The organism is Martelella sp. HB161492, assembly GCF_013184775.1.
In the GTDB taxonomy this organism is placed as follows: Bacteria; Pseudomonadota; Alphaproteobacteria; order Rhizobiales; family Rhizobiaceae; genus Martelella.
Genome location: NZ_JAATVV010000003.1, coordinates 114,633 through 171,517, shown reverse-complemented (window position 1 = coordinate 171,517; position 56,885 = coordinate 114,633). Strand labels below are relative to the sequence as shown.

Genomic DNA, 56,885 nt, shown 5'->3' with positions numbered 1-56,885 from the left:
CGGTCACTCGCGCCCGGCCGAAGATCGCCAATTACCCCTTCACCACGCTGCATCCCAATCTCGGCGTTGCAACCGTCGATACGCGCGAATTCATCCTGGCCGACATTCCCGGCCTGATCGAAGGCGCGCATGAAGGTGTGGGCATTGGTGACCGTTTCCTCGGCCATGTCGAGCGGACCCGCGTGCTGCTGCATCTGATCTCCGCCCAGGAGGAAGACGTCGCCAAGGCCTATACGACCGTGCGTGGCGAGCTTGAGGCCTATGGCAATGAAATCGCTGAAAAGCCCGAAATCGTCGCCCTGTCGCAGATCGATATTCTCGATGACGAAACCCTTGCCGAAAAGAGGGCCGCGCTGGAAGAGGCGTGCGGGATGAAGGTCCTGGCCCTTTCCTCCGTCGCTGGCAAGGGCGTTCCGGAGGCGCTGCGCCAGCTTCTCTCGGTGATCATTGCGGAAGAAAACCGGCTTGGCATTGCCGCGCGACCAAGCAGCGGGGACAAGGGTCGGCACGACAAGTGGGAACCCTGAAATGACCCAGGGTGCGAAACGGGCGCTCGCCCATTATCACCGGATCGTCATCAAGATCGGCTCGGCGCTGCTGGTTGACCGCGGAAACGGGCTGAAGCGCGATTGGCTGACCCGGCTTTGTGACGATATCGCCGCACTGAAGGAAAAGGGCGTTGAAGTGCTGGTGGTCTCCTCCGGCGCTGTTGCCCTTGGCCGCACCGTGCTGCACACCCATCCAGGCGCCCTGAAGCTGGAAGAGGCCCAGGCGGCGGCGGCCGTCGGCCAGATCGGCCTTGCCGGCGCCTGGACGGAAGCGCTGAAGGCACATGGCATTCTCGCCGGCCAGATCCTGCTGACGTTGCAGAATACCGAAGAACGACGGCAATATCTCAATGCCCGCGCCACGATCCGCCAGCTTCTGAAGGCTGGTGCCGTGCCGATTGTCAATGAGAACGACACGATCGCCACCTCGGAAATCCGCTACGGCGACAATGACCGGCTGGCCGCCCGCGTTGCCACCATGATCGGCGCCGATCTGCTGATCCTGCTGTCAGATATTGACGGGCTTTATTCAGCACCGCCGCACCTTGATCCGAACGCGAAATTCCTGGCCGAAATCCCCGTCATCACCCCCGAAATTGAGGCGATGGCCGGTGGTGCGGCCTCTGAGCTTTCGCGCGGCGGCATGCATACCAAGATCGAGGCGGGCAAGATTGCCACCACGGCAGGCTGCGCCATGATCATCGCGTCAGGCAAGATCGATCATCCGTTGCGCGCCGTCGAGGATGGTGCGCGCCATTCGATGTTCCATGCCTCGCATATGCCGGTCAATGCCCGCAAGACATGGATCGCCGGCCAGCTCCTGCCCGCCGGAACGATCCATATTGATGACGGCGCGGTTGCGGCGCTGAAGCGCGGCAATTCGCTGCTGCCAGCCGGCGTCAGCGCCGTCGACGGGCATTTCTCCCGGGGCGACACCGTTGCCATCGTCAACCGTTTCGGCGGCGAGATCGCCCGCGGCCTTTCCGGCTACGACAGCGACGAGGCGCGATCGATCGCCGGGCAGAAAACGGGTGGCATCGAGGCCATTTTGGGCTATCCAGCACGGGCGGCGATGGTACACCGCGACGATCTGGTCATGACCCTGCACGAAACGGCAGGCAACAAGGATGGAACCCATGCTTGAGAATATCGCAACGTTGAGTGACGTAGGCACCCTGATGCTCGACATGGGCAGACGGGCAAAGGCCGCATCGCATGCGCTTGCGATCGCCCCAACGGAGCAGAAAAACGCCGCCCTTCTGGCCATGGCTGACCAGATCGAGGCACATATGGCCGATATTCTCAAAGCCAATGCAGACGATGTTGCCGATGGCCGCAAGAACGGGCTGACCGGTTCCTTCATGGACCGGCTGCAGCTTGATGAAAAGCGTGTCGCCGCCATGGCGCAAGGCTTGCGTGCTGTCGCAGCGCTAAAAGATCCGGTTGGTGACCTGATCGCGGCATGGGACCGGCCCAACGGCCTGAAGATCGAGCGCGTTCGCACGCCGCTTGGTGTCATCGGCGTGATTTATGAAAGCCGTCCTAATGTGACTGCGGATGCCGGAGCGCTGACACTGAAGGCCGGCAATGCTGTCATCCTGCGTGGCGGATCGGATTCGGCCCGTTCGGCCCGCGCCATTCATGAGGCGATGAAGACCGGTCTGCGTCAGGCTGGATTGCCGGAAGATGCAATCCAGATCGTGCCGACCACCGACCGTGCCGCCGTCGGCGCCATGCTTTCCGGCCTGGACGGCGCCATTGACGTGATCGTTCCGCGTGGCGGCAAAAGCCTTGTCGGCCGCGTCCAGCGCGAGGCACGGGTGCCGGTCTTTGCCCATCTGGAAGGGCTCTGCCATGTCTATGTCGACAAGTCCGCCGACCTTTCGATGGCGGAAAAGATTGTCGTCAATGCCAAGATGCGCCGCACCGGCATCTGTGGTGCTGCCGAAACGCTGCTGATCGACCGCGCCGATGCCGGCCGCCTGCTGCTGCCGCTTGTCGAGGCGCTGGAAAAGGCTGGCTGCGAGGTCCGTGTTGACAGCACGCTTGCGAGCGCCCTGCCCGGCCGCCCCGAAGCCACCGAGGATGACTGGTATACCGAATATCTCGATGCCATCATCTCGGTGAAGCTGGTCGACGGCATTTCCGGCGCCATCGACCATATCGAACATTATTCCTCGCATCACACCGAGGCCGTGATCGCCGAAGATCCAGACGTCGTTGCCCGTTTCTTCAACGAGATCGACAGCGCCATCCTGCTGCACAACGCCTCGACACAATTCGCCGATGGCGGCGAATTTGGCATGGGAGCGGAGATCGGCATTGCGACCGGAAAAATGCATGCGCGCGGCCCGGTCGGTGTGGAACAGCTGACCTCGTTCAAATATCGCGTGCACGGCACCGGCCAGACAAGGGCGTAAGGCGTGGGCGAAACGACGATCGAGCGCCGTTTTCTGACCATGCCCCATTGCGAACGGGGCATGGTGATCGGGCTTTTCGGCGGTTCGTTCAACCCGCCGCATGAGGGGCATCTGCTGGTGGCAAAGCTTGCCATCCAGCGCCTTGGCCTTGATCAGCTGTGGTGGATGGTCACCCCTGGCAACCCCTTGAAGACGGGCAGCGCGCCCCTTGCCGAACGCCTTGCCGAGAGCCGCCGCCTTGCGCGTGATCCGCGCATCAAGGTGACGGCGCTGGAAAAGGGACTAGCGACCAGCTACACCGCCAAAACCATCCGTATCGTCAAGGCCCGCCATCAAGGTGTGCACTTCATCTGGATCATGGGCGCCGATAATCTCGCCGATTTCCATCGCTGGCAGCAATGGAAGGCGATTGCCCGGATGGTGCCGATGGCCGTCATCGACCGGCCCGGATCAAGCCTGGCCCATCTGTCATCAAAGACAGCGCGCACCTTCGCGCGTTACCGCGTGCATGAGCGGAATGCCGCCACGCTTCACCTCAGACAGCCGCCAGCCTGGACCTTTATCCACGGCCCGCGTTCGCCATTGAGTTCAACCGCTCTGCGCATCGGCCAGAACCGCGCAGACGACCGCCGGGATACCGAATGACGCGCCTGACGATTATCGACCATATCACCGACCCTGGAACGGCCGGCGGCACCAATGATGACAGCTGCGGCTGGACGGAAGACAGTGTCTTCGTCATCGATGGCGCAACGGGCCTGGCTGACCGGCAATATATGGCTGGACATGGCAGCGACGCCGCATGGCTTGCCCATCTGGCGACCGAGTTTTTCGAAAAAGCCGATGGGACAGTGCTCAGCGATACCGTGCGGGCACTGAATGAACGGGCAGCACAACAATTCGCACTTGCTGCAGACGGCGAGATCACGCCGCGTCATGCCTGGCCGGCCGCCGCCTTTCAGATGCTGAGGATTGAAAACGGACAGCTGGTCACCCGTGGGCTGGGCGACTGCCGCCTGTTCCTGCTTGATGCCGACGGACGTATTTTCCAGGCAAGCGCCCTTGAAGACAATCGCGAACGGGAAACCGCCTCGGCTGCAGCCCATCTTGAACGGGTCGGCGGGCTGGCTGGCCTCGGCAGGCTCAACCGCGATCCCGAAACCCTTGCAAGCCTGAGAGCGGGCCGGGAAAAACACAATACCGAAGGCGGACGGATCTGGACCCTTGGCCTGGTGCCGGATGCGGCCGACCATATCGCGAGCACCGACATCACGCTCACGCTGCCTGCCTATGGGCTGGTCTGCTCGGATGGCTTTGCCGCCTTGTGCGACGCCTATGATCTGTTTGATCCCGGCAGCCTTGTCTCTGCAGCACGCTCCCATGGTCTGCTGCCACTCATCAACGCCCTGCGCGACATCGAGCGGGCGGTCGACCCGGACGGGAAGAGATTTCCCCGCTTCAAGGTCTCAGATGATGCCACGGCAGTGTTATTTATGCTTGATTAACAAGGCCGAAACCGCGCCCAAGCGCCCCCGATACCAGCGCATCGCGCCACACATCTTGCAAGACAGGCCATTTGGCGGGTATTCTATTTCCGCGGCTCACCCTTGCACACGAGTCGTGTTTCGTGCTTGTTCCGGTCATTGAAGAAAGGAAGACCCCTGACAACATTGCACGCCAAGGACAAGGCTGACAAAGCCGGTCCGAAGAGCGCCAACAGCGGCACACAGTCCGCCAACGCGGCTCTCTCCGTCGTCCTCGATAGCCTCGAGGATTCGAAAGCAGAAGATATTGTCACCATCGACATTGCTGGCAAGTCGGCGCTCGGCGACCATATGGTTGTGGTTTCGGGCCGGTCGAACCGTCATGTCGTGGCGATCTGCGACCATCTGGTCCGCGACATCAAGGATGCCGGTCTTGGTCCGGCACGCGTCGAAGGCGCAGATGCCGGTGACTGGGTGCTGATCGACACCGGTGACATCATCGTCCACGTCTTCCGTCCCGAAGTCCGCGAATTTTACAATATCGAGCGGATGTGGTCGGCACCGGAAATGGGCGAAGGCAGACTGCATTAGAGCGCCGTGCGTCCTTTTGGACGCACCTGGACGCTCTAGCTTGTTGAATCTACGCATCGTTCTTTTCGAAAATCGATTCCGATTTTCGAGCCGATGCACCAGGCCGCCAGCGCCCGGCGCGACGATGGGCATGTGACTGCATCGCATCATTGTGCGACCGGCAGACATGATCGGTTGTGCTCAGGTTAACAATGCATCGGGACCGTCTGGCCTGACGGTCCTATGGGCTGCGGGCGCCGGCAGGGCAACAGCCTCATTGTCGGCGCAGAGCAGCCATGGGCGCAAAGCCGGCGACCGTTTGCCGCCAGGGCATTGGTGCCAAGGCAGGGCGCGACATGAGGCGGCCGACACCGGTTTTCTCCGGCTATCGCGTCGCGTTGCAGCCGGAATGGAAAAGACTGAAGGTTATGCAGATCGGTATATTCGCCGTCGGGCGGCTGAAATCCGGCCCGGAAAAAGAGCTCGTTGCACGCTATCTCGACCGGCTTGCCAAGATGGGGCGCGCGCACGGCATTGAATTCACACGCGTCAATGAAGTCAGTGAGAGCCGGGCCAGCAATGCCGACACACGCAAGCGCGAGGAAGCGGACGTCCTGCTGCGCAGCCTTGCGCCCGACACGGTGCTGATCCTTCTGGACGAACATGGCAAGTCGCATGACAGCGAAAGCTTTGCCGAAGCAATCGGGAAAATCCGCGATGCCGGCAAGCGTGAGATCATCTTCGCCATTGGCGGCGCCGATGGCCTCGATCCGTCACTGAGGGACCGCGCCAATATGACGGTCAATTTCGGTGCGATGACATGGCCGCATCAGATTGTCCGCATCCTGCTGGCAGAACAGCTCTACCGGGCGGTGACCCTGATGGCGGGGCATCCCTATCACCGCGCCTGAAACTCTCACACTTTGTTGAGACGACAGGAATGGCTTGGTTTATTCTTCATTAACCGCTATCCGTCAAAGCTCAGCCCGACAACCGGCAGAAGAGTGGCGATGAACAACAGATGGCCAGGCATTATGATGGGCAGGGCGGCGCTTCAGCGCGTGCTTTCGCTCGCCCTGATGTCATGTCTCTGTCTGCCGCTGCTGCCGCAGAGTGCTGCCTTCGCCGAAAATACGGCCAATACCGAGACCAGCGACGCCGAGGCGCTGGTGAACCAGCTTTCCAGCGAGCGCGATGCAAAACAGGTCGAACTCGACAAGCTGCAGCAGAACATTACCCTCTCATCCAGCCGGATGAGCCAGCTTCAGGCCGAGATCGACAAGCTTGCCGGCGACAATGCCAGCCTGAAGCAGGCGCTGGTGGATTCGGCTGCCCGGCGCCGCGCTCTTGAGGAAAAGATCGGCAACAGCGAGCAGAAGATTGCCGATCTCACCACGAAAGAAGATGCCCTGCATCAGGCGCTCAACAGTGAGCGTGACGTGCTGGCCGACGTGCTGGCAGCGCTGCAGCGCATGGGGCGCGATCCGCCGCCGGCGCTTCTGGTCTCACCGGGCGATGCGCTTGCCTCTGTGCGTTCGGCAATCCTTCTGAACGGCGTCGTGCCGGAGCTGCGCGACAAGCTGGACGGCGTTCTGGCAGATCTGAAGGCGCTGCAATCGGTCAAGACCGAGCTGGTCAGCGAGCGTGACGGCCTGGCACAATCGCTCGATGCCATCGCCGAGGAAGAAAAGCGCATGGACCTTCTGATCGCGGAGAACGACCGCTCCCGCCAGCAGAACAGTGATACGCTGGCTGCCGAGCAGAGCCAGGCGGAAGCGCTTGCCGCCAAAGCCACCGACCTCAACAGCCTGATCGCTTCGCTGGAGACGGAAATCACGTCTGCGCGCAACGCTTCCAAGCTGGCGGAGGAAGAGGCAGCGCGTCAGTCAAACATGACGGAAGCACAGAAAAACGCCGCACGCGAACGGGCGCTCTCACTTCCGCCCGATAAAAACCGTATTACGCCCGCATATCCGTTCTCTGATCTTAAAGGTCGTCTCACACTGCCTGTCGATGGCAAAATCCTCCGCTCATACGGCGATCCGGATGGAACCGGGCATACGGCAACAGGTATAACTGTCGAAACACGGCCCGGTGCGCTGGTTACGGCACCAGCCGATGGAACTGTGGTCTATGCAGGTCGTTTTCGCAGCTATGGTGAGATGGTCATTCTCAATGTCGGCGACGGCTACCATATCGTCATGACGGGCATGGATGGTTTAAAGGTAAGGCAAGGCGACTTCATTTTCTCAGGTGAACCCCTGGCAGCTATGGGCGCAACACGGGTGGCAAGTGCTGCCACGCTGGCGCTGGAAACTGAGAAGCCGACACTCTACATTGAGTTCCGGCACGACGGTAAACCGGTCGATTCGCAATCCTGGTGGGCGGAAGACAAAAATGGAAAGGCACGCAATGATACGTAGAGCTACGCTTCTGTTGGCTGGCGTCGCAATTGGCGCTTCGGTAACGGGGGTCATTTTCTCGGCCGACATACCAGCACGCGCAGCGGGCGACGATTCCACATATAAGGAAATGTCGCTGTTTGGAGACGTGTTCGAGCGCGTGCGCGCCCAGTATGTGACACCGCCCGACGAACAGAAAATGATCGAAGATGCCATCAATGGCATGCTGAGCGGTCTTGACCCGCATTCGAGCTACATGACCGCCAAAGAATCGGAGGAAATGCGCGACGAATCCAAGGGTGAGTTCGGCGGCCTCGGCATTGAAGTGACGATGGAAGACGAAGTCGTCAAGGTTGTCGCCCCGATCGATGACACACCTGCGGCCAAGGCCGGTGTCATGGCTGGCGACAAGATCATCGAGATCGATCACCAGAGCGTGCGCGGCATGTCGCTCAACGACGCCGTTAACCTGATGCGCGGCGAAGTCGGTCAGCCGATCGATGTCACCATCATGCGCGACGGGGTCGACAAGCCGATCGACATGACGATCGTTCGCGGTGTCATTCCGATGAATTCGGTCAAGGCACGCGTCGAAAATGGCGATGTCGGCTATATCCGCATCTCGACCTTCATGAATGAGAAGCTTGACGAAAACCTGAAGGACGCGATCGAGAAGATCCAGTCCGAGGTGCCGGAGGACAAGCTGAAGGGCTACATCCTCGACCTGCGCCTCAATCCGGGCGGCTTCCTGAACCAGGCCGTCGCTGTTTCCGATACCTTCCTCACCGGTGGCGAGGTGGTTTCCACCCGCGGGCGCAATCCGCAGGAAACCCGCCGCTTCGATGCGGGCCCTGGTGATCTGACCAACGGCAAGCCGCTGATCGTGCTGATCAATGGCGGCTCGGCTTCAGCGTCGGAAATCGTTGCCGGCGCCCTGCATGACCTCAAGCGTGCAACACTCGTCGGCACCCGCAGCTTCGGCAAGGGCTCGGTGCAGACCATCGTTCCGCTCGGCAATGAGGGCTCGCTGCGCCTGACGACGGCGCTCTACTACACGCCGTCTGGCACGTCGATCCAGGGAACCGGCATCAAACCCGATATCGTCGTTCAGCAGAAGCTTCCCGACGACATCAAGGATCTGGTCGTACCGGAAGGCGAATCAAGCCTGCGCGGCCATATTCAGGGCGCGGACGAGACCGATGCCGGTTCCGGCTCGGTCGCCTATGTGCCGCAGGATCCAAAGGATGATGTCCAGCTGCAATTCGCGCTCGACCTTCTGGAAGGCAAGAAGACCGACCCGTCTTTCCCTGCCGACCCCAACAAGGCCGTTCAGGAACTGCAGAGCAAAGAGCAGCAGACCCAGGCCGCTGCTGAAACGGACAGCAAGACCGATGATACGAAGACGGACGACAAGGCGAACTGAGGCCTTTTCTCTCCGTGATCTGATGTTGACGAGAGGCCGGCGGATCGCTCCGCCGGCCTCTGGCTGCTGACAATCCTCGCTTTTTTCTGACGTCATGCCTGTGCTTGGTCCACAGGCATCCAGCCGACGCACGTCTGCGCGGCGAAAGAACTTTTCTATTCAATGCCTTATGAATCTGGATCCCCGTGACAAGCACGGGGATGACGACGGAGGCGGCGGCCATTCCACCCCGAACAGGCGATCTGAACGATTTGATCGGCAGTCTGGGTCCGGCGGATCGCTCCGCCGGCCTTTTCACTTCGGTGCCTGGCGCAACCGGGCCGCGCCCTCACCGCCTGAACGCGGCTCAGCCGGACTGGCCGTCAATCACCAGCCCCTTGACGAACAGGGTTTCGAGATAGCGGGCGGCATCCTCATAGCGGCCCTCGCCATATAGCCCATCCCCCAGCACGGCACGGATCTGCACGTCGAAATCAGCATAATGCTGAGTCGTCGCCCAGATCGAGAAGATCAGATGATAGGGATCGACCTTCCGCAGCTTGCCGGCCTTCTGCCAGGCGCGGATAACCTTGGCCTTCTCGTCGACAAGATCCTTCAGCGGGCCTTTCAGCATCGGTTCGACATTGGGCGCGCCCTGCAGCACTTCATTGGCGAAGAGCCGGCTCTCCCGCGGAAAATCCCGTGCCATTTCCAGCTTGCGGCGGATATAGGACCGGATCTCGCTCTCGGGATCGGAACCTGCGTCAAAGAAACGCAGCGGCGCCAGCCAGACTTCCATAACCTGTTCGATCAGGGTCGCGAACATGGCCTCCTTGGTGCGGAAATAGTAAAGCACATTCGGTTTTGACATGCCGGCCGCCTCGGCGATCTGATCCACCGTCGAACCCTTGAATCCATTGGCAGAAAAGACATCGAGCGCAGCCTCGAGAATCACCTCCTCCTTGGCCTCCTGTATCCGGGTCCGCCGCTGTGTTCTGGCCGCCCTCGCTGTCGTCATGCCCTCGCCTCGCTTTCCAATTACCCGCACCAATGTGCACAAAAACAAATCACGCCCAATCTTTAGGCTAATTTTTATAAAAATGTCGCCTGAATTTGACTTTCCACTCTTGAGTGACGGCGGGGAAGTTGTAAAGTTTACCAACCGGTCAAAATCCTTGCCGGTTTTCGCAAGAATAGCAATGGCGTAGCATCGGCCAACTTGAATTTTCTAGAAACGACAGATCAAACTGCTGATAAGAAGCGCCGAAAGCAGATATTTGGGGAGCAGCGTAATGGTTGCAGCACTTGGTGAAAATATGCGGATCAATGGCGACCGCCTTTGGGACGCCCTGATGGACATGGCGAAGATCGGCCCCGGCATTGCTGGCGGCAACAATCGCCAGACCCTGACGGACGCCGATGCTGAAGGCCGGAAGCTGTTTCAGGCATGGTGCGAGGAAGCGGGCCTCACCATGGGTGTCGACAAGATGGGCACCATGTTCATGACCCGCCCCGGCACCGACCCCGACGCGCTTCCTGTCTATGTCGGAAGCCATCTCGACACACAGCCGACCGGCGGCAAATATGACGGTGTGCTTGGCGTGCTTTCGGCGCTTGAGCTGGTGCGCACCATGAACGACCTCGATATCAAGACAAAGCATCCGATCGTTGTCACAAACTGGGCCAACGAAGAAGGCGCGCGCTTTGCCCCTGCCATGCTGGCCTCCGGTGTGTTCGCAGGCATTCACACAATCGACTATGCCTATGGCCGCAAGGATCCCGAAGGCCTGACCTATGGCGACGAACTGAAGCGGATCGGCTGGGTCGGCGATGAAGAGGTCGGCGCGCGCAAGATGCATGCCTATTTCGAATATCACATCGAGCAGGGTCCGATCCTCGAGGCCGAAGACAAGCAGATCGGCGTCGTCACCCACTGTCAGGGTCTCTGGTGGCTGGAATTCACGCTTTCCGGCAAGGAAGCCCATACCGGCTCGACCCCGATGGCGATGCGCGTCAATGCCGGGCTCGCCATGGCCCGCATTCTGGAAATGGTGCAGAAGGTGGCCATGGAAAGCCAGCCCAATGCCGTTGGCGGCGTCGGCCAGATGTTCTTCTCGCCCAATTCTCGCAATGTCCTGCCCGGCAAAGTGACCTTCACGGTCGATATCCGCACGGTCGACCAGGAAAAGCTCGACACGATGCGCGCCAAGATCGAGACGCAGGCCGCAGCCATCTGCGAAGAACTCGGCGTCGGCTGTTCGGTCGAGGCGGTCGGGCATTTCGATCCGGTCACCTTCACGCCTGAACTTGTCGAAAATGTCCGCCAGTCCGCCATTGAGCTCGGCTACAGCCATATGGACATCGTCTCCGGTGCGGGTCATGATGCCTGCTGGGCAGCCAAGCTGGCGCCGACCACCATGGTCATGTGTCCCTGTGTTGACGGTCTGTCCCACAACGAGGCGGAAGACATTTCCAAGGAATGGGCAGCGGCGGGTGCCGATGTTCTGCTCAGGGCCGTATTGAAAACTGCGGAGATTGCCGAGTGAGCTTGGTCCTCGCCATAGAAAGCCCCGATCAGGCGGAAGTGACAGCACTTCTCGACTGTTCGGATGCCTATATGGCGGAACTCTACCCGCCGGAAGGCAATTTTGCCGTCGACCTTCACGCATTGATGCAGCATGACATCAGCTTCGTGGTGGCCAGGCTTGATGGCCGCGCGGCGGGTTGCGGCGCAATCAAATGGCTGACAGACGGTACGGCCGAACTGAAGCGGATCTTCGTTGCCGATGATGCACGCGGACGCGGCATCGGCGGCCGTATTATGGATTTTCTCGAAAAGCTGGCGAAAGACAGAAACGTAAAACACCTCTTTCTTGAAACGGGACCGCTCAACACCGAGGCCGTGCTGATGTATCGCACACGCGGCTTTTCCCAATGCGGTCCCTTCGCCGACTATGAAGACAACCCCTACAGCCTGTTCATGACCAGAGATATGACGGCGGGCGCGACATCGCCAGAGCCCGTGAAGCAAAGGGTGGCATCGTGAAAAGCACGACGAAAGACGCTAAAGCCGGGCTACGCTCGATCGGCTATATCGGAGCCAGACCTGCCTCGACCGTTGCATCTGACGTCAAGGCACATCAATCCGCCGGCCCGGCCAGAAGCCGTGGCCGTCTTCCGGTGACAGCGTCGTCACAGGCGACGCCGGCCCCGGCAAACACGCCACCGCCGAAAAACTGGCGATGGTCCTGACGATTTGAAAAACGAGAAGCGGAAAACCGCCCGTTGGAAATTTAAAAGGGAACAGTAATGAGCACAGTGATCAAGGGCGGGACAATTGTCACCGCTGACCTGACATATAAGTCTGATGTGAAGATCGAAGGCGGCACGATCGTCGAGATCGGTCCTGACCTTTCCGGTGACGAGATCCTCGATGCTGAAGGCTGCTTCGTCATGCCGGGCGGCATCGATCCGCATGTCCATCTCGAAATGCCGTTCATGGGGACCTATTCGGCCGATGACTTCGAAAGCGGCACCCGCGCCGGTCTTGCTGGCGGCACGACCATGGTGGTCGATTTCTGTCTGCCCGACCCCGGTCAGTCGCTTCTCGATGCGCTGAAGCGCTGGGACAACAAGTCGACCCGCGCCAACTGCGATTACTCCTTCCACATGGCGATCACCTGGTGGGACAAACAGGTCTTTGAAGAGATGGAAACCATCGTCAAGGACAAGGGCATCAACACCTTCAAGCACTTCATGGCCTACAAGGGCTCGCTGATGGTGAATGACGACGAGATGTTTGCCTCCTTCCAGCGCTGCGCCGAGCTTGGCGCCATGCCGCTGGTGCATGCCGAGAACGGCGACGTCGTTGCCTCCATGTCGGCCAAGCTGCTGGCGGAAGGCAATAACGGCCCGGAAGGCCACGCCTATTCGCGACCTGCCGAAGTTGAAGGCGAAGCCACCAACCGCGCCATCATGATCGCCGATATGGCCGGTGTTCCGCTCTATGTCGTTCACACATCCTGCGAACAGAGCCATGAGGCCATCCGCCGCGCCCGCCAGAAGGGCATGCGCGTTTATGGCGAGCCGCTGATCCAGCATCTGCTGCTCGATGAGAGCGAATATTTCGACAAGGACTGGGATCATTCCGCCCGCCGCGTCATGTCGCCGCCATTCCGCAACAAGCAGCACCAGGCCTCGCTCTGGGCCGGCCTGCAGGCGGGATCGCTCTCCTGCGTTGCCACCGATCATTGCGCCTTTACCACGCAGCAGAAGCGCTATGGCGTCGGTGATTTCACCAAGATCCCGAATGGCACCGGCGGCGTCGAGGACCGACTGCCGCTGTTGTGGACCTATGGCGTCGGCACCGGCCGGCTGACGATGAACGAATTCGTCGCTGTCACCTCGACCAATATCGCCAAGATCCTCAACATGTATCCGAAAAAGGGCGCCGTTCTCGTCGGAGCGGATGCCGACCTGATCGTCTGGGATCCGGAACGCGAAAAGACCATCACGGCCGAGAACCAGCAGTCTTCGATCGAATATAATGTGTTCGAGGGTTTTGCGGTGAAGGGCCTGCCGCGCTTCACGCTGTCGCGTGGCAAGGTCGTGGTTGAGGAAGCCACGGTGAAGACCGAGGAAGGCTGGGGCAAATTTGTTGCCCGCGAGCCCTATCCGGCCGTCAACAAGGCGCTTTCCACCTGGAAGGAACTGGTTGCCCCACGCAAGATCGAGCGGGCGGGCATTCCGCCGTCCGGCGTCTGATCGGAGCCCCTCATGACCCTTCATGACCGGCCCGCGGATTTCCGTATTGCCGTTGCCATGATCATCAATGCGCATGGTGAGATGCTCACCGTGCGCAAACGCGGTTCCTCGTATTTTCAGCAACCCGGCGGCAAGATCGACAATGGGGAGACGCCGCTTGAAGCGCTGATGCGGGAACTCATGGAGGAGCTGGCGCTTGACCTTTCGCAGGCGGCCTTCCGCTATGAGGGCACGTTTCGCGAAATGGCCGCCAACGAGCCCGGCCTGATCGTTGAGGCCGAGGCCTTTTCGCTGTTTGCCGCGCCGCGCTTTAGGACCCAGGCTGAAATCGAGGAAGCACGCTGGCTGCCGGTCACCGGCAGGATCGATGTGCTTCGCGCCGCACTGACTGAACATTACTTATTTCCGCTGGCCGCGCGCCGCTTTGCGGAATTTCGGGAACAAAAAGCATGAACAGCGAACCCTTTTCCGTCGTCTCGGCGAAAGATCTCTGTCTCACCTTCGAGACCAATGACGGACCGGTGCACGCGCTGAAGGATGTCAACCTCGAGGTGAAGAAGGGTGATTTCGTCTCCTTCATTGGCCCGTCGGGCTGCGGCAAGACCACCTTTCTGCGTGTGATTGCCGATCTGGAGCAGAAGACCGCCGGCGAAATCACCGTCAACGGCACCTCGCCGGAAAATGCCCGGCTCGACCGTGCCTATGGCTATGTGTTTCAGGCCGCAGCCCTTTATCCCTGGCGCACGATCGAGAAGAACATCGCTTTGCCGCTGGAAATCATGGGTTACACAAAGGCCGACCAGGCCCGGCGCATCGAAAAGGTGCTGGAACTGGTGGAGCTTTCCGGTTTCGGCAAGAAATATCCCTGGCAGCTTTCCGGCGGTATGCAGCAGCGCGCCTCGATTGCCCGCGCGCTTGCCTTTGATGCCGATCTTCTCTTGATGGACGAGCCCTTTGGCGCGCTGGACGAAATCGTCCGCGACCATCTGAACGAGCAGCTTCTGAAGCTCTGGGCGGCGACCAACAAGACGATCTGTTTCGTCACCCACTCGATCCCCGAGGCAGTCTATCTTTCCACCAAGATCGTTGTGATGAGCCCGCGTCCCGGCCGCGTCACCGATATCATCGATTCACCCCTGCCAAAGGAGCGCCCGCTCGATATCCGCGAAAGCGCCGAATTCTTGGCCATTGCCCACCGCGTACGCGAGGGCCTGAGGGCGGGGCACAGCTATGAGTAATGCGCACGCTGGAGATTGTCTTTCGGGAGGCCTGCCACATGCGTGAGCGTTTCCTCCCCATCGCCACCGTTGTCGTCGTCATTCTGGCGCTGTGGTGCGTCTTTGTCGTCGTCATGAACCGCCAGTTCGTTGAGGATCAGGCGCGGCGGTCCAACCAGACGCTGACCTTCTCCGAGCTGGTCGAGCAGACCTATCATTCCAAACGCCCGGTCCTGCCTGCGCCGCAGCAGGTGGCCACCGAAATGTGGAAGACGGTGTTTCAGACCAAGATCACCTCCAAGCGCAGCCTTGTCTATCACGCCTGGGTGACACTGTCGTCGACGCTGGTGGGCTTTGCCATCGGCGCGTCCTTCGGGGTGCTGCTGGCGATTGCCATCGTCCATAACCGCACCATGGACCGTTCGATGATGCCATGGATCATCGCCAGCCAGACCATCCCGATCATCGCCGTGGCGCCGATGCTGATCGTGGTGCTGAATGCGATCAATATCACCGGCCTCTTGCCGAAAGCGCTGATCTCGACCTATCTGTCCTTCTTCCCCGTCGCCGTTGGCATGGTGCAGGGCCTGCGCTCGCCGGATCAGCTGCAGATGGATCTGATGCACACCTATAATGCCAATCAGCGCCAGATCCTGTGGAAGCTGAGGCTGCCGGCCGCCATGCCCTATCTCTTCACCTCGCTGAAGATCGCCGTCGCCATTTCGCTGGTCGGCGCCATCATCGCCGAACTGCCGACCGGTGCTGTCGCGGGGCTTGGCGCCCGGCTTCTGTCCGGTTCCTATTACGGCCAGACGGTGCAGATCTGGGCCGCCCTGTTCATGGCGGCCATCCTGGCCTCGGTTCTGGTTGCCGCCATCAGCGTGACGCAGACCATCGTTCTGAAGCGGATGGGAGCACGGCCATGATGGGATATTTCTGGTTTGCTCTGATCTTCTGGCTCGCCGCCTGGGGTTTTAATGAATGGCTGGTGCGGCAGAAATTTTCCTCGCGCACCTTCAACCGCATTGCCTGGTTCCTGGTGCCGGTCATCTTCGGCATTTCGATCATCGTGCTGTGGCAGGGTGTCGTACTCGGCTTCAACATCTCGCCGATCCTGCTGCCGGCGCCAACGGCGATCTGGCAGCGGCTGATCACCTCGATCCCGACGCTTGCTGCCGATTTCCGCCAGACCTTTCTGAAATCGGTTCTCTCCGGCTATATCATGGGCTGCGGCGCGGGTTTCGTCGTCGCGCTTCTGATCGACCGCTCACCCTTTCTCAAGAACGGGCTGCTGCCGCTCGGCAATTTCGTCTCGGCGCTACCGATTGTCGGCATTGCACCAATCATGGTGATGTGGTTCGGCTTCGACTGGCAGTCAAAGGCGGCGGTCGTGGTCGTCTCGACCTTCTTTCCGATGCTGGTCAACACCATTCAGGGCCTGTCTTCGGCGGGCGACATGGAGCGCGACCTGATGCGCACCTATGCCGCATCCTGGTGGCAGACCATGATGAAGCTGAGGCTGCCTGCAGCCTGGCCTTTCATCTTCAATGCGCTCAAGATCAATTCCACGCTGGCGCTGATCGGCGCCATCGTGGCCGAGTTTTTCGGCACACCCACGGTTGGCATGGGTTTCAGGATTTCCACGGAAGTGGGCCGGGCCAATATCGACATGGTGTGGGCTGAAATCGCGGTGGCGGCACTTGCCGGCTCTGCATTCTATGGCCTGGTGGCGCTGATCCAGCGGGTCGTCACGTTCTGGCATCCATCCGTCCGCTCCGGCCGGTGAGAGCCTGAAGAACAACCAAAGGGGAACTGAACAGATGAAAACCACACTGATTTCGGCGCTTTCCGCAAGCGTCTTCGCACTTCTCGCCGGGCAGGCCTTCGCTGCCGATCCGGTCACGCTGCAGCTGAAATGGGTCACGCAGGCCCAGTTTGCCGGCTATTATGTCGCGCTCGACAAGGGCTATTACACCGATGAGGACCTCGATGTCACCATCAAGCCCGGCGGCCCTGACATCGCTCCGGAACAGGTGATCGCCGGCGGTGGCGCTGATGTGATCGTCGACTGGATGGCTGCAGCCCTTGCCGCCCGCGAACGCGGTGTGCCGCTCGTCAACATCGCTCAGCCGTTCAAGAATTCCGGCCTGCTTCTGACCTGCCTGAAGGAAACCGGCATTGAAAGCCCGGCAGATTTCCCCGGCAAGACGCTCGGCGTCTGGTTCTACGGCAATGAATATCCATTCTATGCCTGGATGGCCAAGCTTGGTCTCGGCACCGATGGCGGTGCTGACGGCGTGACCGTGCTCAAGCAGGGCTTTAACGTCGACCCGCTGATCCAGAAGCAGGCCGACTGCATCTCCACCATGACCTATAACGAATATGGCCAGGTGCTCGATGCCGGCATCACCCCGGACCAGCTGACGGTCTTCAACTATCGCGATGAAGGCGTCGGCATGCTGGAAGACGGCCTCTATGTCATGGAAGACAAGCTGCAGGATCCGGCCTTCGAAGACAAGATGGCCCGCTTTGTCCGCGCTTCGATGAAGGGCTGGAAATATGCCGAGGAACATCCCGATGAAGCCGCCGAAATGGTCATCGAGCATGACGATACCGGCGCCCAGACGCTGGAACACCAGCAGTATATGATGGGTGAAGTTGCCAAGCTGACCGCCGGTTCCGACGGTTCGCTGGATGTCGACGATTACAACGAAACCGTCCACACGCTGCTGTCCGCCGTCTCGCCCGACAATCCGGCGATCACCAAGGAGCCGGAAGGCGCCTACACGCTGGACATCACCAACAAGGCGCTCGGCAAGTAAGCTTTCGCTGTCGCCGAATTTCCGACCGAGAACAATACGCGCTGCCCCCGCAAGGGGTGGCGCGTATGGCATTTTTGCATCACCTTCATGCCAAATCGAACCATGCGGTTCAATTCGGAGCGTTATTACACGGCGTCCTCTTGAATATGACAGCAGCCAACGCGAATTCCAGAACGCAGTTCGCGTTTGGAGACATATGGTGCTCACGCTTTCTGCCTGACGGGCGACCGGGGAGATGAACTTCAGCCGGTCACCCCTGCACGCGATAACTGAGGCGGACAGAGGCTGCGCAGCAGCCTGTTCTGACGGCCTCTGCCCCTGAAACGCTCAATCTTGTGCCGGAGACGGCATGAAGCGAGGTATAGTGCATGTTTCCAGGACGCCTGATGCTCGCTCTGGCCGTAGCCGGAATGGCGGCTACATCTGGTCATAACGCCAGTGCCGCAGAAGCCAATATGCCGCCCGCCGCGCAGCAGAATCTGCCCTCCATCTTCGTTACCGACGTCACAGTCCGGCCATTGACCGCCCGCGTCATCGCCACCGGCACGATCCAGCCTGTCGAGGAAGTCTATGTGCAGCCACTGGTGGATGGCTTGTCGATACTCAGTCTTAAGGCCGATATTGGCGATCATGTCGCCAAAGACGCCGTTCTGGCGACCCTGCGGGATGACACGCTGATACTGAACAAGAGCAGTGCCGAAGCCTCCAAGGCCAAGGCTGAAGCCGGTCTGGAACAGCTGAAGGCCGAATTGCAGGCAGCCGAGGCGAGCGAGAAGGACGCCATCCGCCAGCATGAACGCGCCGCCCGGCTGAACCAGATGGGGTCGCTCGCCCAGCAATCCATGGAAGAGGCGGAAACCGCCGCTCTGAAGGCTAAGGCATCGGCCGCCGCTGCCCGCCAGGCCGTTGCCGTGGCCGAAGCCGACATCAAGGTTGCCGAGGCCGAGATCAACGACATCGCCCTGAAGCTTGACCGCACCCGGATCAAGACGCCGGTCGCCGGTGTCGTTTCGGCCCGCAATGCCAAGATCGGCGCAATTGCCAGCGGCTCCGGGACCCCGATGTTCACGATCATCCGCGACGGCGCCATTGAACTCGACGCCCAGGTGACGGAAGAAGATGTCGTCAAGGTCCATGCCGGGCAGACAGCACGCATCACCCTTGTCGGCCATGATCATCCGATAACCGGGAAGGTGCGGCTGGTCTCCCCCGTGGTCGATGAGACGACCCGTCTTTCCGATGTTTTCATCACGCTTGACGACCCGCAGGCGGCGCGCGCAGGCATGTATGCACGCGCGGAAATCATCACGGAGGAAGCTGAGAATATCGCCGTGCCGCTCACGGCCGTCAATGTCGAGAGCGCCGGCGTGACGGTGCGCAAGGTCGAGGGCGACACGGTTGTCGTGGTCACGGTTTCGACCGGCATTCAGGACGGCGATTTCATCGAGATCACCGGAGGACTTGCGGCGGGGGACCGGATCGTTGCCCGGGCCGGAGCCTATGTGCGTGACGGCGACCGCATCACCCCGGTCGAAGCCACGCCGGTTGCCAGCGAATAGGAGGCCGGGGCAATGAATTTTTCCGCCTGGGCGATCCGCAATCCGGTTGCGCCCCTGTTGATGCTCGGTCTGCTTCTTTTTCTCGGCTTCAATGCCTTTCGCGACCTGCCGATCACGCGCTTTCCCAATATCGACGTGCCCGTCGTCTCGGTCAGTGTGACCCAGAGCGGGGCGGCACCTGCCGAGCTGGAGATGCAGGTCACCAAGAAGATCGAGGACGCCATTGCCAGCGTCAATGGTGTCGACGAACTGGGCTCGACCATTTCCGACGGTCTTTCGATCACCTCCGTGCTGTTCCGCATGGAAGTCGACCCCGACGACGCGCTGCGGGATGTCAAGGACGCCATCGACCGCATCAGCTCCGACCTGCCCGCCAATGCCGAGACGCCGGTCATCACCAAGATCGATGTTGAAGGCCAGGCGATCCAGACTTTCGCGGTCTCCTCGCCCAACATGTCGCTTGAGGAACTTTCCTGGTTTGTCGATGACACGGTGAGCCGCGCATTGCAGGGATTGAAGGGCGTCGGCAAGGTCGATCGCTATGGCGGTGCGGACCGTGAAGTGCTGATTGCGCTTGATGACAACAAGCTCGCCAGCTATGGCATCACAGCCTCCGATCTCAACACCCAGCTCAGGCGCACCAATGCCGATACGGGGTCCGGCCGCGGCCAGGTGGCCGGCGCCGAACAGGCGATCCGCACACTGGGTGACGCCCGCTCCGTCATGGAACTCAAGGAAAGCACGATCGCCCTCGGCAATGGCCGCTTTGCCAGGCTCTCCGATCTCGGCACCGTCACCGACACCTATGAGGAACCACGCACATTCTCGCGCTACAACGGCGCACCGGTGGTCTCCTTCGGCGTGTTCCGCTCCAAGGGCGCAAGCGAGGTCAGCGTTGCCGGTTCGGTTGATGCAGCACTCGAGAAAGTCCGCGCCGAAAACCCCGATGTGCAGATCCGCCTGATCGATGATGCGGTCTACTTCACCAAGGGCAATTATACCGCCGCCCTTGATACGCTCTATGAGGGCGCGATCCTTGCCATCATCGTCGTCTTCCTGTTCCTGCATAACTGGCGGGCGACGCTGATTGCTGCGGTGGCCCTGCCCTTTTCGGTGATCCCGACCTTCTGGATCATGGATCTGATGGGCTTTTCGCTGAACCTTGTCAGCCTCATTTCGCTGACACTGGCGACCGGTATTCTGGTCGATGACGCGATTGTCGAGGTGGAGAATATCGAGCGGCATATCCGCATGGGCAAGACGCCCTACCGCGCCGCCCTTGATGCGGCGGACGAGATCGGCCTTGCCGTAATCGCCACCTCCTTCACCATCATTGCCGTCTTCGCGCCCGTCTCCTTCATGCCGGGCATTCCCGGTCAGTACTTCATTCAGTTCGGCCTCACGGTCGCCTTTGCGGTGTTCTTCTCACTGGTGGTGGCCCGCCTCATCACTCCGGTCATGGCGGCCTATCTGCTGCAGCCGGCGAAAGCAGTGCAGGAAGACAGCGAACACCATGACGGCCGGGTTCTGCGCGCCTATACGAGCGCCGTGCGCTGGACGACCCGCTGGCGCTACCCCACGATCGCCATGGCCATCATGGTCCTGATCGTTTCGATGTTCTTTCTGTCGAAAGTACCGGGCAGTTTCATGCCGCCGGAGGATGCCTCGCGCATCGTGCTGTCGGTGGAACTGCCGCCCAATGCGCAGCTTGCCGACACGGAAGAGGTCACCGACCTCATCTATGACCGCATCAAGGATTTTGACGGTGTCGAAAGCGTAACCGTTCTCGGCGGTTCCTCGCCAACGGGAGAGCTGGAATATCGCCGGGCGACGCTGACCGTGACGCTGGAAAATCTCAGCCACTCGCTGCCCGAAGCCATCGTCAATGACATCTTCGGCGGCCTGCCGCTGATCGGCCCCTATCTGCCGAAACTGCCGACATCCGGCCGGCAGATCCCGCAATGGCAGATCGAGAGCCGCGTTTTCGCCGCTCTGGAGGACATTCCGGATCTTCGCATCACCAAGCTGAATGACCGCGGCGAACGCGATATCGAGTTCAACTTCCTCTCCGATAACGAGGCCGATCTGCAAAAGGCGGTCGGACTTCTGGAGCAGAAGCTGCGCGATGATCCGCTACTGTCCAAGGTCTCGAATGAAGGCGCCCTGCCGCGGCCGGAACTGAAGATCCGGCCCAAGGGCGAAATTGCTGCCCGCCTCGGTGTGACCCCGGCACAGATTGCCGAGACCGTGCGGGTGGCAACGGTCGGCGATATCGACGCAAACCTGCCGAAGATCTCGCTTGATGACCGGCAGATCCCGATAAGGGTGCAGTCCAGTACCACGCTCAGAAAGGACCTCGCCGCCATTCGCGCGCTCAAGGTGAAGACGGCGGACGGAGCGCTGGTGCCGCTCTCGGTGGTCGCCGATGTCAGCTATTCGGAAGGGGTGAGCACGATCAAGCGCAATGACCGGCACCGCGTCGTGGCGATCGGCGCCGATCTGCCGCAGGGCGTCGCGCTCGATCCCGCGACCCAGAGCTTCCGTGAGATTGTCGAGAGCACCGAAATACCATCTACGGTCAAGCTGGCCGAAAGCGGTGATGCCAAGATCCTGGCCGAAATGCAGCAGAGCTTCATCAACGCCATGCTGCTGGGGCTGTTTCTGGTTCTGGCCGTGCTGATTCTGCTGTTCAAGGATGTGATTCAGCCCTTCACCATCCTGCTGTCACTGCCGCTTGCGCTGGGCGGCGTCGCCGCCGCCCTGATTCTCACCGACAACCCGCTCTCCATGCCGGTGATGATCGGCATTCTGATGCTGATGGGCATCGTCACCAAGAATGCCATTCTGCTGGTGGATTTTGCCAAGGAGGCGATCTGGCACGGGCTGGACCGGCGCGCGGCACTGGTGGAAGCCGGACGGAAGCGCGCGCGCCCGATCGTCATGACCTCGATTGCCATGTCGGCTGGCATGCTGCCGGCAGCGCTGGGCGTTGGCGAGGGCGCAGCATTCCGCGCGCCGATGGCGATCGCCGTCATTGGCGGCATCATCGTCTCCACCGTGCTCAGCCTGCTGGTGGTTCCGGCCTTCTTCATGGCCATGGACGATATCGCCCGGCTGCTGCGCTGGTTCTTCGGACGCTTCATCGGCAGGCGCGACGAAAACGACGTGGTCTATACTGCGGGAATGCTTGGCCCGATGTTTGAGGGACAGCGCGACAATCTTGAGAAATTAGAAAAACGCCTTGACCGCCTCGATGCCGAACATCGCGGCTCCTCACCCGGTTAGATCGCCCCGATTGCGGGTTGAAGCCCCCGGAAACCGCACTAAGAACGATTGAAAAAGGCCGGTCAAGCACCGGCCTTTTTCTTGGCCTTAGACAGCTCGCGCCAAAGCAATTTCCACAATTGTCAAAATAGAACGGGGCAATTGATTGAAATCAAATACTCGCACCCCCACCCGAATTACGTTTCAGTCACAGCAGAAAACCGGCGAACGGCAGAAGCGCTCAAGCCGGAATGACCTCCAGGTCAGTTCAGCGCGATGCTGCAGAGGAAAAGGGATTTTGCGATTGGGAGGTCGCAGCGCACTTTTCCCGCCTGCTTCGCCGGGGCGGTTTTCTGCTTCGCAATTCATCTGTCGGGTAAGGAAAAATCCGAAACGACAGAAACAGGTGGAACTATATTTGGCGGATCGGCCCGTAATTCCCAAGACAAACGGACCCCTATCGCCGGCATCCGGCAGCATTGCGGCGTGTTCCGGTGCTTTCATGTCATGAACAGGCAATCACGGTCGCCGCGGGGCCGGTACTAAGGAGACAGGCAAGTGAATAGGACCCTTTTGCTGAACGAACGCAAGAAAACACTGTTCGTGGAGACCAAGCTTACATCTTCGATGGATATGGCGACCATGAACCGGCTGATGGAATGCGCCACCTTCGCCAATTGCTACCCGCGCGATGTTGTATTCTGCGAAGGCGACCGCGCCACACATTTCTATTCGGTCCTGTCCGGCTATGTCCGGCTTTACCGCCAGAGCAGCGAAGGCCGCGAAGCCGATATCCGCGTCTGCGGTCCCGGCGACAGCTTCGGCGATGAACTGATCTTCGGCGGCGACACCTATGAATATCACGCTCAGGCTGCCGACAAGGCGATGCTCGCCCGCTACGACCTCAACAAGGTCCGCTCCATCGCTGAAAACGACAATGGCATGATTGCCCGTGCAATCGCCTCCTCGCTCTCCGGCCAGCTGGAAGAAACCATGGAATGCATCGCCAATGACCGGCTCAACACCGCCGTTCAGCGCGTTGCAAACTTCATTCTGGAAAATTGCGAAGGTCAGGACGCACCGGCCTCCTTCCGCCTCTCCTTCCAGAAGAGCCTTCTCGCCGGCAAGCTGGGGCTGGCACCGGAAGCCCTGTCCCGCGCCTTCGCTTCCCTGAAGGAGCTCGGCGTCAACGTACATGGTCGCATCATCGAGATTGAGGATATGGACGCGCTCCGCCGCTTGTGAGCCGCACCGATCATGCGATCAGCTCAGAGCAGCGTGGCGCGATAAAGAACGCACGAAAACGCTCTGATTTTTCCAGAAAGACGGCCCGGACCAATGTGGTTCCGGGCCGTTTTCACGTGATGACACGGATCATTGGCCGCTCACAGACCGCCGACATGCTTGAGAAATGCGACGATCTCCTGAACGCCGTCGCCGCGCTTGAGGTCGGTGAACACCACCGGACCGCCGGACCGCATGCGGCTGGCGTCGTTGGCCATCACGTCTAGATTGACCTCGACATAGGGCGCCAGATCCTTCTTGTTGATGATCAGCAGATCGGAGCGGGTAATGCCCGGCCCGCCCTTGCGCGGGATTTCCTCCCCCTGGGCGACCGAGATCACATAGATGGTGATATCGGCCAGATCCGGCGAGAAGGTCGCCGCCAGATTATCGCCGCCTGATTCGATGAAGATCAGATCGAGGCCGGGAATACGCGCATTCAGTTCGGCAATGGCCTGGAGATTGATGGTCGCATCCTCGCGAATGGCGGTGTGCGGGCAGCCGCCCGTCTCGACACCGACAATGCGATCGGAGGAAAGCGCCTGCATGCGCACAAGCGCATCGGCATCCTCACGCGTATAGATATCATTGGTGACGACAGCGACGGAATAATCCTTCGCCATCGCCTTGCAGAGTTTTTCCGTCAGCGCCGTTTTGCCGGAGCCAACCGGTCCGCCGATCCCAACCCTCAAAGGTCCGTTTTCAGAAGTCATTCAATGCCTCGTCACAGGTTAGCGCCGCGTGAGGCGGCGCGAATATGGGTCCGCGTCTCAGGACCGGAAAAGCCGTGAATGCTGCGTCTCGTGCCGCAGCGTCGCGATATCGGCGGCAAAGCTGCAGCCGCCAAGATCGTCCAGAGAGCTGGCCGCCGCCCGCATGGCAGCAGCCATGATCGGCTCTTCCAGTGCCGCCAGCGTCGCAAGGCCCGCCGTCTGCCCCAGCAGCGACAGCCGGATTGCCGCGGAAATCAGCTGCGAGACCTGTGATTGAAGATAGCCCTGCGCAACACTGACCAGCTCCATGCCGTGACTGCCAGCCACCGCACCGAAGGCGACCGGCAGCGCCACGGCGCCGCAAAGCGCATCAAGCGCCGGCACCGGCCAGGCACTGGCAGCGCTGACAAAAGCAGCGCCCAGCGCCGTCGTTTCCAGATAGCGTTCCCGCGAGCCGGCAAGGGCTGCGGCAAGATTTGCAACGTCGCCAAGCGCCGCCTCGTCGCCATCCGCCCGATGGCTTGCAGCAAGAAGCACCGCATCGTTCCACAGAAAGCCGTGCGACAATGCGGTTTCAAGCCAGGGCGCCAGATCTCCCGGCGCCGTGAGCAACCGATCGTCAATCGCCTTTTCAAGCCCGCCCGAATAGGCAAAGCCGCCAAGCGGAAAGGCTGGCGACAGCCAGGCAAGCAGGCGCAGGAGAGCCGATCCGGAAAGGCCCGGATTGTCAGCCATGATGGTGGTGGCCGGAATGGTCATGATCTCCGTGATGGTGATGGTGGTCGTGGCCATGATGGTGATCATCATCATGATGATGATCGTGACTATGCCCGTCAGAATGGCCGTGATCGTGGCTGTGATATGCCCCGCGAACCGGCTGGAACGGTGCGACGATATCTGAAACCGTGGCGCCGAGGCCTTCCAGCATCTGCCGGATGACATGATCGCGCAGGATCAGGATACGCGTCTCCTCGATCTGGGCCGGCAGATGGCGATTGCCGAGATGCCAGGCCAGTTCGATCAGATGCAGCGCGTTTTTCGGGCGGATCTCGAAGAGTTCCTCCGGGGCGGCAACAATCTCGATCAGATCACCATTCTCAAGCTCCAGCCGATCACCGCTTGCAAACAGAACGGCATCTTTGAGGTCGAGCATGACGCTGCCGCCATTTTCAAGCGGCAGAAGCTTGCGGCGCAGGTGACGCTGATCATGGGTCAGAACAACCCGGCCGGAGACGGGCCGGTCATCGGTTCCGGCAGGAATATAGGATGAAATCCGTTGCATTTTTTACCCAGTCGAGGCGCGTGGCCGGAAGCCACGGTAAAAAGTCAAGAATTGCATTCTTAGCAGCAAACCGGTTGGGATCAAGTTAATGTGACAGCCGCCTCTTTTCACAGCACAACAGGCACGTGGCTATCACGTGCCTGTTGCTGAAAGAATGCACTGGTAATCCGGCATTCACGGATGCACCGCGGCGGCGTGGCCCGGCTCTTTCTCCGGCATTTTGCGGAACCAGCCAGCGACAACCGGCATCAGGAACGAGGTGATGACGACGATCATGGCGATCTGAGCAACAGAGACCGAAACATAAGGGGCAAAGCTCGGATCGATTGCCGCATAAAGCGGTGGCACGGCCGTCGAGACGCCAGCGGCACTGGCAACCCCCATGGCTGCATAGCCGGGACGGCGCAGGATAAAGCGATCGACAGCCAGCAGGATCGGCACATTGACGACCAGATAGAAAGCCGTGAGCACGAGCCCCGACATGCCGGCCGAGACAACCAGCTTCAGATCGATCGCCGAACCGAAGCAGAAGCCGAGGAAGGGCAGGACAATCGCACTGCCCGGACGCAGGAAGGTCGACAGGTCATCATCCAGGTTGCCGACCAGCATGCCGACCAGAAAGGGTACGAGAACCTGCACCAGGATCATCGGCTGAAAGCCACCGCCAGCCCCGAGCCCCATGCAGAACACGCCGATCGCGGGCACTGAAATAAGGTTCAGAAGACCGAAGGCAGCCGTGTCGATCCCATCGCCCTGCTTGCCGCAGATGGCGAGGTATATGCCGGGATTGGTGGCCGTAAGCGCTGCCACCAGCGCAATGGTGGACATGCCCCAGATGCCCTGAGGGGCAAGATAATGCACGACAATCAGCGAGCCGATGATACCGATCAGCAGCTTGGCCACCAGCAGGACAAAGCCGCGCTTGAAGGTCGGTGCGACCTGATTAAGCTTGAACTGTGTCCCGGTGAGAAACAGCATGACGCCGATCAAGGTCGTCGTACCGGTTGCAAAAAGCGCGGTGGTCGTGCCGCCTATGTTCAGCGCTGACGGGAAAAATGTGTGAATGACAGCGGTGATCGCCATCGGCACATTGAGGGTTCCGGCAGGAACCTTCTGCATGGATGCCAGAAGTTTCATGGCAAGCCTCCAGAGAACCGGGGCGGACACCGGCAGGCGGCAGATCCGCCGCCGGCCCCGCGCCTTCTTGTTATTTCAATCCGAGAAGGATGGTTTCAGCGTTTCTGTGGGTGACCTTTTCCAGCCGCTCCGCGCCGATATCGGCCGCATCAACCCAGTCACAGGCTGCCTTCAGGCTTTCGAAGGGATAGTCAGCCGAGAACATCACATTGTCCTCGCCGAGATTATCGAGCGCGCAGCGCAGCGCCACATCATCGCAGACACCGGATGTCGTGCAGGTGATGTTCTTGCGAATGTAATAGGTCGGCTCATGCTGCAATTCGACATTCATGTAGGCCGTCGGCAGTCGGCTGTCGAAACGCCACATCAGGAAGGGCAGCGTCTCGCCCATATGGCCGAGGATCATGCGGGCATCGGGATGGCGATCGAAAACGCCGTTGACGACCATCCGCAGCACATGTGAACCGGTCTCGGCCATCCAGCCCCAGAACGGACCATAAAGCGCCTTGGCACCTTCATAGCTGATCGGCATCTGCACCGGATTGCCCGGATGCAGATAGACAGGGGCCTTCAGCGCGGCAGCAACACTCCAGAATTCGTCATAGCAGGGATTGTCGAGATAGAGGCCGAGCGTCTGACCATTGATCATCGCGCCCTGCATCTTCAGCTCTTTGATCGAGCGTTCAAGCTCGCGCGCGGCTTCGGCCGGATCCTGCATGGCGAGATGGGCAAGGCCGCCATAGCGCTTCGGATATTTCTGCATCGCCTCGGCCAGAACATTGTTGGCTTTACGGGCATAGGCCGTTGCCTTGGCGGCATCGGGTTCGATCTGCACGCCAGGACCGGCGATCGAAAGAACCGCGAAGTCGAGACCGGCTTCATCCATGGCGGCGATGCGTTCGTCCCCCAGCTGCTGCAGCCGTGGCACGGCGCGGCTTGCCAGCGACTTGTTGATGTTCTGATAGGTATCCTCCAGATGCGGGACGAGCTCGGGGATGATGAAATGTTCTTCGAGACCAATCTTTTTCATTTTTTTGTTCCTTCTTTTCCTGGTGCCGCAAGGCCAGCCGAGACCTGCACCGCCGAGCATCGCTTCAGCGGTCTGGCGCATGGGAGCTGCGCCTCTTCTCAAATATCGACGGCCATCAGTCAGGGGCGGCGGGAACGTCCGAAGGCAGGCGCGACATCAGCGTGCCGCTTGCGAGCCGGGAGTGAACGTCGCTGCCCCTGTTGGCAAGATCAATCTAGGCCGGAATCATGATATTGAAAAATAGATTGATATGATCATGTTGATCATGCTATTTGATCAATATGACGAATATCAAACAGTTAAGGTCCTTCGTGGTTCTGTGCGAAGAGCTGCATTTCGGTCGCGCAGCGCAACGCCTCAACATCGTCCAGCCGGCGCTGAGCATGCATATCAAGTCGCTGGAAGAAGACCTCGGAACCCAGCTTTTCACCCGGGACCGGTCCGGTGTGACGCTGACGGCCACGGGAGACGTGTTCCGCAGCGAGGCCATCGCAATTCTCGAACGACTCGACAGCGCCATCGAGCGCGTCCATCAGGCCAGCGAGGGCAAGCTTGGAAAGCTGCATCTGGCAGGCTCGGCAACGGCGCTTGCTTCCGGTGTCACGGCGCCGTTCATCCGGCGCTTTTCCAGCCGTTTTCCCGCCGTCGACATCAAGGTGAGCGAGATCCACCCCTTCGAGCAGGCGCGGGCGCTCGCCAATGGCGAAATCGATATCGCCTTCGCCGCCCGGCATTTCGATACCGAACTTCATGCCCAGTTCGACCGGCACCGGCTGACGGGCTTCCGCTATCTTCTCGCCGTCTCGCACGAGCATCCGCTGGCGCACGAGACAAACGTCTCGATCACCTGCGTCGCCCGGGAAACCCTGATCAGTCTGCAGACCGAGAATATCAACGGTGACGTTCAGCCGATCTACGGCACACTGCCACGGCAGCCACGCCACTATCTCTTCGCCTCAAGCCCGTTGACGATGCTGAGTCTGGTCGACGCCAATCTCGGCGTTGCCGTGATTTCAGAAGCGCTGTGCAAGAATGCCGGCGAGGGCATCACTTTCCTGGAAATCGACGATGTCAGCGAGGAAATGGAAGTATGGATGTACAGCCGCGCCGACGATCCCGATCCGGTGACCGGTCATTTCATCTCCGTCGTCAATGAGATGGCACCGGCCAGCGGCTGACGCCAAAAGGCGCGCAGAAAAAAGGCGGCCGGTTTCCCGTCCGCCTTGTTTCACAAAACTTCAAAGCCAGAACCGATCAGGCGGCCTTGGCGTCGCCCTTGAGGGCTTCGAGAATGTTCTGCGGCGACGATACGCCATAGGGATCGCTCTCGCACAGATCGGAGAAGCCTTCTTCCTCGAACCACTTCTCGACAACACCATCATTGATGATGGCGGCGTAGCGCCAGGAGCGCATGCCGAAGCCGAGATTGTCCTTGTTGACGAGCATGCCCATCTTGCGGGTGAACTCGCCAGAGCCATCCGGAATGACCTTGACGTTGGCAAGGTTCTGCCCCTTGGCCCAAGCATTCATGACGAAGGCATCATTGACGGACATGCAGTAGATTTCGTCAATGCCGAGGGACTTGAACTCTGCGGCCAGCTTTTCAAAATCGGGAAGCTGGTAGGTCGAGCAGGTCGGGGTGAAGGCGCCGGGCAACGAGAACAGAATGACCTTCTTGCCCTTGAAATAATCGTCGCTGGTCTTGTCTTCCCAGCGGAACGGATTCGGACCTTCAATCGATTCGTCGCGAACACGCGTGTGGAAGGTTACATTCGGAACTTTCTTGCCGAGCATCGTCTTCTCCTGCTTTAAATTTCGCGGACCTTAGGTCCGCTAAAGGGCTGACGCAATCTTAACGAAAATCAGGGAAGAATAAAGCCATATTCTAGAATAATTCTAAAGTAATAGCTGCCATGCAAAAACTGCATAGCACAGCGCTCCCCGTCCTCCCTTTCAGCCATGTAAGTGGGCTGCGCCAGCGGCCTGCGCAAGGGCCGCCGGTGCGACAAATTATCCATTTTGCACCGGCTCAGGCGCGTGCGACGGGCGTCGCCAGCAGAGCCAGGCGATAGCTGCCGATCTGACGGAAACCGACCGCGCGATAAGCCCGCTCGCCCGCGGCGCTGTTGGTGAACAGGATCATCCGTTCTGCGCCCTGCTCAAAGGCGGCGCCAACCATGAGGGCGACCAGCTGCCGGGCATGACCGCGCCCGCGCAGCGGCGGCGGCGTCCAGACCGGGCCCAGCTGCTTCATTCCGCCATAGCCTGCATTGAAGCCTGCAAGGGCAACCGGCATGCCATCTAGCAGCAGCACGTACCGCTCAAGCGCCGCGCCCTGGCTTACCGCCAGCCGGATCCCCGCTTCCAGCGCCGCCCCCGGCACCGCCCCGAGCGCTTCAATACTGTAATCGACAAGCCAGCGCGTCAGGAGCTCAGGATCGGCATGCTGCCAGGCAGTCATGACGAATTTCTCCGAAGAGGGGGGCATGACCAGATCCGCCGGATCCAGCGAGAACAGGCGCTCCGCGGAATTACTTGCATAATCCGCATCCTGAAGGCCGAAACGCGTGACCACCACGCGCGCCTGATCGTCAGGGCCGAGAAAACCGGCGACCGGCCTTGCGACAGTTCTGCGCAGAACGGAAGCAAGGGCATCAAGCGCGGCTTTCTCCGGCGCCTGCATCATGACATTGCCATTCCACATCTGCGCGATCACGCCACGGAGCAGTCCATCATCAAGGGCGCCCCAATAGTCCCCGCCATAGGGCCGGTCCGGCTGATTGAGGCCGCAACGGGCGATGTTGGACAGCAGAAACATGCTGCTTGCGGCATGTCCCTCCAGAAATGCCATGACCGCGTCCCGGTCATCATCACTCAATTTCCGTATATCCATCACACGCCCCTGCCGTTGATAAGGCGCATTATCCGGCGGCAGCCATCGCCCGGTCAATGACGCGAACTGACGGCTTCAATGAAAGCTGCTGATGTCGGCAGAACCAATTGCGATGGATCAGTGGCGCGAAATCGCCATGGACCCGCCGGCGAAAATCATCGCCAAACCAACCAGCCGGTTGAGATTGACGAAGATGCGGTTGGATTTGATGAAACGGCCGAGCAATGCTCCGGCAAGCACGTAAAGCGCCACGGCCACGACCTCCATCACCAGAAAGGCTGCTCCCAGGAGGGCGAGCTGATGCCAGACCGCATCGCCGGGGGTAACAAATTGCGGAAAGAAGGCGGTGAAGATGGCGATCGCCTTGGGATTGGTGATCGCGATCGAAAAATCGCGCTTCGCCAGATCGATCAGCCGGACCGCACTCGCCTGCATTTCGGCAAGCGCGCGCGCTTTACGCAGGATCTGTACCCCGACATAGACAAGATAGACGGCACCGATCAGCTTCACCACGGTGAAAGCGGTTGCCGAAGCGGCAAGCACTGCCCCAAGCCCGACGACCGTGATCGCAATCAGCATGGTAAAGGCCGGGATCCGGCCCGTACCACCGATGATCCCCGGCACGATACCGAGCCGGGCACCATTGGAAAAGGCCAGCATATTGTTCGGACCCGGCGCACAGTTCAGCGCGAAACAGGCCGGAATGAACAATTCCCAGGCGATCACTCTGCGACTCCGCTTTCATGGCCAACTTATCAAAATGACGCCCAAAGAACGCGTCAGCGGACTTGACTCGACAAATCGTACTTTCCGAAAGCGAAATCGTTTTGCGGCTGCAGCACCAGAACATTTCGCTTTCAACGGCTATCAGCTGATACCCGCAAAAAAGCCCTACACGAAGGAAGAGATTGCGCCAAGCTTTGCAGCTCCGCTTGATGACAGCATCCATCAACGCTGTGCCGCGGCTATAACACGCCATCAAAATAAAAAGCTGAGTTTTCTAAATCTCGTCGTCATGACATGATTACTCAAAGTTCGTATTGCTCCATATGCAAACTCCCTCCTTTTAACTCCTTTCGCGCCAAAGAAACTAATTCCGCCCAAAGATCAGAAAGTCCGGTAGTCTTTTGTGTTAGCGCGTAAACTTTTACCATAATCTTATTGAACCGTTCTTCGTCTACCCACCCATCATTGCGCCTTGGAAGCCAAGTTGCTTGTCCACGACCGTCTGACTTATACAACAACCAAAGCTCACCAAGAAATACTTGAGCGAAATTACAAAATTCATCGTATTTTAACTGAACAGCTTCATTATGAAATTTAAAAATATCAACCTCATGATACCTGGAGATCTTTTCCAATCCTTCATACTGGTTGCTATCAATATAGGTTTCGACGGCAAACTCCTTCAAAACAACATACTGATTTCGGTTAACCATCTCCAACAAATGGTTGAATTTCCTGATATCCTCATCAACAGAGGTCGAGTTTGAGGAATTTTGGTAATCAGCAATCTCTATTGATATCCAAGCGCCAAAGCTTGCGATAAACGCCAAAACCGCTCCGATACTGAGATCATTAAGATTAAATGGCCACTGCATCCATACCGCAGACCCCAGCATCGCTATCACCGAACTGGTTTTGGCAATTTTGGAAGGATATTCTGGTGTCCCCATCAGGTTTTCAGCCCTTCCAATCGCACCTCACTTAAAACAGGAAATAACGCTGCGCCATCGGCAGAACGGTGGCCGGTTCACAGGTCAGAAGCTCGCCATTGGCGCGCACCGCATAGGTTTCCGGGTCGACGGAGATTTCCGGTGTGGCGCTGTTATGCACCATCGACGCCTTGGAAATGCCGCCGCGCGTGTTTTTCACCGCAACCAGCTGCTTGGCGACGCCAAGCTTGTGTGTGAGGCCGGCATCAAGCGAGGCCTCGGAGACGAAGGTAACGGAGGAATTGGTCCGTGCCTTGCCATAGGCACCGAACATGTAGCGATAATGCATCGGCTGCGGCGTCGGGATCGAGGCATTGGGATCCCCCATCGGCGCCGCCGCAATCATGCCGCCGAGCAGCACCAGATCAGGCTTGACCGAGAACATGGCCGGGCTCCACATCACCAGATCGGCGCGCTTGCCGACTTCCACCGAACCGATCTCATGGGAAAGGCCATGGGCAATCGCCGGGTTGATCGTATATTTGGCGATATAGCGTTTGACGCGGAAATTGTCGTTATCGCCGGTCTCTTCGGAGAGGCGTCCGCGCTGGCGCTTCATCTTGTCGGCCGTCTGCCAGGTGCGGATCGCCACTTCGCCGACACGGCCCATGGCCTGGCTGTCGGACGAAATGATCGAGAAGGCGCCCATGTCGTGAAGAATGTCTTCTGCGGCGATGGTTTCCTTGCGGATGCGGCTTTCGGCAAAGGCGATATCTTCCGGGATCGACGAGGACAGGTGATGGCAGACCATCAGCATGTCGAGATGTTCGGCAATGGTGTTCTGCGTGTAGGGCCGGGTCGGGTTGGTCGATGACGGAATGACATTCGACTGGCCGCAGATCTTGATGATATCCGGAGCGTGACCGCCACCGGCGCCTTCGGTGTGGAAAGCGTGAATGGTGCGGCCCTTGAACGCATTGACCGTATCCTCGACAAAGCCGCTCTCGTTCAGCGTATCGGTGTGGATCATCACCTGCACATCATATCTGTCGGCAACGGAGAGGCAGTTGTCGATCGCCGCAGGCGTGGTGCCCCAGTCTTCGTGCAGCTTCAGCGCTGCAGCGCCGCCCAGCACCATTTCCTCAAGCGCGCCCGGCAGCGAGGCATTGCCCTTGCCGGCAAAGGCAAGGTTCATCGGAAAGGCATCCGCCGCCTCGATCATGCGTTCGATATGCCAGGGTCCGGGTGTGCAGGTGGTCGCCAGCGTACCATGCGCCGGTCCTGTGCCGCCGCCGAGCATGCAGGTGAGGCCAGACATCAGCGCTTCCTCGATCTGCTGCGGGCAGATGAAATGAATATGCGCGTCCATGCCGCCAGCGGTGATGATCTTGCCCTCGGCGGCGATTGCCTCCGTGCCGGGGCCGACGATGATGTCGACACCCTTTTGCGTATCCGGGTTGCCGGCCTTGCCGATCGCCACGATACGCCCGTCCTTGATGCCGATATCGGCCTTGACGATGCCCCAGTGATCGACGATCAGCGCGTTGGTGATCACGGTATCGACCGCGCCTTCGGCACGCGTTGCCTGCGACTGGCCCATGCCGTCACGGATCACCTTGCCGCCGCCGAACTTCACCTCATCACCATAATGGGTGAAGTCCTTCTCGACCTCGATGAAGAGCTCGGTATCGGCAAGACGAACCTTGTCGCCAGTGGTCGGGCCGAACATGCCGGCATAGGCGGCGCGGGACATTTTGAAAGGCATCGACTGCTTCCCTCTGTTGTTCAGACGGGTCCGCACCTGTCGGCAGCGCTGCACCGTCTCATTTCCGATCGTGACCACCGGCCGCTTCCATGCCGCCGCAACCACATTTATGGATGTGCCATCAGTTCTCCACGGAACCGAAAGCGAATTCATCTGTCCCCGCCTCGGCCGCTCTATCGCGAAGCAGAAGCACCTTCTGCACCCGATCAAGGCAGTCAAGCCGGTCAAGCGTCAGTTCATTCATACAGCGCGAAACGACGAAAGGCTCATCCTCCGTGCCGCGAAACAAAAATCCCCGCGACGTACAGGCGCTGTCGCGATAATCAACCCAGGCCCGCTGCGACCGCATCAGGGATGCCGTTGCCCCCTGCTCGCCTTCCGGCAAGAGCCGCTCCAGGTTTCCCGCCAGAAGCAGCATTGTGGCGAAGGCACTGGTCAGCCTTTCGTCACTCGCCCGGAAGGCCTCCTCGGCGCAGTCGAGCCGCGCGGCGAATGCGGCTGCCGCATCACAGGAAACCATGTCGCCGGCCATGACGGAGACCGGCAGCAGGATCGAGGATCCCGCGCTCAGCACCATCCCGGCAAGACAACCGCGGCATAGCCTCCCCATGAACGGCTCCGCGCCTCTAGAGCTTGCCCATGACCTGCTGCCGGAACCCGTACACCGTCCGGCTTCCGGCAAAGGGCACCAGTGTCACATCGCGGGTCTGTCCCGGCTCGAATCGCACCGCCGTGCCAGCGGGAATATCGAGCCGCATGCCGCGGGCCTTGTCCCGATCGAATGCCAGACCGGCATTGGTTTCGAAGAAATGATAATGGCTGCCAACCTGCACCGGACGGTCGCCGGTATTGGAAACCGTCAGCGTCACCGTTTCCAGACCGGCATTGATCTCGATATCGCCTGTGGCGGTAATCACTTCACCTGGGATCATTTTCTGTTGCTCCGCTCATTTCGCCATCGCACTAAAGCGATGCGCCATCGTAAGGCTTGGATGGCAGCGAACGCGCATCCACACCATCAAGGCAATTGACATTGACCGCCACCATTTCACTGCCATCGCCGGGCACCTTGCCGAAGGCGAAGGCCTCAATGCCGCAGACACTGCAGAACTGATGGCGGATCGTGCGCTTGTTGAAGAGATAGTCCGTCAGCACATCAGCACCGCTGTTCAAGGTGAACGCGGATGGCGATGTGAAGGCCAGAACCGAACCGAGGCGACGGCAACGCGAACAGTTGCAGACCGCAGTAAAGCCAAGATCGATATCGACATCGAAATCAACTGCGCCGCACTGACAGCTGCCGTGATAATGCTTTGTGCTCATCGCCCCCCTCCTCTGGCCAAACCTTACCGGATCGGCTCGTGAACCGTAACGAGCTTGGTGCCGTCCGGGAAGGTTGCCTCCACCTGCACGTCATGGATCATTTCCGAGACGCCTTCCATTACCTGTTCGCGCGTCAGCACATGCGCGCCGGCTTCCATCAGCTCGGCCACCGGCCGCCCGTCACGCGCCCCCTCGACAACGAAGTCAGTGATCAATGCGATCGCTTCCGGCCAGTTGAGCTTGACGCCCCGTTCCAGCCGGCGCCGCGCCACCATGGCGGCCATGGAAATGAGCAGCTTGTCCTTTTCTCTCGGCGTCAGATTCATGCTTGTTCCTGTTCCTCAACTGTCACGGCAATTTGCCGCTTCGCACGACCGGATACGTTAAATCCGGAGCGAACCCCATATCACTAGAGATGCCAGACTTTCGGCATGATTTGGTCCTCGCGCAAGACCTTTAGCGCCGGAATCAGCAATTTTCGCAAGGCATAACCGTCTGCCGCGACAATCCGGGCAACTAGCTTGCCATTCCAGGCACTGGCGCCGGCGCCGGCATCGCCCAGAACCTCACGCAATTTCGGCAGAAGCGCTTCCGTGCGCGCGCCACAATAAAGCAAAGTGGCAAAGGCGACCTCGCCGCCAAGGATGGCCGACTGCGCCACAAGATGCTCGATGTCACCGGTCATGCGCACATCTTCGGCATGCAGCAGCTGGCCGCCGCGCCGGACCCGCCAGCGATCACGGAAATGGCCGATGCCGACCGCCTCGCCCATGGCCTTGCGGCCAAGCAGCACCGCTTCCACCGCGACAAATTCGGCGGTCTCGGCCAGATCCACATCGAGACGGCGATTAAGCGCGGCCTCGTCGAACAGAATGGTTTCCTGCGGCAGCCAGTCAAGACGGGCATTGTCGCCGACCTCGATCTCCGCATCGATCATCGCCGGTCCGCTGTCGGAGCGGTAGATCTTCTCGCAGGCCTGCGTGGTCACCGTCACCGATGTGCCACTGCGGGCTTCGACAAGCCAGCGCAGCTGGTCACCACCCGTCAGTCCGCCCGACGTGTTGATCAGCACGGCTTCCATGCGGTCATCGAAACTTTCGGGAAGGCGTATCTTTGCAGCCCCCTCCTGATAGAGCTGATCGATACGGGTCCGCCCTGCGGCAAGCTTTGCAACAAGCTCGCCCTTGCCAAAAGTACGCTGCGGCCGTGCCGTCATGACCGGTTCCAGCAGTTTGTCCTCGACCTCCATGAAAGCGCCTCCCCGTCGCAACCGGATGCGTTGCCCATGCCGTTTCCTCATGCAAAATTGTTTTCTGAAAAAGGTCAAAGCAAGTTTCGTGCCGTCTTCAAAATTGCCCGAACTAAAACGATCAGAACTGGGCATCGCCTCTTTTTCCAGCACGCCACAAAGCAGGCCTTACCCGGCATCGCTTAAAAACGCTGCAGAGTGCGAATGGAAGCATCACCTACACCGCCTGCCAACCCAAAAACCAGAGAGCGAGTTGAAAGAATAATCCAACATTCTAGTCGCAAAACCGCATGTACAGCCCGTTTCAAACCCTTTCGGGCAAAAAAACGACAGAAAGAACCGCATATCGCGCAAGAAAAATCCGCCGTTCGGCGATGCGCCGGACGACGGAAAAACAGGGGAACAGCACAATGCCTTCAAACCGTCAGATGGCGGCGCGCCTCAGGCGTATCCAGGGTTTCGGCGGGGCCCTGATGGACGATTTCGCCGCGGTCCATGATATAGACCTGATCGGCAAGCTCGCGGCAGAAGTCGAGATATTGCTCGACCAGCAAGATTGCCATGCCAGTCGAATCACGCAGATAGCGGATCGCCCGGCCGATATCCTTGATGATTGAAGGCTGAATGCCCTCGGTCGGTTCATCCAGCACCAGAATCTTCGGCCGTGTGACCATGGCGCGACCGATCGCAAGCTGCTGCTGCTGTCCGCCGGAAAGGTCGCCGCCCCGGCGTCTCAGCATGGATTGCAGCACCGGAAACAGGCTGAAAATATCATCCGGAATGGTGCGTTGGGATGATGGCAACGGCGCAAAACCGGTCTCAAGATTCTCCTGAACCGTCAGCAGCGGAAAGATCTCGCGCCCCTGCGGAACATAGCCGACGCCAAGCTTGGCACGCACATAGGGCGCGAGCCCGTTCAGCTCCTGATCATTGAAGCTGATCATGCCGCCCGACACCGGATGCTGCCCGGTGACGGCGCGCAGAAGCGACGATTTGCCAACGCCATTGCGCCCGAGAACACAGGTGATCTTGCCCATTTCCGCCTCGAGCGAAACCCCGCGCAGCGCCTGGGCCGCTCCATAATGGAGATTGACATTATCGATCTTCAGCATCGGATCTCGCTCCCGGGCTTTGTGACACATGCACGGATAAAAAGGCCCTGCGGCGAAAAATCAGGGCGGTCAGAACCGAGCCGAGCCATGAAATTCAGGGGGGACCCGGCCGCTTCGTCAGGGGCCAACGGATCCCGATCGGAAGGGATCCGGTGCGATGGCTCCAACGGCCCGTTTGCCGCAAGGCGAAAATGCAAAAACTGGCGGAGAACAGACACAGCCATCCTAACGCCCCAGATAGTTTTCAATGACCTTGGGATCGTTCGAAACATAGTCGATCGACCCTTCCGCCAGAACCGAACCTTCGGCAAGGCACGTCACCTTGACGCCGAGATCACGGACAAAGCCCATATCGTGCTCGACCACGACGACGGAGCGGTCCCTGGCGATCTCGCGCAGAAGCCGCGCAGTCTCCACCGTTTCGGCATCGGTCATGCCGGCGACCGGTTCATCGACCAGCAGAAGTTTGGGTTCCTGCGCCAGCAGCATGCCGATCTCCAGCCATTGTTTCTGGCCATGGGAGAGATTGGCGGCAAGCTCGTCCTTGCGCGTGCTCATGCGGATGATCTCGAGAATCTCTTCGATTCGGTCATGATCTTCGCCGGTCAGCCGATAGAGAAGCGTCGAAAACACGCCGCGCCGGCGGTTCAGCGCCAGTTCGAGATTGTCCCAGACCGTATGGCCCTCAAAAACCGTCGGCTTCTGAAATTTGCGGCCAATGCCGAGCTGGGCGATATCGGCCTCGTCGCGCCGGGTCAGATCCACCGTGTCGGCGAAGAAGACCTCACCTTCGTCCGGCCGTGTCTTGCCGGTGATGATATCCATCATCGTCGTCTTGCCGGCGCCATTGGGACCGATCACAGCGCGAAGCTCACCCGGCTCGATGACGAAGGAAAGCTTGTTCAGCGCCTTGAAACCGTCGAAGGAGACCGAGACATTATCGAGATAGAGCAGGCTCCTGGCACGTCTTTCCTGCGGGCTCATCGCGCAGCCTCCCCTTGCGTCTCGACGCCGTCTTCCAGCGCCTCGGATTGCTTGATCTTCGCCATCGCGCCCGGCTCGTCGCGTCCGGCCGGCTTCAGCTTGCCGCCCATCGTTCCGACGATCCCCTTGGGCAGGAACAGGGTCACGGCGACGAACAGCCCCCCCAGCGCGAACAGCCAGAATTCGGGAAACAGACCGGTGAAGATGGTCTTGCCGAAATTGACCAGCACCGCGCCGATGATCGGCCCGATCAGCGTTGCCCGACCGCCAACGGCCGTCCAGATCACCACTTCAATGGAATTTGCAGGGGCAAACTCGCCCGGATTGATGATGCCCACCTGGGGCACGTAGAGGGCGCCGGCAACACCGGCCATCATCGCGGAGACGACGAAGGCGAAGAGTTTGTAATTCTCCACCCGGTAGCCGAGAAAGCGCACCCGGGCCTCCGAATCGCGCACGCCAACCAGCACCTTGCCGTATTTGGAGCGCACGATCGCCGAGGAAATCAGAAGTCCGAGCGCCAGAAACAGCGCCGAGGCGGCAAAGAGTGCGGCCCGCGTTGCATCGGCGCTGACGGAAAAGCCGAGAATATCCTTGAAATCGGTCAGACCATTATTGCCGCCGAACCCCATATCATTGCGGAAGAAGGCGAGCAGCAGCGCATAGGTCATGGCCTGGGTGATGATCGAGAGATAGACGCCGTTGACGCGGGAGCGGAAGGCAAACCAGCCGAAAACAAAGGCCAGCGCCCCCGGCACCAGCAGCACCATAAGGGCAGCAAACCAGAACATGTCGAAGCCGTACCAGAACCATGGCAGCTCCTTCCAGTTCAGGAACACCATGAAATCGGGCAGGACCGGATCGCCATAGACACCGCGCGACCCGATCTGGCGCATCAGATACATGCCCATGGAGTAGCCGCCAAGCGCGAAGAATGCGCCATGGCCGAGCGAGAGAATGCCGCAAAAGCCCCAGACCAGATCCAGCGACAGTGCCAGAAGCGCATAGCAGAGATATTTGCCGGCGAGCGAGACCATATAGGTCGGCATGTGGAAGGGGCTCGATGCCGGCAACAGCAGCATCAGCGCCGGCACGATCAGGGCAATGGCGATCAGCACGCCGATGGCGATGACGATCTTGCGGTCAAGCGCGCGGAATACAAAGGCGGTAATCATGCTTCAATCGCCCTTCCCTTGAGCGCGAACAGGCCGCGCGGTCGTTTCTGGATGAAGAGGATGATGAGAACGAGCACCAGGATTTTGCCCAGCACAGCGCCGGCATAGGGTTCCAGGAACTTGTTGAGAATGCCGAGCGAGAACGCACCGACAAAGGTACCCCAGAGATTGCCGACCCCGCCGAAGACCACGACCATGAATGAGTCGATGATGTAGGACTGGCCGAGATTGGGCGAGACATTGTCGATCTGCGACAGTGCGACACCGGCAAGACCGGCGACACCGGAGCCGAGCGCGAAGGTGAAGGCATCCACCCAGGCCGTACGGATCCCCATGGAGCCGGCCATGCGGCGGTTCTGGGTCACGGCACGCATCTGCAGGCCGAAGGCCGAGCGTTTCATCAGCACAAGCAGTCCGAAGAAGACAGCAAGCGAGAAGAGGATGATCCACAGACGGCTCCAGGTGATCACGAGACCGCCGAGATCAAACGAGCCGGACATCCAGGACGGATTGCCAACCTCGCGATTGGTGGGGCCGAAAATCGTACGCACACCCTGCTGCAGGATCAGCGACACGCCCCAGGTGGCGAGCAGCGTTTCCAGCGGCCGGCCATAGAGAAAGCGGATCACACCGCGCTCGATGATCAGGCCGACCACACCCGTGATGATGAAAGCGACCGGCAGGGCAATTGCCAGCGACCAGTCGAAGAGACCAGGGAAATGATTGCGGATCACCTCCTGTACCATATAGGTGGAATAGGCACCCAGCATGACCATTTCGCCATGGGCCATATTGATGACACCCATGACGCCAAAGGTGATGGCAAGGCCGATTGCCGCCAGCAGCAGGACCGACCCGAGCGACAGGCCGTACCAGACATTTTGCAGCGCGTCCCAGAAGGCGAGCTTTTTCTCGATCCGGCTCTGCGCAGCGTCCACCTCTGCCTGCAGGCTTTCATCGAGGCTCGGACGCGCAGCCAGCAGAACGGAAATCGCATCACGACCGCCGATCGAGGCAACCTCGCCGATCGCCTTGCTCTTTTCCGCGTCCGAACGGCTGGAATTGAGAATGGCAATCGCCTCGGCCTGTTTCAGCGTGGCGATGATGTCCTTGTTGTCTTCTTTTGCAAGCGCCTGCTCGATCAGGGCAAGATTGTCTTCGGACGGCGCCTTCAGCATCGACTGGGCCGCCGAAAGTCGCACGGAAGGATCCGGGCTCATCAGCGTCAGTCCCGCCAGCGCCGCATCAATCGAGCGCCGCAGACTGTTATTGACCTTGATCTTTTCGAGATCGCGCTTGGATGCCTCGCCGGCAGGTTCACCCGTCAGCGGATCGGCGAGCATCAGATCGCGGCTGGACGAGCCTTTCGAGGTGATGAAGACGGCACCGTCATCCTTGCGGGCATAGAGGTCGCCGTCGGAAAGCGCCTTCAGGGCCGGAACAATGGCCGGGTCGCCGGTTGCAGCAAGAGCCTGAACATTCTTGTCGATGGCATCGAAACCGGAAGCGGTTGCGAATTGATTGATCAGCGCCCGGGGGTCATCTGCGGCCCGGGCAGGCAGGGACGCACATATCAGAGTAACAAACAGCAAAAATAGAAAATGACTGAAACCAGGCATGCGCGAAAAAATCGACATGTGCGTCCCCTCTTCGACGGCCAGCCAAAACGGAAGGCCGTATCCTCGTTTGCCGGGCGCAGGCGAGCTGCGCCCGGCAGTGGTTCCCACCGTTAAGAGGCCTTAATTCGCAGCAGCCATGCCGCCGCACTTGCCGGTCGCGACATTGAAGTTGCCGCAGGACAGCGGAGCGCGCCAATCCGAGATCAGGTTCTTGGAATCGGGCAGATAGTCGGACCAGGCATCGCCGGGAACAAGGCCAGGGGTCTGGTAGACGATATCGAACTGACCATCATCCTGGATTTCACCGATCATGACCGGCTTGGTGATGTGGTGGTTCGGCATCATCGTCGAATAGCCGCCGGACAGGTTCGGAACCGAAACGCCGACCATGGCATCGATCACCTTGTCGGGATCGGTGGTGCCGGCCTTTTCAACGGCCTTAACCCACATGTTGAAGCCGATATAATGGGCTTCCATCGGGTCATTGGTCACGCGCTTATCGTCGCCGGTATATTTGTGCCAGGCATCGATGAAGTCGTAATTGGCGTCGGAATCGACGGACTCGAAGTAGTTCCAGGCGGCCAGATGACCAACCAGCGGCGTGGTATCGAGGCCGGCAAGCTCTTCTTCACCGACCGAGAAGGCAACAACCGGAATATCTTCGGCCTTGATGCCCTGGTTGCCGAGCTCCTTGTAGAAGGGAACATTGGCGTCACCGTTGATGGTGGAAACCACGGCGGTCTTCTTGCCTGCCGAGCCGAAATTCTTGATCGCGGCCACTTCGGTCTGCCAGTCGGAGAAGCCGAAGGGCGTGTAGTTGATCATGATGTCTTCGTCAGCGACGCCGTGGGCCTTGAGATAGGCTTCCAGGATCTTGTTGGTCGTGCGCGGATAGACATAGTCGGTGCCTTCCAGGACCCAGCGCTCAACACCTTCCTCGTTCATCAGGTAGTCGACGGCGGGAATGGCCTGCTGGTTCGGCGCGGCACCGGTGTAGAAGACGTTGCGCGAGCTTTCTTCACCCTCATACTGGACCGGGTAGAAGAGAATGCTGTCGAGTTCTTCGAAAACCGGCAGAACCGACTTGCGCGAAGCAGACGTCCAGCAACCGAACACAACGTCAACCTTGTCCTGCGAGATCAGTTCGCGGGCCTTTTCAGCAAACATCGGCCAGTCGGAAGCCGGGTCGACGACAACGGGCTCAAGCTTCTTGCCCAGCAGGCCGCCCTTTGCATTCTGCTCGTCGATGAGCATCAGCATGGCGTCCTTCAGCGTGGTTTCCGAGATCGCCATCGTACCGGACAGCGAATGGAGGATGCCAACCTTGATCGTGTCTTCCTGGGCATGTGCGGTGCCGGTGAGGACACCGGCTGCCATCGTCGCACCGACGATGGCGCCCTTGAGGCCCTTCGTGAAATTCATCTGATTTCCCCTCTGTTTTTACATTCCGCGCAATAAGCGCAGCAACAAAACCGAAACGCCCGCTCGGCGTTCGTGCCAACTATCGGCGAGACCGCGACCAAGCCCCATACGTCATTTGACGTAGGCCGCATGACAGAGGGTGAAACATCGATGCAGCACAGGGCGTATTGTCTTGCGGCAGCGCCATCATCCGCTATGCTTTCGGCAACACTGAATTGCAGCAAGGGGCATGCATGGGCGTTTTCGGGTCTCCGGGACGGACGCTGGTTTCGACGGTCATATTCATGCTTGCCGTCATTGCCGCAGCCACGGCGGCCTATCACCACGCCGGCTGGAGCTTTCCCGATTCCTTCTACATGGTGCTGCTGACCGTCTATACGGTCGGCTATGGCGAAGTGCACCCGATCGACACCGCCTATCTTCATGCCATAACCGTGATGACCATGATCCTCGGCTGCACCGGGTCGATCGTGCTGACCGGTGCGCTGGTCCAGTTTCTCACCATCAATCAGTTGCAGCAGCTTTTCGGAACGAGACGGATGATCAAGGAAATCGAACATCTCTCCAATCATGTCATCATCGTCGGCTATGGCCGGATCGGCGTGATGCTGGCGCGCGAGCTCAACATGGCTGGCCTGCCCTTTGTCATCATCGAGCGCAATGAACGTCTTGCCGATAATGTCCGCGAGCTGGGCTTTCTCGCCATTGTCGGCGACGCCACCGATGAGACATCACTCACCACTGCCGGCGTTGACCGGGCCCGCGCACTGGCGACGGTGCTTCCCAATGATGCCGCCAATGTCTTCATCACGCTTTCGGCCCGCGCGCTCAATCCGAAGATCGAGATCATCGCCCGCGGCGAGATGGCAACCACCGAGAACAAGCTGATCCAGGCAGGCGCCGACCGGGTGGTGATGCCGACCCATATCGGCGCCGAGCGGATCGCTGAACTCATTCTCTATCCGCGTACCGAGAAGATCCTGCATGCTTCCAGCGAGATGCAGACGCTCGAACGCCAGCTGCGCGGCCTGGGGCTCGAGCTGCAGGTGGTCGTGGCGCCGGAACGCGGCGCTCTGACAGGGCTTACGGTCGCCCAGATCGAAAAACGCACCGAAGGCCAGTTCTTCATCGTCCAGATCCACCGGCAGGACGGAACCGTCTATTCCGAACCGGAACCGGAGCTCAAGATCGTGGCTGGTGACGGCGTGGTCATCGTCGGGCGCGGCATCCAGTCCTGCCGGGCGCTGTTCGAGCCGCTCTCCGGTGCCGCCGGCCATCGCCACGGCACGATCTATCGGGGCCAGCGGCGGTTCTGAAGCAGGAAACGGGACAAAGGGCCGGCCACAGTTCCCAACCTGGGCGCGCTTCTTCAGCCGATGATGCACCGCACTCTTGCCTTTCGCTGAGATCATGTAAACAATCAGGGCTTGTTCGCTTTTCCGCCAGGTGCCCTGACCGTTCATGACAGCCCGCCAACGCATCATTCCGATCCGGCGTGAATATAACCGCTGGGTCGCCAACCAGACACTTGAGGATTACGCGCTGCGCTTCACGGCCAAGAGCGCACGGCGTTTTTCCTCGACCCGGATTTCGCAGACCGCGATCGGGGCGATCTCTTTTCTGGCGCTGGAGGCGGTCGGCGGGGCGATCACGCTGTCGCATGGCACCACCAATGCGTTCTTTGCGGCCGTGGTCGCGGCCCTGGTCATGCTGGTCGTCGGCTGGCCGATCACCCGCTATGCCATCCGCCACGGTGTCGATATCGATCTTCTCACCCGCGGCGCCTCCTTCGGCTATATCGGCTCCACCGTCACCTCGCTGATCTATGCAAGCTTCACCTTCATTCTCTTTGCCATCGAAGCCTCGATCATGTCAGGCGCGCTGGAGCTCGCCTTCGGCATTCCGATCTGGATCAGCTACATCATCTCCGCCGTGCTGGTGATCCCGCTTGTCACCCATGGCGTGCAGATGATCTCGCGCTTTCAGCTCATCACGCAGCCCTTCTGGATCGTGCTCAACATCGCGCCCTTCATCTTCATCGCCTTTATGGATGTCGAGAAATTCCAGATCTGGCGCAGCTTTGCCGGACTGTCGCAGGAGCCGGCCCCGCCGGGCTCTGCCGCTCCGTTCTCGCTTGCCGGTTTTGCCGCTGCCGCCGGCGTCATCTTCGCATTGCTGCCGCAGATCGGCGAACAGGTCGACTTTCTCCGCTTCCTGCCGGCAACCGGACGGCATCGCTTCTATCACCGGCTCGCCGTCTTTCTGGCCGGCCCCGGCTGGGTGCTGGTCGGCGTGCCGAAACTGATGGCCGGATCATTTCTCGCCGTGCTCGCGCTTACGGCCGGAACACCGGCCGATTATGCGGCCGACCCCGCCCACATGTATCTCGCCGCCTTCGGCTACATGATCCCGAACCATTATGCCGCCCTGTTCCTGATGGCCGCTTTTGTTGTCGTCTCGCAGCTGAAGATCAATGTGATGAATGCCTATGCGGGATCGCTCGCCTGGTCGAACTTCTTTTCGCGCCTGACCCACAGCCATCCCGGCCGTGTTGTCTGGCTGATCTTCAATGTCGCGATTGCGCTGCTGCTGATGCAGCTTGGCATTTACCGGCTGCTGGAATCGGCTTTCAGCGTTTTTGCCATTGTCGCCATGGCCTGGCTGTCGACCATCGCCGCCGATCTCTTCATCAACAAGCCGCTTGGGCTTTCGCCGCCGGGGATCGAATTCAAACGCGCCCATCTTTACGACATCAATCCGGTCGGCCTCGGCACCATGACCGCATCAGGTGCGATCGCGCTTCTCGCCCATTTCGGTCTTTTCGGCACGCTTGCCGCCGGTTTTGCGCCCTTTATCGCGCTTGGCGTCGCCCTCGTCATCTCGCCGGCAATGGCCTTTGCCACGGGCGGGCGCTATTATCTCGCACGCAAGCCGCGCAAGGGCTGGCAGTCGAAAAGCGCAATCACCTGCTCGATCTGCGAACATCCCTTCGAGCCGGAGGACATGGCCTGGTGCCCCGCTTATGCCGGACCGATCTGTTCGTTGTGCTGCTCGCTCGACAGCCGTTGCCATGACCTCTGCAAACCGAAAGCCCGGATGAATGCGCAGATCGGCTTTGTTGCGGCCAAGTTTCTGCCAGTGCGGGCCGTGCAGGCGTTATCCAGCCGTCTCGGGCGCTATGCCATCACCGTTGCCATTTCGGTCGCCGTCATCGGTGCGATCCTGGCGATGATCGCCATCCAGATGGTGCGTGCCACACCGGAAACCGCCGATGTCATCTATGGTGCGACGCTGATCGTTTTCTTCGTCTTCGCGCTGATTGCCGGTATTGTCAGCTGGTTCTTCGTGCTCGCCCATGACAGCCGCAAGGTGGCGGAAGAAGAATCCTCGCGCCAGACTACGCTGCTTTTGAAAGAAATCGCCGCGCATGAGAAAACCGACGCGGCACTCCAGGCCGCCAAGGAAACGGCGGAAGCCGCCAACCGCGCCAAGAGCCGTTATGTCGTCGGCCTCAGCCATGAACTCAGAACGCCGCTCAACGCCGTGCTCGGCTATGCCCAGCTTCTCGAGCGCGACCCGGCCATACCCGAAGCCCGCCAGCCGGCCATCAAGTCGATCCGCCGCTCCGCCGACTATCTCTCCGGGCTCATTGACGGCTTGCTCGACATTTCCCGGATCGAGTCCGGCCGTCTGCAGGTCTATGCCAACGAAATCAATCTCACCGATTTCCTTGATCAGATCATCGACATGTTTGCCCCGCAGGCCCGGGCCAAGGGCCTCAGTTTCGAGCATGACAGAGGCAGCGCCCTGCCCCTTTACGTCAGAACCGATGAGAAACGGCTGCGTCAGATCCTGGTCAATCTTCTCTCCAATGCGGTGAAATTCACCGATAGCGGCGTGATCCGCTTTTCTGCCCAATATCGCAATCAGGTCGCCACGTTCATCGTTGCCGATACCGGCGACGGCATTGCCGAATCGGATATCGTCCGCATTTTCGAACCTTTCGAACGGGGCAGTGAAAGCGACACGACCAAGCCTGGCCTCGGGCTCGGACTGACCATCACCCAGCTTCTGGTCAACACCCTGGGTGGCGAGATCATGGTCTCGAGCCAGCCGGGCCAAGGCACGACCTTCACGGTCAGGATGATGCTGGCTTCGCTTGAACGCCCGGAAAATGCCGCCCGCGCCGAACAGGCGATCTCCGGTTATTCCGGTGCCCGACGCACCATCATGGTGGTCGACGACAATGAGGAACATCGCGCCATGATGCGTGATATTCTCGAACCGCTCGGCTTCGGCGTCGTCACGGTCGCGAGCGGTGCAGCCTGTCTTCAGGCGCTGGAAGCAGGCGAGGCCGATCTGTTCCTCATCGATATCCGCATGCCCGGCATGACCGGCTGGCAGCTGGCAACCGGCTTGCGCGAACGCGCCGTGATGCGCCCGATCGTGATGCTGTCAGCCAATATCGGTGACGACGCCGTGCTTGGCCATGGCGATGACAGCCATAATGCAACATTGTCCAAACCTCTGGACCTGAAGCGGCTTTATGACGTGCTTGCCGCGCAGCTGGGGCTCGACTGGATCCGCGGCGATACGCCCTTGCCCAAGACGGCAGAAACGGAACTGGATGTTGCGGTTCCGGACCCGCAGATCCTGAAGGCGCTGATCGAGCTTGGCGAGATCGGTTATGTCCGCGGCATTCGCGACCACCTCGCCGCGCTCGAGACCGCAGACCCGGCGCTGGGAGCTTTCAGCGCCAGGGCCAGAGACTATGTCGATGTCTTCGACCTTGACGGATACCGAAAATTCCTGAAGCAACATCTGGATACAGTGAAAGACGCAAAACAGGGGGTGGAGCGCGATCATGGCTGAGGCCGTAAGAGCCCGTGACATTGTATTGCTCGTGGACGACAGTCCCGAGACGCTTTCCTTCCTGACGGAAGCGCTGGAGGAAAGCGGCTATTCGGTGCTGATCGCCACCTCCGGCGCGAGCGCGCTTTCCATTGTCGAGAAGGTCTCGCCCGACGTCGTGCTGATGGATGCGGTGATGCCGAAGATGGACGGTTTCGAGACCTGCCGGCAGCTGAAAGCCGGGCCTGCCCATGCGATCCCGGTGATTTTCATGACAGGGCTGTCGGAGACGGAGCATATCGTCCACGCGCTGGAATCAGGTGGCGTCGATTATCTGACCAAGCCGATCAATATCGACGAATTGCGCGCCCGCATCCGCGTCCATCTTTCCAATGCCCGCTCAACCCAGAGTGCGCGCATCGCCCTCGACGCGGCGGGCCGCCACCTGATGGCGACCAATGGCGAGGGTCGCCCGCTCTGGCTGACGCCGCAGGCAAGCCGGCTTATCCATGACGCGACCGGCGGCGATCTCGACGTTGTCTGGCTCACATCCGAGGTCGGGGCCATCCTGAAAGCCCGTCGCCACGAGGCTGCGGCAGGTGCCGCCGCACCGCTTCTGCCCGTCGCACGGCATGGCAAGAGACTGTTTCAGCTGGCACTTCTTGAACGGATCAGCCCTGACGAACTCCTGTTCCGTGTCTCAGCGGCCAATCCCGTTGCCGATGACGAGGTGCTCAGGCAGAATTTCCCGCTGACGGTGCGGGAATCCGAAGTGCTGCTGTGGATCGCCAAAGGCAAGGCCAATCGCGATATTGCCGATATCCTCGGCCTTTCAGCCCGCACCGTGAACAAGCATCTGGAACAGATCTATGTAAAGCTCGGCGTCGAAAACCGCGCCTCCGCCGCCGTCAAGGCCGCCTATGTCCTGCATGACCTGTAACGAAAACGGGCCACCCCAGGCGACCCGTCAGACTGTTGCGAAAACGTTCCAATCGCCACTGGCGTCATATCTGTGCCTGGCACAGATATCCAGCTGCTATGCGTCTGCACGGCGAAAGACTGTTATAATCCAATGCCCTTATGCGCCTAGATCCCCGTGACGGGCACGGGGATGACGACGGAGGGGGCCTCACCTCAAACAGGCAATCTGAATGACTGTGTCAGCAATCTGACGGGCCGCCTCGGGCGACCCGTCGATTCCGTCAGCAGCAAGGGCTGCGTCACGCACCCAGACCGTCGAACAACGCCGTCGAAAGATAGCGTTCGGCAAAGGACGGAATGATGATGACGATGTTCTTGCCTTCGTTTTCCGGGCGCTTGCCAAGCTCGATGGCAGCCGTCAGCGCCGCACCGGAGGAAATGCCGACCGGAACGCCCTCGATGCGGGCGACATTGCGAGCATTGTCGAAGGCATCTTCGTTGGAAACCGTAATGATCTCGTCATAGACCTTGGTGTCCAGCACGCCCGGCACGAAACCGGCGCCGATGCCCTGGATCTTGTGCGGCGACGGTGCGCCACCTGACAGAACCGGAGATGCCGTCGGCTCGACAGCGACGACCCGGACCGAGGGTTTCTTCTCTTTCAGCACCTGACCAACACCGGTTATAGTGCCGCCCGTGCCGATGCCGGCAACGAAAATGTCAACCGCGCCGTCGGTATCGTTCCAGATCTCTTCCGCCGTCGTCTTGCGATGGACCGCCGGATTGGCCGGGTTTTCAAACTGCTGCGGAATGATCGCATCCGGCAGGTCGGCTACCAGTTCCTCGGCCTTAGCAATCGCGCCCTTCATGCCCTTGGCAGGCTCGGTCAGAACCAGTTCAGCACCAAGCAGGGCGACCATCTTGCGCCGCTCGATCGACATCGATTCCGGCATGGTCAGGATCAGCCGGTAGCCCTTGGCGGCAGCGGCAAAGGCAAGCGCAATGCCGGTATTGCCCGACGTCGGCTCAACCAGAACCGTCTTGCCAGGGACAATCTTGCCTTCAGCTTCAAGGGCCTCGATCATGGCAAGGCCAATACGGTCCTTGACCGATGCAATCGGGTTGAAGAATTCGAGCTTGGCCAGAAGATTGGCCTTCACGCCCTTCTCTTTGGCCAGCTTGTCGAGCCGGACCAGCGGCGTATCGCCAATCGTTTCAAGGATTGAGGAATAGATTTTCCCGCGACCGGGCTTGCCGTTCTGTTCCATGGATGATGCTCCCTAGTGAACCTGCATCTTAGTTAGGATCGGCAGGCCGACAATTCGAGGCATGAAACAGACGGGCGGGTAAAGTCATTGGAATTCTGTACTCATTTACAGCACCAATGCGCAAAACCATTTCATAAATTAGTCCAGAGCACTGATGCCGGGCTGAAATTGACGATTGTCATTCCGTTTCGGCCATATGATCGCTGCGCCAGTGACGGCGGATGCGCGGGAGCTGCCAGCCAAATGTCGTGGCAGCGGCACTGACGAAAATCAGGGCAGCGCCAAGCATCTGCACGCCGTTGAAGACATGGCCGAAAACCAGGCCATCCGCGGTGATCGCCACCACCGGATAGATGAAGGACAATGCGCCACTGATGACGGTCGGCAGCTTCTGAAACCCGGCATAGAGCAGCACATAGACGATACCGGTATGGACAATACCGAGAGCGGCAACCGACCACCAGGACAAGGCCGATTGCGGCCAGACAGCAAAGCTGACGAAGGGGAGCAGAAGCAGCGCCGACAGCCCCATATGCACCAGCGCGATGAGATGTGGCGCCACCCCCTTCAGAGACTTGGTGAAGATGGCCGAAAGGGCATAGAAGAAGGCGGAGATGAAGGCAAAAGCGACACCGGTAAGATAGGTCTGCGAGACCGGTGCCCCTGTGAAAGGACCGCCGGTAATCGCCACCACGCCGGCAAAACCGGCCGTAAGCCAGATGATGCGGCTTGCCGTCAGCCGCTCACCGAGAAACAGTGCGCCGAGAATGACCATCATGAAGGGCTGGGTGTTGTAAACCGTCGCCGTCACCGAAATCGGCGCCCGGGCATAAGCGGCGAAGAGAAACAGCCAGTTTCCAAGAATGGCAAGTCCGCCTAGTACCATGAAAACGATCCGCCGCCGGTCAAGGCCGGCCATGGTGAGATAACCCCGTTGCGCGCAGACGCCCAGCAGGACCGTGCCACCCAGAATGCAGCGCCAGAAGACGATACTGACAACGGGCAGATGTGCAAATACGACGAAAAGGCCAACGGTTCCGGCGGTCGCCATGGCCACGAACATCTCTATGGCACCGGTTCGTTCTGACGGGCTCATATATATTCTCCATGAAACATGAACCCTCAGATTATTTGACTATTATCGCATTTTATATAATATTTCTAAGGCTAGAAGCCGACTTAACATTTCATATTTAGGAAAATGCATGAATGTCCCTAATCAGATATCGGCGCTCGACGATACCGACCGCACATTGCTGGCAGCCCTAGCCGGCAATGCGCGGCTGTCGCTGAAGGAGCTCGCGGCGCTTGCCGGCCTTTCCTCGCCCAGCGCTGCCGACCGGATACGCCGACTGGAAGAGCGTGGCATCGTCAGTGGTTATGCCGCAGAGATCGATCTCAGGGCCGTCGGTTATCCGATGGAAGCCTTTGTACGGGTGAAGCCGCTTCCCGGAATGCTGCATATCGTCCAGAGCCTGATCGAAGCCATGCCGCTGGTGATCGAATGCGACAAGGTGACGGGCGACGACTGCTTCTTCATCAGGCTCGTGTTCCGCTCGATGCAGGAACTGGACGACATGCTCGATCCGCTGATCGAAAAGGCGGCAACCAGCACCTCGATCATCAAGTCCAGTCCGGTCAGACGGCGGCTTCCGCCGCTGTGATTGCACTCAGAACAAAATCTTGAGCGCAACGGCAATGCCGATGCCGCCGGCCACGATCACCGCAATCGTCAGCACGCCGAGCAGGCGGCCATAGGTCGACGTGCCGCTTGAAATGGCAAGCACCATCTTGGTGACGAGATTGGAGGTCACCGCCAGCAGGATCGCCAGCGAAGCCGTTTCGATCGGAACAGAATTGCCGGCCAGATGCGCGGTTGAAAGCGTGATCGCATCCAGATCGGGAATGCCCGAAACGAGCGCGATGATGATGATGCTCGACGGACCAAGAAACTGCACCAGAAGCTTGGAGATGAAACCGATGGCGCCAAGCAGGGCACCAAAGCGCAGCACCGTGCCCAGCTCGAACGGGTTTTTGAGCTCGAGCTCATGCCCGCCGCCGCCCGCCGCCGCCTTTCGGGCGTTGAGCACGAGCCCGGCACCGACGAAGATGACGAGCCCGGGCGCAAGGCCTGCCGCAAGCGGCAGCGCCAGAACAGGGGCAACAGCGACCGAAATAATGAAGCAGCGCACCAGCGACAGCCCGCCGGCAAGCGCCGCAGCGCCCGCCAGCTGGCGCGACAGACCGGTCTCACTCACGGAAATCCGGGCGAAGGAAAGCGTCGTCGCCGTTGACGAGACGACGCCTCCTGCGGCACCGGCAAAGAGAATCCCGCGATCCGGCCCGCCGACCCGCATTGCCACGTAGCCCGCATAGGACAGCGCCGCAATCATCACCGTCATCAGCCAGACGGTGAAGGGATTGAAGGCGCCCCAGGGGTCCACCGGGTGATCAGGCAGAAGCGGAAGTGCAACGAAGGTCATGGCGAGCAGGACCAGCGCCGAGCGCAATTCGGTCCAGGTCAGGGCGCGCAGAAAGCCATGCAGGCTGTGCCGCGCCGCCAGGAAGCCCGTGGTGACCACCGCCCCGGCTGCGGCGATGCGCATATCGCCGGTCACCGACACCACACCAAGCGCAAAGACGATCAGCGCCGCCACAACCCCGGTGACGCTGAAATCATTGCGGGGCGTGGCGGCCCGATAGGAAAAGACGACGAAGGCCAGAACAAAGCCCGCCAGCAGCATGGCCGGCAGAACCGGACCGGCAATGCCCTGAAGATAGCCGGCAACACCGCCGAGAAATCCGGATAATGCGAAGGTGCGGATGCCCGCTGCCCGCCCACCAGCCGGCAGCTCACGCTCCTGCCAGCCGCGTTCCATGCCGACCAGAGCACCAATCGCCAGTGCCAATCCGAGCCGCTCGAATATCTCGACCATATCCATGACCGCACCTCCCGCAGACAGGTCACACTACTACAAAGACAAGGGGGACGGAATCATGCCCGGACGCATGATCCGGCCAGCACGGCGCGAGAGACTGAACCGTTTCAGACAGACGGACGTGTCGCAAAAATCTGCAGCCAGTCGACCTTTTCACCGCCATAACCGCCGCCGCCCCGCGCTTCGACGCGGATGTCACAAAAACCCGCCGTCTGGTATTGCCTCAGAAGATCGGCGCTTTCGGGATAGTTGTAATAGCGCCCATAGGCATCGACCCCTTCGGGCTTGCCTGTCTTGAAGCTGGCATAGAACAGCCCGCCCGGACGAAGAGCGGTGAAGATGCGCCGCAGCACATCCGGCAACAGGGCACGCTGAACATGAAGCAGACAGGCATTGGCCCATATGCCATCGTAGCAACTGGCATCCTCCAGCCTGTCGAAGGGCAGCAGCCGCACCGGCCGGCCGAGCCGTGCCTCGGCCTCCTTCACCATGCCAGGCGAACCATCGCTTGGGGTGACATCAAACCCCGCATCCAGCATGAATGCACTGTCGAAGCCGGCGCCGCAGCCAAGCTCAAGGATCCGGCCGCCCGGTGTCAGGGCTTCCAGAAATTCGCGCAGCCGTTCCGCGTTTGAAACGCGAGAGGCCCCCGCATAGACGGAGGCCTCGTTGTTGTAGAAATCGAAGGTGCGGTCTTCGCTCACCCGTCAGACCCCGGTGGAACCGAAACCGCCGGAACCGCGCTGCGTATCGGTGACGTCGCTGACAAGCGCGATCTTCAGCTGGGTGACCGGCGCAATCACGATCTGGGCAATGCGCATGCCGCGCTCGATGACGAAATCGGCATCACCGTGATTGATCAGGATGACCTTGACCTCACCGCGATAGTCGCTGTCGATCGTGCCGGGACTGTTGAGGCAGGTAATGCCGTTCTTGATCGCAAGGCCCGAGCGCGGGCGCACCTGCGCCTCAAAGCCTTCCGGGATTTCAAAGACGAAGCCGGTCGGCACCAGCGCGCGCGCGCCAGGCGCCAGCGTCAGCGGTTCGTCAATGGCGGCACGGATGTCCATGCCGGCAGAGCCGGAAGTCTCGTAGGCAGGCGGGTCGATGCCTGCGGCATTGTCGAGACGTTTCAGCTTCAGGGCGGGTAAATCATCAAGCATCTTGTTCATGGATTTTACTCTTGCCATCACGAAGTCACGGGTCAATTGCATATGCAGGCCGAAATCGCTAGATATGCGGCCAATTAACAGGATTTTGTCAAAATGCCCGAAACGCTTGCCGAAGCGGTCGCACGCCGCCGTACCTTTGCCATCATCTCCCACCCGGACGCCGGTAAGACCACGCTGACAGAAAAGCTGCTTCTGTTCGGCGGCGCCATTCAGCTTGCCGGTGAGGTCAAGGCCAAGAAGGACCGGATCCAGACCCGGTCTGACTGGATGAAGATCGAGCGCGAGCGCGGCATTTCAGTCGTCACATCAGTCATGACCTTCGAGTATGAGGACACGGTCTTCAACCTGCTCGACACGCCCGGCCACGAAGACTTTGCCGATGACACCTATCGTACGCTGACGGCGGTGGATGCCGCCATCATGGTGATCGACGCGGCCAAGGGTATCGAGCCCCGGACGCTGAAGCTGTTCGAAGTCTGCCGGCTGCGCGACATTCCGATCATCACCTTTGTCAACAAGATGGACCGCGAAGCGCGCGACACCTACGAAATCCTCGACGAGGTGGCGCAGAAACTGGCGCTCGACACCGTGCCGATGACCTGGCCGATCGGTCAGGGCAAAAGCTTCTGCGGCACCTATCACCTCAAGAACAGCGCCATTCGCGGCGGTGACGCCGAACGCGAACTGACCAAGGTGAACGGCCCGCGCGCTGTCGCCGACCGCCTGCCGGAACATGAGCGCGAGGACTGGGCCGACGGTGCGGAACTGGCCGTGGAAGGCTTTCCCGCCTTTGATCGCCAGTCCTTCCTTGAGGGGCACATGACGCCGGTCTATTTCGGTTCGGCCCTGCGCAATTACGGCGTCCGCGACCTCATCCACGCGCTGTCCGATTTTGGCCCGCCGCCCCGCGCCCAGGTGGCCGACACACGTACGGTGGAAGCAACCGACCCGAAGATGAGCGCCTTCGTGTTCAAGATCCAGGCCAATATGGATCCGAACCACCGCGACCGCATTGCCTTTGTCCGTGTGTGTTCCGGCACGCTGACACGCGGCATGAAGGCCCGGCTGTCGCGTACCGGCAAGCAGATGGGGCTGACCGCCCCGCAATTCTTCTTTGCCTCGCAGCGCCAGCTCGCCGATACCGCTTTTGCTGGCGATGTCGTCGGCATTCCCAACCATGGTGCACTCAGGATCGGCGACACGCTGACCGAGGGCGAGGCACTCGTGTTTCAGGGCGTCCCGAACTTCGCTCCGGAAATCCTGCGCCGCGTGCGTCTTGAAGATGCGATGAAGGCCAAGAAGCTGAAGGAAGCCCTGCAGCAGATGGCCGAGGAAGGCGTGGTGCAATTGTTCAACCCCGAAGATGGCTCGCCAGCAATCGTCGGTGTCGTCGGTGCGCTGCAGCTCGATGTTCTGAAAGAGCGGCTGAAGGCGGAATATGGCCTCCCGGTCTCCTTCGAAATGTCACGCTTCTCGGTGTGCCGCTGGATTTCAGCGGAGAAAACGATGGATCTCGACAAGTTCATCTCCTCCCATCGTGGCGATATCGCCCGCGATCTCGACGGCGATCCCGTGTTTCTGGCCCAGGACGGTTTCTCGCTGAATTACGAGGCGGAGCGTGCACCCTCGATCAAGATGATCGCCATCAAGGAATATCAGCAGGCCAAGGCCGCCTGACGGAAGGATGACAGCATGACGGGTGAGGTAATCGGCATTTGCGGCACGGGCCGGATGGGTTCGGCCATGGCGAGACGGCTCGCAGCAAACGGCTTCAGCGTCGTTTTGTGGAACCGCTCCGGCGTACCGGATGCACTGGCCGCCGAGACCGGCGGCACCGTCGCCCGCTCGCTCACCGTCATGGCGCGCGAGGCCGATATCATCATCACCTCGCTGATCAATGACGAGGCGGTGAAAGGCGTGCTGGACACGCTGACAGCGACCTCGCTGCCCGGCAAGCTGGTGGTGGAAACCTCCACCGTCAGCCCGACCGTGCTGCGCGACGCCTCGGCCGCCATCAAGGCCAAGGGCGGCACCGCCATCGACGCGCCGATTTCCGGTGGGCCGGAACTGATCGCGGCAGGCAAGGCCGGACTTTATATCGGCGGCGCGAAGATCGATTTCGACCGGTTCCTGCCCGTTGCCGAAACGCTCTCCGACCGCATTCACCACACCGGATCGCTTGGCACGGGTGCTGCCGCCAAGATCGTCAACAACATGATGCTCTGCGGCTATTGGGAAGTGCTGAAGGAAGCGATGATGACAGGCAAGAAAGCCGGTCTCAGCGTGGAGAAGATGCTGGACATTCTCGTGACCAGCCCGTCGGGTTCACCGGCGCTGAAGGGCCGGACACCGCGTATTCTCGGTCAGGACACCTCCGTTGGCTTCCCCGTTACCGGCGCCCTGAAAGATGCCACCCTGTTTGCCGCGGTCGCCGACAGTCTCGGTATCGACACCCCGGCGATCGACGCCGCCCGCAAAAGCTATGCCGATTGCCTTGAGGCAGGCCATGGCGATGAAGATCTCTCGGCAATGGTGCGCACCGCCCTCTCCGGCGATTGAAATGCATCGGCCAAGCGCCTACATTCCCAGGACTGGAATGTTGGAGTCTGCGTCATGAATATCGGCAATGCTGCGGAACG

54 protein-coding genes and 1 pseudogene (2 of these 55 cut by a window edge) are annotated in these 56,885 nt (G+C 60.0%); 29 read left to right on the top strand and 26 right to left on the bottom strand.

Annotated features, from left to right (window positions below):
• From obgE to HCK86_RS06460, 9 genes are all read left to right on the top strand, one after another.
• On the top strand, positions 1–527 hold the 3' portion of the coding sequence (gene obgE, locus HCK86_RS06500; RefSeq protein WP_176083651.1) for a GTPase ObgE. It extends 532 nt beyond the left edge of the window; 527 of the gene's 1,059 nt are visible here — the last part of the coding sequence; the start codon falls outside the window, past its left edge; its stop codon occupies positions 525–527.
• Between the two features lies 1 nt (position 528).
• Positions 529–1,692 carry a glutamate 5-kinase gene (gene proB / locus HCK86_RS06495; protein WP_176083650.1) on the top strand — a complete coding sequence of 388 codons (1,164 nt, stop codon included), beginning with the start codon at positions 529–531 and terminating at the stop codon, positions 1,690–1,692.
• Positions 1,685–2,968, top strand: a complete 1,284-nt coding sequence (locus HCK86_RS06490) for a glutamate-5-semialdehyde dehydrogenase (protein WP_176083649.1) — start codon at positions 1,685–1,687, stop codon at positions 2,966–2,968. The genes proB and HCK86_RS06490 overlap by 8 nt, the downstream gene beginning before the upstream one ends.
• A gap of 39 nt (positions 2,969–3,007) precedes the next feature.
• Complete coding sequence (locus HCK86_RS06485; RefSeq protein ID WP_176083860.1) at positions 3,008–3,613, top strand: nicotinate-nucleotide adenylyltransferase; 606 nt, start codon at positions 3,008–3,010, stop codon at positions 3,611–3,613.
• On the top strand, positions 3,610–4,473 hold the full coding sequence (locus tag HCK86_RS06480; RefSeq protein ID WP_176083648.1) for a hypothetical protein: 864 nt from the start codon (positions 3,610–3,612) through the stop codon (positions 4,471–4,473). The genes HCK86_RS06485 and HCK86_RS06480 overlap by 4 nt, the downstream gene beginning before the upstream one ends.
• A 126-nt stretch (positions 4,474–4,599) precedes the next feature.
• Entirely contained in the window at positions 4,600–5,043 is a 444-nt protein-coding gene (gene rsfS / locus HCK86_RS06475) for a ribosome silencing factor (RefSeq protein WP_141148211.1), read from the top strand.
• 407 nt (positions 5,044–5,450) lie between these two features.
• The gene (rlmH, locus tag HCK86_RS06470) at positions 5,451–5,933 is read left to right on the top strand and encodes a 23S rRNA (pseudouridine(1915)-N(3))-methyltransferase RlmH (protein ID WP_176083859.1); all 483 of its coding nucleotides are present in this window, start codon (positions 5,451–5,453) and stop codon (positions 5,931–5,933) included.
• Between the two features lie 99 nt (positions 5,934–6,032).
• Complete coding sequence (locus HCK86_RS06465; protein ID WP_246739484.1) at positions 6,033–7,445, top strand: murein hydrolase activator EnvC; 1,413 nt, start codon at positions 6,033–6,035, stop codon at positions 7,443–7,445.
• Complete coding sequence (locus HCK86_RS06460) at positions 7,435–8,847, top strand: S41 family peptidase (RefSeq protein WP_176083647.1); 1,413 nt, start codon at positions 7,435–7,437, stop codon at positions 8,845–8,847. Before HCK86_RS06465 ends, HCK86_RS06460 begins: the two co-directional genes overlap by 11 nt.
• Positions 8,848–9,193: 346 nt before the next feature.
• On the opposite strand, the gene HCK86_RS06455 is transcribed toward HCK86_RS06460, so the two are convergent.
• On the bottom strand, positions 9,194–9,844 hold the full coding sequence (locus HCK86_RS06455) for a TetR family transcriptional regulator C-terminal domain-containing protein (RefSeq protein WP_176083646.1): 651 nt from the start codon (positions 9,842–9,844) through the stop codon (positions 9,194–9,196).
• Positions 9,845–10,118: 274 nt separating this feature from the next.
• Between HCK86_RS06455 and HCK86_RS06450 the strand changes: the two genes are divergently transcribed.
• The 11 genes from HCK86_RS06450 to HCK86_RS06400 all read left to right on the top strand — a co-directional run bounded on the left by HCK86_RS06450 (position 10,119) and on the right by HCK86_RS06400 (position 23,697).
• Positions 10,119–11,372, top strand: coding sequence for a Zn-dependent hydrolase (locus HCK86_RS06450; RefSeq protein ID WP_176083645.1), 1,254 nt, complete (start codon positions 10,119–10,121; stop codon positions 11,370–11,372).
• Positions 11,369–11,872, top strand: a complete 504-nt coding sequence (locus HCK86_RS06445) for a GNAT family N-acetyltransferase (RefSeq protein ID WP_176083644.1) — start codon at positions 11,369–11,371, stop codon at positions 11,870–11,872. The genes HCK86_RS06450 and HCK86_RS06445 overlap by 4 nt, the downstream gene beginning before the upstream one ends.
• 263 nt (positions 11,873–12,135) lie before the next feature.
• A complete protein-coding gene (gene hydA / locus HCK86_RS06440; RefSeq protein ID WP_176083643.1) occupies positions 12,136–13,590 on the top strand; it encodes a dihydropyrimidinase in 1,455 nt (484 codons plus the stop codon).
• A 12-nt stretch (positions 13,591–13,602) separates the two neighbouring features.
• Positions 13,603–14,043 (top strand): NUDIX domain-containing protein, encoded by a 441-nt coding sequence (locus HCK86_RS06435; RefSeq protein WP_176083642.1) that lies wholly within the window; start codon positions 13,603–13,605, stop codon positions 14,041–14,043.
• Positions 14,040–14,828 carry an ABC transporter ATP-binding protein gene (locus HCK86_RS06430; RefSeq protein WP_176083641.1) on the top strand — a complete coding sequence of 263 codons (789 nt, stop codon included), beginning with the start codon at positions 14,040–14,042 and terminating at the stop codon, positions 14,826–14,828. Before HCK86_RS06435 ends, HCK86_RS06430 begins: the two co-directional genes overlap by 4 nt.
• A gap of 38 nt (positions 14,829–14,866) precedes the next feature.
• On the top strand, positions 14,867–15,733 hold the full coding sequence (locus tag HCK86_RS06425; protein WP_141148202.1) for an ABC transporter permease: 867 nt from the start codon (positions 14,867–14,869) through the stop codon (positions 15,731–15,733).
• The gene (locus HCK86_RS06420) at positions 15,730–16,593 is read left to right on the top strand and encodes an ABC transporter permease (protein WP_176083640.1); all 864 of its coding nucleotides are present in this window, start codon (positions 15,730–15,732) and stop codon (positions 16,591–16,593) included. Before HCK86_RS06425 ends, HCK86_RS06420 begins: the two co-directional genes overlap by 4 nt.
• Positions 16,594–16,627: 34 nt before the next feature.
• Positions 16,628–17,629, top strand: coding sequence for an ABC transporter substrate-binding protein (locus HCK86_RS06415; protein WP_176083639.1), 1,002 nt, complete (start codon positions 16,628–16,630; stop codon positions 17,627–17,629).
• Positions 17,630–17,997: 368 nt separating this feature from the next.
• Positions 17,998–19,188: an efflux RND transporter periplasmic adaptor subunit gene (locus HCK86_RS06410; RefSeq protein ID WP_246739483.1), complete on the top strand. Its 1,191-nt coding sequence runs from the start codon at positions 17,998–18,000 to the stop codon at positions 19,186–19,188.
• Positions 19,189–19,200: 12 nt separating this feature from the next.
• A complete protein-coding gene (locus tag HCK86_RS06405; protein ID WP_176083638.1) occupies positions 19,201–22,473 on the top strand; it encodes an efflux RND transporter permease subunit in 3,273 nt (1,090 codons plus the stop codon).
• Between the two features lie 537 nt (positions 22,474–23,010).
• A complete protein-coding gene (locus tag HCK86_RS06400) occupies positions 23,011–23,697 on the top strand; it encodes a Crp/Fnr family transcriptional regulator (protein WP_348641044.1) in 687 nt (228 codons plus the stop codon).
• 140 nt (positions 23,698–23,837) lie between these two features.
• Here HCK86_RS06400 and ureG read toward each other — a convergent pair whose 3' ends face one another.
• The 5 genes from ureG to HCK86_RS06375 all read right to left on the bottom strand — a co-directional run bounded on the left by ureG (position 23,838) and on the right by HCK86_RS06375 (position 27,898).
• The gene (gene ureG / locus HCK86_RS06395; RefSeq protein WP_176083637.1) at positions 23,838–24,449 is read right to left on the bottom strand and encodes an urease accessory protein UreG; all 612 of its coding nucleotides are present in this window, start codon (positions 24,447–24,449) and stop codon (positions 23,838–23,840) included.
• Between the two features lie 57 nt (positions 24,450–24,506).
• Complete coding sequence (locus HCK86_RS06390; protein ID WP_176083855.1) at positions 24,507–25,184, bottom strand: urease accessory protein UreF; 678 nt, start codon at positions 25,182–25,184, stop codon at positions 24,507–24,509.
• The gene (gene ureE, locus HCK86_RS06385) at positions 25,177–25,731 is read right to left on the bottom strand and encodes an urease accessory protein UreE (protein ID WP_176083636.1); all 555 of its coding nucleotides are present in this window, start codon (positions 25,729–25,731) and stop codon (positions 25,177–25,179) included. Before ureE ends, HCK86_RS06390 begins: the two co-directional genes overlap by 8 nt.
• A 174-nt stretch (positions 25,732–25,905) precedes the next feature.
• Entirely contained in the window at positions 25,906–26,868 is a 963-nt protein-coding gene (locus HCK86_RS06380) for a 2-keto-3-deoxygluconate permease (protein ID WP_176083635.1), read from the bottom strand.
• Positions 26,869–26,938: 70 nt separating this feature from the next.
• Positions 26,939–27,898 (bottom strand): amidohydrolase family protein, encoded by a 960-nt coding sequence (locus HCK86_RS06375; RefSeq protein WP_176083634.1) that lies wholly within the window; start codon positions 27,896–27,898, stop codon positions 26,939–26,941.
• A 281-nt stretch (positions 27,899–28,179) separates the two neighbouring features.
• Here HCK86_RS06375 and HCK86_RS06370 point away from each other — a divergent pair, with 281 nt between their 5' ends.
• The gene (locus HCK86_RS06370) at positions 28,180–29,076 is read left to right on the top strand and encodes a LysR substrate-binding domain-containing protein (protein WP_176083633.1); all 897 of its coding nucleotides are present in this window, start codon (positions 28,180–28,182) and stop codon (positions 29,074–29,076) included.
• Between the two features lie 76 nt (positions 29,077–29,152).
• On the opposite strand, the gene HCK86_RS06365 is transcribed toward HCK86_RS06370, so the two are convergent.
• From HCK86_RS06365 to HCK86_RS06355, 3 genes are all read right to left on the bottom strand, one after another.
• Complete coding sequence (locus HCK86_RS06365) at positions 29,153–29,692, bottom strand: peroxiredoxin (RefSeq protein ID WP_141148192.1); 540 nt, start codon at positions 29,690–29,692, stop codon at positions 29,153–29,155.
• Positions 29,693–29,927: 235 nt separating this feature from the next.
• Positions 29,928–30,791, bottom strand: a complete 864-nt coding sequence (locus HCK86_RS06360) for a GNAT family N-acetyltransferase (protein WP_176083632.1) — start codon at positions 30,789–30,791, stop codon at positions 29,928–29,930.
• A 117-nt stretch (positions 30,792–30,908) separates the two neighbouring features.
• Positions 30,909–31,517, bottom strand: coding sequence for a LysE family translocator (locus tag HCK86_RS06355; RefSeq protein WP_176083631.1), 609 nt, complete (start codon positions 31,515–31,517; stop codon positions 30,909–30,911).
• Here HCK86_RS06355 and HCK86_RS06350 point away from each other — a divergent pair.
• Positions 31,495–31,815 carry a hypothetical protein gene (locus HCK86_RS06350; RefSeq protein ID WP_176083630.1) on the top strand — a complete coding sequence of 107 codons (321 nt, stop codon included), beginning with the start codon at positions 31,495–31,497 and terminating at the stop codon, positions 31,813–31,815. The two genes, HCK86_RS06355 and HCK86_RS06350, sit on opposite strands and share 23 nt — an antisense overlap.
• A 4-nt stretch (positions 31,816–31,819) precedes the next feature.
• Here the strand turns inward: HCK86_RS06350 and HCK86_RS06345 are convergent, their stop codons facing one another.
• From HCK86_RS06345 to urtA, 12 genes and pseudogenes are all read right to left on the bottom strand, one after another.
• Positions 31,820–32,467: a hypothetical protein gene (locus tag HCK86_RS06345; RefSeq protein WP_176083629.1), complete on the bottom strand. Its 648-nt coding sequence runs from the start codon at positions 32,465–32,467 to the stop codon at positions 31,820–31,822.
• A gap of 31 nt (positions 32,468–32,498) precedes the next feature.
• Complete coding sequence (gene ureC, locus HCK86_RS06340) at positions 32,499–34,211, bottom strand: urease subunit alpha (protein ID WP_176083628.1); 1,713 nt, start codon at positions 34,209–34,211, stop codon at positions 32,499–32,501.
• Between the two features lie 121 nt (positions 34,212–34,332).
• Positions 34,333–34,821: a lysozyme inhibitor LprI family protein gene (locus HCK86_RS06335; protein ID WP_176083627.1), complete on the bottom strand. Its 489-nt coding sequence runs from the start codon at positions 34,819–34,821 to the stop codon at positions 34,333–34,335.
• A 16-nt stretch (positions 34,822–34,837) separates the two neighbouring features.
• The gene (locus HCK86_RS06330; RefSeq protein WP_176083626.1) at positions 34,838–35,143 is read right to left on the bottom strand and encodes an urease subunit beta; all 306 of its coding nucleotides are present in this window, start codon (positions 35,141–35,143) and stop codon (positions 34,838–34,840) included.
• A 31-nt stretch (positions 35,144–35,174) separates the two neighbouring features.
• The gene (locus HCK86_RS06325) at positions 35,175–35,534 is read right to left on the bottom strand and encodes a GFA family protein (protein ID WP_176083625.1); all 360 of its coding nucleotides are present in this window, start codon (positions 35,532–35,534) and stop codon (positions 35,175–35,177) included.
• Between the two features lie 23 nt (positions 35,535–35,557).
• Positions 35,558–35,860 (bottom strand): urease subunit gamma, encoded by a 303-nt coding sequence (locus HCK86_RS06320; RefSeq protein WP_141148187.1) that lies wholly within the window; start codon positions 35,858–35,860, stop codon positions 35,558–35,560.
• An 83-nt stretch (positions 35,861–35,943) separates the two neighbouring features.
• Positions 35,944–36,783, bottom strand: a complete 840-nt coding sequence (locus HCK86_RS06315) for an urease accessory protein UreD (RefSeq protein ID WP_246739482.1) — start codon at positions 36,781–36,783, stop codon at positions 35,944–35,946.
• Positions 36,784–37,199: 416 nt separating this feature from the next.
• A complete protein-coding gene (gene urtE, locus HCK86_RS06310) occupies positions 37,200–37,895 on the bottom strand; it encodes an urea ABC transporter ATP-binding subunit UrtE (protein WP_176083624.1) in 696 nt (231 codons plus the stop codon).
• A 225-nt stretch (positions 37,896–38,120) separates the two neighbouring features.
• The gene (gene urtD / locus HCK86_RS06305) at positions 38,121–38,879 is read right to left on the bottom strand and encodes an urea ABC transporter ATP-binding protein UrtD (RefSeq protein ID WP_176083623.1); all 759 of its coding nucleotides are present in this window, start codon (positions 38,877–38,879) and stop codon (positions 38,121–38,123) included.
• Positions 38,880–38,986: 107 nt separating this feature from the next.
• Positions 38,987–40,054, bottom strand: a pseudogene (gene urtC / locus HCK86_RS06300) (urea ABC transporter permease subunit UrtC); the annotation flags it as partial.
• On the bottom strand, positions 40,051–41,691 hold the full coding sequence (gene urtB / locus HCK86_RS06295; protein WP_246739481.1) for an urea ABC transporter permease subunit UrtB: 1,641 nt from the start codon (positions 41,689–41,691) through the stop codon (positions 40,051–40,053). The gene urtB and the pseudogene urtC, both read right to left, overlap by 4 nt.
• A 102-nt stretch (positions 41,692–41,793) precedes the next feature.
• Positions 41,794–43,050, bottom strand: coding sequence for an urea ABC transporter substrate-binding protein (urtA, locus tag HCK86_RS06290; RefSeq protein ID WP_246739498.1), 1,257 nt, complete (start codon positions 43,048–43,050; stop codon positions 41,794–41,796).
• 278 nt (positions 43,051–43,328) lie between these two features.
• Here urtA and HCK86_RS06285 point away from each other — a divergent pair, with 278 nt between their 5' ends.
• The 3 genes from HCK86_RS06285 (at position 43,329) to HCK86_RS06275 (ending at position 48,886) form a co-directional block, all read left to right on the top strand.
• On the top strand, positions 43,329–44,411 hold the full coding sequence (locus HCK86_RS06285; protein WP_176083620.1) for a potassium channel family protein: 1,083 nt from the start codon (positions 43,329–43,331) through the stop codon (positions 44,409–44,411).
• Between the two features lie 145 nt (positions 44,412–44,556).
• Positions 44,557–47,967: an ATP-binding protein gene (locus HCK86_RS06280; RefSeq protein WP_176083619.1), complete on the top strand. Its 3,411-nt coding sequence runs from the start codon at positions 44,557–44,559 to the stop codon at positions 47,965–47,967.
• Positions 47,960–48,886, top strand: coding sequence for a response regulator transcription factor (locus HCK86_RS06275; protein WP_176083618.1), 927 nt, complete (start codon positions 47,960–47,962; stop codon positions 48,884–48,886). Before HCK86_RS06280 ends, HCK86_RS06275 begins: the two co-directional genes overlap by 8 nt.
• Before the next feature lie 280 nt (positions 48,887–49,166).
• Here HCK86_RS06275 and cysK read toward each other — a convergent pair whose 3' ends face one another.
• A complete protein-coding gene (gene cysK / locus HCK86_RS06270) occupies positions 49,167–50,135 on the bottom strand; it encodes a cysteine synthase A (RefSeq protein WP_176083617.1) in 969 nt (322 codons plus the stop codon).
• Positions 50,136–50,313: 178 nt separating this feature from the next.
• Complete coding sequence (locus tag HCK86_RS06265) at positions 50,314–51,231, bottom strand: DMT family transporter (RefSeq protein WP_176083616.1); 918 nt, start codon at positions 51,229–51,231, stop codon at positions 50,314–50,316.
• Between the two features lie 109 nt (positions 51,232–51,340).
• Between HCK86_RS06265 and HCK86_RS06260 the strand changes: the two genes are divergently transcribed.
• Complete coding sequence (locus HCK86_RS06260; protein ID WP_176083615.1) at positions 51,341–51,799, top strand: Lrp/AsnC family transcriptional regulator; 459 nt, start codon at positions 51,341–51,343, stop codon at positions 51,797–51,799.
• A 6-nt stretch (positions 51,800–51,805) separates the two neighbouring features.
• Here HCK86_RS06260 and HCK86_RS06255 read toward each other — a convergent pair whose 3' ends face one another.
• From HCK86_RS06255 to dut, 3 genes are all read right to left on the bottom strand, one after another.
• Entirely contained in the window at positions 51,806–53,077 is a 1,272-nt protein-coding gene (locus tag HCK86_RS06255) for an MgtC/SapB family protein (protein ID WP_176083614.1), read from the bottom strand.
• Between the two features lie 104 nt (positions 53,078–53,181).
• Complete coding sequence (locus HCK86_RS06250) at positions 53,182–53,778, bottom strand: class I SAM-dependent methyltransferase (RefSeq protein WP_176083613.1); 597 nt, start codon at positions 53,776–53,778, stop codon at positions 53,182–53,184.
• A gap of 3 nt (positions 53,779–53,781) precedes the next feature.
• Positions 53,782–54,246, bottom strand: a complete 465-nt coding sequence (gene dut / locus HCK86_RS06245; protein WP_176083612.1) for a dUTP diphosphatase — start codon at positions 54,244–54,246, stop codon at positions 53,782–53,784.
• A gap of 93 nt (positions 54,247–54,339) precedes the next feature.
• Here dut and HCK86_RS06240 point away from each other — a divergent pair, with 93 nt between their 5' ends.
• The 3 genes in view from HCK86_RS06240 to cueR are tightly spaced (at most 54 nt apart) and all read left to right on the top strand, a layout consistent with a single transcriptional unit that may run on beyond the window.
• Positions 54,340–55,923 carry a peptide chain release factor 3 gene (locus HCK86_RS06240; RefSeq protein WP_176083611.1) on the top strand — a complete coding sequence of 528 codons (1,584 nt, stop codon included), beginning with the start codon at positions 54,340–54,342 and terminating at the stop codon, positions 55,921–55,923.
• 15 nt (positions 55,924–55,938) lie between these two features.
• Complete coding sequence (locus tag HCK86_RS06235; RefSeq protein ID WP_176083610.1) at positions 55,939–56,805, top strand: NAD(P)-dependent oxidoreductase; 867 nt, start codon at positions 55,939–55,941, stop codon at positions 56,803–56,805.
• A 54-nt stretch (positions 56,806–56,859) separates the two neighbouring features.
• Positions 56,860–56,885, top strand: partial view of a Cu(I)-responsive transcriptional regulator gene (cueR, locus tag HCK86_RS06230; RefSeq protein ID WP_176083609.1) — the 5' end (the start) only. Its footprint extends 382 nt past the window's final position; the window shows 26 of its 408 coding nt (coding positions 1–26); its start codon is at positions 56,860–56,862; its stop codon lies beyond the right edge, outside the window.

Excerpts from the sequence above, each read along its gene's own strand:
- HCK86_RS06425 (WP_141148202.1), top strand. The coding sequence starts at position 14,867 with ATGCGTGAGCGTTTCCTCCCCATCGCCACCGTTGTCGTCGTCATTCTG.
- HCK86_RS06450 (WP_176083645.1), top strand. The coding sequence starts at position 10,119 with ATGGTTGCAGCACTTGGTGAAAATATGCGGATCAATGGCGACCGCCTT.
- HCK86_RS06255 (WP_176083614.1), bottom strand. The coding sequence starts at position 53,077 with ATGGATATGGTCGAGATATTCGAGCGGCTCGGATTGGCACTGGCGATT.
- HCK86_RS06465 (WP_246739484.1), top strand. The coding sequence starts at position 6,033 with ATGAACAACAGATGGCCAGGCATTATGATGGGCAGGGCGGCGCTTCAG.
- rlmH (WP_176083859.1), top strand. The coding sequence starts at position 5,451 with ATGCAGATCGGTATATTCGCCGTCGGGCGGCTGAAATCCGGCCCGGAA.
- HCK86_RS06460 (WP_176083647.1), top strand. The coding sequence starts at position 7,435 with ATGATACGTAGAGCTACGCTTCTGTTGGCTGGCGTCGCAATTGGCGCT.
- HCK86_RS06325 (WP_176083625.1), bottom strand. The coding sequence starts at position 35,534 with ATGAGCACAAAGCATTATCACGGCAGCTGTCAGTGCGGCGCAGTTGAT.
- proB (WP_176083650.1), top strand. The coding sequence starts at position 529 with ATGACCCAGGGTGCGAAACGGGCGCTCGCCCATTATCACCGGATCGTC.
- HCK86_RS06435 (WP_176083642.1), top strand. The coding sequence starts at position 13,603 with ATGACCCTTCATGACCGGCCCGCGGATTTCCGTATTGCCGTTGCCATG.
- HCK86_RS06345 (WP_176083629.1), bottom strand. The coding sequence starts at position 32,467 with ATGGGGACACCAGAATATCCTTCCAAAATTGCCAAAACCAGTTCGGTG.
- HCK86_RS06380 (WP_176083635.1), bottom strand. The coding sequence starts at position 26,868 with ATGAAACTTCTGGCATCCATGCAGAAGGTTCCTGCCGGAACCCTCAAT.
- HCK86_RS06265 (WP_176083616.1), bottom strand. The coding sequence starts at position 51,231 with ATGAGCCCGTCAGAACGAACCGGTGCCATAGAGATGTTCGTGGCCATG.
- HCK86_RS06390 (WP_176083855.1), bottom strand. The coding sequence starts at position 25,184 with ATGGCTGACAATCCGGGCCTTTCCGGATCGGCTCTCCTGCGCCTGCTT.
- HCK86_RS06370 (WP_176083633.1), top strand. The coding sequence starts at position 28,180 with ATGACGAATATCAAACAGTTAAGGTCCTTCGTGGTTCTGTGCGAAGAG.
- HCK86_RS06260 (WP_176083615.1), top strand. The coding sequence starts at position 51,341 with ATGAATGTCCCTAATCAGATATCGGCGCTCGACGATACCGACCGCACA.
- HCK86_RS06350 (WP_176083630.1), top strand. The coding sequence starts at position 31,495 with ATGAACAATTCCCAGGCGATCACTCTGCGACTCCGCTTTCATGGCCAA.
- hydA (WP_176083643.1), top strand. The coding sequence starts at position 12,136 with ATGAGCACAGTGATCAAGGGCGGGACAATTGTCACCGCTGACCTGACA.
- HCK86_RS06485 (WP_176083860.1), top strand. The coding sequence starts at position 3,008 with ATGCCCCATTGCGAACGGGGCATGGTGATCGGGCTTTTCGGCGGTTCG.
- HCK86_RS06330 (WP_176083626.1), bottom strand. The coding sequence starts at position 35,143 with ATGATCCCAGGTGAAGTGATTACCGCCACAGGCGATATCGAGATCAAT.
- HCK86_RS06410 (WP_246739483.1), top strand. The coding sequence starts at position 17,998 with ATGTTTCCAGGACGCCTGATGCTCGCTCTGGCCGTAGCCGGAATGGCG.
- HCK86_RS06455 (WP_176083646.1), bottom strand. The coding sequence starts at position 9,844 with ATGACGACAGCGAGGGCGGCCAGAACACAGCGGCGGACCCGGATACAG.
- HCK86_RS06320 (WP_141148187.1), bottom strand. The coding sequence starts at position 35,860 with ATGAATCTGACGCCGAGAGAAAAGGACAAGCTGCTCATTTCCATGGCC.
- HCK86_RS06285 (WP_176083620.1), top strand. The coding sequence starts at position 43,329 with ATGGGCGTTTTCGGGTCTCCGGGACGGACGCTGGTTTCGACGGTCATA.
- ureC (WP_176083628.1), bottom strand. The coding sequence starts at position 34,211 with ATGCCTTTCAAAATGTCCCGCGCCGCCTATGCCGGCATGTTCGGCCCG.
- HCK86_RS06335 (WP_176083627.1), bottom strand. The coding sequence starts at position 34,821 with ATGGGGAGGCTATGCCGCGGTTGTCTTGCCGGGATGGTGCTGAGCGCG.
- urtA (WP_246739498.1), bottom strand. The coding sequence starts at position 43,050 with ATGGCAGCCGGTGTCCTCACCGGCACCGCACATGCCCAGGAAGACACG.
- HCK86_RS06430 (WP_176083641.1), top strand. The coding sequence starts at position 14,040 with ATGAACAGCGAACCCTTTTCCGTCGTCTCGGCGAAAGATCTCTGTCTC.
- dut (WP_176083612.1), bottom strand. The coding sequence starts at position 54,246 with ATGAACAAGATGCTTGATGATTTACCCGCCCTGAAGCTGAAACGTCTC.
- HCK86_RS06375 (WP_176083634.1), bottom strand. The coding sequence starts at position 27,898 with ATGAAAAAGATTGGTCTCGAAGAACATTTCATCATCCCCGAGCTCGTC.
- HCK86_RS06315 (WP_246739482.1), bottom strand. The coding sequence starts at position 36,783 with ATGGAGGTCGAGGACAAACTGCTGGAACCGGTCATGACGGCACGGCCG.
- HCK86_RS06415 (WP_176083639.1), top strand. The coding sequence starts at position 16,628 with ATGAAAACCACACTGATTTCGGCGCTTTCCGCAAGCGTCTTCGCACTT.
- urtB (WP_246739481.1), bottom strand. The coding sequence starts at position 41,691 with ATGTCGATTTTTTCGCGCATGCCTGGTTTCAGTCATTTTCTATTTTTG.
- ureG (WP_176083637.1), bottom strand. The coding sequence starts at position 24,449 with ATGACTTCTGAAAACGGACCTTTGAGGGTTGGGATCGGCGGACCGGTT.
- cysK (WP_176083617.1), bottom strand. The coding sequence starts at position 50,135 with ATGGAACAGAACGGCAAGCCCGGTCGCGGGAAAATCTATTCCTCAATC.
- HCK86_RS06405 (WP_176083638.1), top strand. The coding sequence starts at position 19,201 with ATGAATTTTTCCGCCTGGGCGATCCGCAATCCGGTTGCGCCCCTGTTG.
- HCK86_RS06275 (WP_176083618.1), top strand. The coding sequence starts at position 47,960 with ATGGCTGAGGCCGTAAGAGCCCGTGACATTGTATTGCTCGTGGACGAC.
- urtD (WP_176083623.1), bottom strand. The coding sequence starts at position 38,879 with ATGAGCCCGCAGGAAAGACGTGCCAGGAGCCTGCTCTATCTCGATAAT.
- ureE (WP_176083636.1), bottom strand. The coding sequence starts at position 25,731 with ATGCAACGGATTTCATCCTATATTCCTGCCGGAACCGATGACCGGCCC.
- urtE (WP_176083624.1), bottom strand. The coding sequence starts at position 37,895 with ATGCTGAAGATCGATAATGTCAATCTCCATTATGGAGCGGCCCAGGCG.
- HCK86_RS06490 (WP_176083649.1), top strand. The coding sequence starts at position 1,685 with ATGCTTGAGAATATCGCAACGTTGAGTGACGTAGGCACCCTGATGCTC.
- HCK86_RS06235 (WP_176083610.1), top strand. The coding sequence starts at position 55,939 with ATGACGGGTGAGGTAATCGGCATTTGCGGCACGGGCCGGATGGGTTCG.
- HCK86_RS06420 (WP_176083640.1), top strand. The coding sequence starts at position 15,730 with ATGATGGGATATTTCTGGTTTGCTCTGATCTTCTGGCTCGCCGCCTGG.
- HCK86_RS06360 (WP_176083632.1), bottom strand. The coding sequence starts at position 30,791 with ATGGATATACGGAAATTGAGTGATGATGACCGGGACGCGGTCATGGCA.
- HCK86_RS06365 (WP_141148192.1), bottom strand. The coding sequence starts at position 29,692 with ATGCTCGGCAAGAAAGTTCCGAATGTAACCTTCCACACGCGTGTTCGC.
- HCK86_RS06480 (WP_176083648.1), top strand. The coding sequence starts at position 3,610 with ATGACGCGCCTGACGATTATCGACCATATCACCGACCCTGGAACGGCC.
- HCK86_RS06240 (WP_176083611.1), top strand. The coding sequence starts at position 54,340 with ATGCCCGAAACGCTTGCCGAAGCGGTCGCACGCCGCCGTACCTTTGCC.
- HCK86_RS06280 (WP_176083619.1), top strand. The coding sequence starts at position 44,557 with ATGACAGCCCGCCAACGCATCATTCCGATCCGGCGTGAATATAACCGC.